Here is a 57671-nt window from a genome sequence, read left to right on the forward strand (position 1 = left end):
CCAATTCAGGCAGGCGCGGCAACCGAAAACGAGTGGTGGGGCCCGGCAATACGGAATCCGATTGTGATGAGTGACAACGCACCTGGATTCCCGCATGCGTTTCTGCGAACCGGTCGGCCGGTTGAGACTTTTCTCGGGCTTCTCGAAGGGCGGTGGATAGTAGGCGGGCTGAAGGAGTCGGACTTTTTTAACGACGATATCACCGACGATGTACGCTCGCTGAGCGCTCTCGCGGTGACCTGGAGGAGAAACGCAGCGTCGGGGCTGACACTAGGGGCGACGCGTTCTGTGTTTGCCCCGGCCAACGGTTACAGCGAGGTCCCCGCGAGCGCGTTCGACGTCCTCAGGAACACAGGTCATCCCAATGCCCGTGCGATAGACGATTCGGCAACTGTGACCGGCCCCGATCAGATACTGTCGGTTTTCGCCCGATGGGCCTTGCCACGGTTCGGCCTCGAAAGCTATGTCGAGTGGGGTAGAGCCGAACTACCCATTTCGCCCCGGGATTTTTTTGAACAGCCGAATCATACGCGGGGATATTCCGCAGGCCTCCAGTGGGTGCGCCCACTTGGGACGGAGGGATCGCGGCTTCGAATTCAGGGTGAGCTCACCAACGTCGAGCAAAGCACCTCCTACCGATTTCGTCCCGGTGGTTCATTTTACACCAGCCGCGCCGTCGCTCAGGGTTACACGAACGAAGGCCAGCTGCTCGGAGCAGGACTGGGCCCCGGCTCATCCGGCCAATGGGTGGCTGGTGACTACTACAACGGACCGTGGCAGTTCGGCCTCAATATCGGTCGCATTCGCTTCAACAACGACGCGTTCTTCCGGCAAACGTACGCCCACCGCTGCGGCCACGACGTCACTGTATACCCGGGTTTGCGGGCGAGCTACTCCAGCAGCTACTTTCGCTTCTCGGCCGATTACGCGTCAGCAAGCCGGTACAATTCGTTCTTTCAGAACAAATTGAGCTGTGAAGGGGGCGGCGAAGGGAGCGACCGGTCGAACAGATATCTGGCGGTCACGCTTACGACGTTCGGATTCTGACAAGCGCTGCTTCGCAGCGATCCTAGGCGACAGCGGCGCGACTTCGCACGATTTGCGTTGCGCCGGGAGGGGGGCCGGCCGGCAATGGCCGCTCGCGCTTGACGATTTCGAGTAGTTCAGGCGTCGCGCCGAGTCCGCTGGCCATCGCGTGTACGGCAACGAGTGCACTTGCGCGGTTCATTGCCCCCAATACCGTCAGGTGAATCACCCTCAGGTCACGCGCGATGCTTGGATGAGCATTCACGTATAAAAGACCGAGCCGCGATTTCCACGGACGTATGACCTGATTGTATCTGAGATCGGGGTCGTCACTTCCTTCCAGTATCTCGCCTTCATCCGCAAATACTATCGATGCGAGATCGGTGATACCCGGGCGTACAGTCAGCAGCTGTTTTTCATCGGGGGTGTAGAGCGCGGTCTCGCGCTCGACGTTCGGTCGCGGGCCAACAAGCGACATTTCGCCGCGCAGCACATTCCACAGCTGTGGAATCTCGTCGAGCTTGAACCGGCGGATAAATCTGCCCAGTGACGTGATGCGCGGATCGTTGCCAGCAGTCGAGTCGACACCGGAGGTGTCGGCGCGAATTACCATCGAGCGGAACTTCACCATCCGGAACGTTCTCTCACCCCGCCCAACGCGGTTTGCGATGTAGAAAGGCGAGTGATAATCCTGCAGATAAATTGCGATCGAGAGTACGACAAGAAGCGGCAGCAGCGCGACGAGTCCAGCGAGCGCAACCGCGATGTCCAGCGTACGCTTCATTCGAACGTTTCTTGCTGTGCTCCGACGAGCGCGAGTCCGCGCTGGACGATGTAATCGACGGTGGGATAGTAGCTGCGCTCGAGCGGATTACTCGTTGGCGCAGGTGCGTCAGGGAGAGTCACTCTCCGCGGCGATGCGCGCATGAGTCGGGGATCGACGGCTTCGACGATTGACGCGATAACCTCAGCAGCCATGCCACAGCTTCGCCAGTCACCGTCCACCGCCAGCACACGCCCCGTTTTCCTCACTGACTTGATCATCAGAGTTGCATCGAGCGGGTTGAGCACTCTGATATCGATGACATCGCATTCGATTCCATTTGCGCTAAGCCGCGCCGCGGCCTCGCGGCACAGGTGCGCGCTGTAGCTGCAACCCACGAGCGTCAAATCCTGCCCCGACCGGGTGAGGCGCGGGCCCTCGCTCGCAAGGTTCCGCTCTTCAATCGGAGGGAGCTCTTCTTCAAGTCCGTAGAGCCATCTGTCATCGAGGTACAGCACTGGATCATCGGACAGGACACTCGCGATAAGAAGGTCGCGTGCGTCCGTCGGTGTCGACGGCATCACCACTCGTAAACCGGGGATGTGAGCGAACCAGGATTGCAGTGACTGTGAATGCTGAGCGCCCTGTTCGCCCCCGCGGTTTATGATCGCCCGGATAGTAATTGGAGCGGACACCTGTCCGCCAAACATCGATCGCCACTTTGCGGCCTGAGTGACGATCTGATCGACCGCGAGCAGCATGAAGTCGACCCGCGGATGAATGACGATTGGGCGGTATCCGCAGAGAGCGGCGCCCAGTGCAGCTCCGGTGCATCCAAGCTCGGACACCGGCGTGTCGATCACGCGCTCGCGCCCAAACTGGCTATCGAGGTCGGTCATCGAGTTGCCGACGTACCACGGGCTCCACAATCCCTGGCCAATTGTAAATACCGAAGGATGACTCGCCAGCAGATACTCGAAGCCATCACGAATGGCGGCGCCGTACCCGGTGGTCACTGGCGCCTGCTTCAACGCTTCTGGGCCATGGTGCCGCTGTAGACGCGAGTCAGCAACGCCTTCGCGGGCGGGTAACCGTCGTGAGTCGCGGTTGCCCACGCTTCTTCGACGACCGCGTGTGCGTCGGTCCAGTAGCTTTTCAGCTGCTGGCGGTTGAGCGTGCCGAGCTTGTCCAGCGCAACTGCCAGCCGGCTGATGGGGTCACGCAGCTTCCAGCGCGTGAGGTCATCCTTTCGCTTTACTCCGACATCCTCGTCCTCACGGTGACCAACGTGCCCGCGCCACCGATATGTAACGAGCTCGAGGAAGCGTGGTCCCTCGCCGGCACGAATTGCATCCACCGCTTCCTTTGTAACTGCGCGTACCGCCACCAGATCGTTGCCGTCGGCGCGGGCCCATGCCACCCGATGCGCCTCCGCGTAACGGCAAACCGAGGAGTCCGGCTGACGCAGATTGATGTGCAGATGGCTGGAGAAAAAATTGTTTTCGCAGACGAAAAGCACCGGGGCCTTCAGTACCGCCGCCAGATTCATCGACTCGTGGAACGCACCTTCCTCGGTCGCCCCGTCTCCGAAGAAAGAGACTGCCATTTCTCCCCGACCGTCCATCTTTGCGGCGAGGCCGGCACCAACGGCGATCGGAATGGTGGCCCCGACAATTGGCACGGTGCCGAACAAGCCGTTCGGGATATCGATGAGGTGCATGGATCCACCCATTCCGCGCGACACCCCTGTGTCCTTGCCCTGAACTTCCGCAAGCAGTCCGTGCGGTGAGCCCCCGAGAGCGAGATAGTGCCCGTGCGAGCGGTGGGCCCCGAATACTCGGTCGCCCTGCCTGACAAATCCCGCTACGCCAACGGCCGGCGCCTCCTGCCCGATGGCAAGGTGACAGGGGCATTTCACGACGCCTTGCGAGACCATATCGCCAATTTTTTCCTCTACAACCCGGATCAGTATCATCCGTTGCAATCCCGGCAACAGCGCTTCCGTATCGTCCCGGTCTATCGAGATGGGCTCATGGTACCGTTCTGCATCGGCGAGGATCCCAAGCGACGATGCATCACGGTGAGCGTTGGAGCCAATGCTAACTGAGATAGAAGCTCCTGACGCGGTCGCAGATGTATTCCACTTCATCATCCGTAAGGGACGTATTCATCGGCAGGAGGAAGCATCGCGTAAAGAGCAGGTCCGTGAACGGCAGTCGAACGTTCTTGAAGCCGAGCCCCTCGAACTGATGCACGGGTTTGCCTGCCCACTGGATTATCGTCCGAACCCCATCCTTTTCGAGCTGAGCGCGGAGCTCGTCACGACGTCCAGACTCGACCTCGTAGTTCTGGTAGACGTCGAAATGATCCGGATCGTTATCCGGGCCGGCAGGCAGGACGAGATCGTCAATCATGCCAAGGCCCTCGCGGTAGAGTCGCGCGATTTGGCGGCGGCGGTCGATCTCGCTGTGCATTTGCCGGAACTTCACGTTGAGAACCGCCGCGTGGAGGTTGTCCAGCCGTGAATTCAATCCCCACGTGACAACTGTCCCGCTGTCGTCGCGGCCGTGGTCACGCAGCAATCCCATCATTCTCGCCATCTCCGGATCGTTCGTCGTCAACCCCCCGCCATCACCAAAACAGCCCAGGATTTTTGCCGGATAAAAACTGAATTCGGCGGCGGCGCCGAAACTTCCGGCGTTGCGACCTTTGAACTTCGACCCGAGCGCCTGAGCTGCGTCTTCGATGATAAGGAGCTGGTGCCGGCTGGCAATCGTCTGGATCGCAGCCATGTCGCAGGTGCGGCCGTTCAGCTGGACGGGCATGATCGCACGTGTACGCGAAGTCACTGCTGCCGCTGCCGATGCGGGGTCGATCATATGGTCGGCTCCACATTCCACGAGGACAGGCGTGGCCCCGGCAAAGTGAATGGAAGCCGCTGATGCGACATAGGTGTGTGATGGCACTATGACTTCGTCGCCAGAACCGATTCCCGCTGCTCTCAGCGCGATGATCAGCGCATCGGTCCCGTTGGCGACACCAAGCCCGTACTTCGTCCCCGTAAAGCCTGCCAGCGCAGTCTCGAACTCGACGAGATCGCTCTGAAGTATGAACGCGCCCCTGTCCATGACGGCCGTCATGACAGCAAGTATCTCATCTCGCTGCTGAGCGAAAAGATGAGGATACCGGAAAAAGGGAATCGACATCGAGGTGGACGAGGGGGCTGTCATGCTTTGATGCGAATCAGTTTCCGAAACGGGTGGCGGAGAGCCCGGCGACGCTTCGCGAGAAAGTGCTCAACTCGCCAACTGTTTGTCAGGGTGCAATTTATCTCACCTGAGGCCGGGAGTGCCAGTGTACCCCTTCAAACCGTGAGGCTGAAATAGTGCTTTCGAGCCATGCGTTCCAATTCGTACTTGGGTTCCGTCAACTGCACGCCGGTGGTGCTGTGCTCGCGGTGCGATACCTTGAGGTCGGGAACGTGCCAGACCCCCAGCTTCAGATCGTGCGCCACGGCGGCAAGGGTCAACTCTTCCGCAAACATCGGCACCGTCGTGTCGAGCACTGCGCCCGAATCGAAGAACGCCTTCGAGAAAATGACAAACGCCCCGTGGGGTGCATAGATCTTTCGCTGTGCCGCTTCGCCTTGACGCGCGCGACGAAGCGGCGAATACCGCGCGGCAACCCGCATCGTGGCGTGCTTCATGACACGATGTGTCGCAAGCATAGCTGTCGCAACGCGGTAATCGACGTCGTAAATGCGCCACTTCAGCCGTTTCAGGGGGCCTGCTGGCTCGATCAGAAACGGATTCTGGTCCTTGCCGGTCGCTTCGGAAATGATGGTGGGCGCGACAATAGGGTAGCTCGACGGATCCAGCGATCGGAGCCGCCTAAGAAACCACGGATCTTTGATATCGACGTCGTTGTTACAGACGATCAGCCACTGCGGGTGCGGCATTCCCGACCCAGACAAGGCTTCAATTGCAACCGCTGCGCCGCCCCAGTAGTAGAGATTGCGCCGCGGCCGGATAAGGCGGACCGCACAAGGCGCGTTATCGCAGATTTTTTGCAGTTCCGCCGAATCCGCTCCGGTCGAATCGTTGTCCACAATGATAAGCTCGCAACCGGCAATACCCTCGATACGACCCAGACACGCAACGAACGAGGCAGTGTCGGCAACATTTTTGTACTGCACCGTGATGATCACGATGTTTGGCGCAGTTTCCGCGTCTGACCGGCTAACGAGTGTCACGAGTTCGAGCGCTACCCCAGCCGGCCAGCACAGAGTATCACCTGGTGCACGGCGTCGGGGCGATTGATCTCGAGTTGCACCGGTGCGACATCCGGGCCCGGAATCAATGCAATGTCCGTCGGCATTGGTTGGAGACGGCCAAAGACGATCCGCTTAAGGACGCGCCGGGCCTGCATGCTTTCCGGAATCATGTTGAGACGCACCGCAAGCCGCTTGAAAGGCCGAAACGCCTTGGTTCTTATCGACGGCTCATTCATGGGAATGATCCCAAAACATTCCGGGGTGAAGCCGTGCTTACGGAACTCCCGCACGAGATCGATTACCCCGTATCGCTCGAAATACAGCGGATGGTTGGGGTTGAAATCCGGACAGTCCTTGTTGATGGACGACACGAGAAGGTGCCCGCCAGGCACTAGCACGCGGCGCGCTTCCTTCAGAAACTCGGACGGTGACGGAAGGAAGTAGATCGTCTCGAGGAGCACGACCACGTCGAGCGATTCGTCCGCCACTGGCAGGCGCTCCGCGTCCGTTCGAATCAGAGCGACCTCGGTGCCGTGCGTTTGACGGGCGCTGCTCAGGTTTTCCGCGCTGAGGTCGCATCCATAAACCTTGCGCGCGCGCGATTGCAGCAGGCCCAATCCCTGGCCGGTGCCACATGCCACTTCGAGCACGACGCGATTGTTGCAATAACCAGCTGTCCAGTGATACCGCGCAACGAGCCGCGCGATCTGGGTAGAACCAGCGGGCTCACCGGCGACGTCCGTTATCGCCGGCCCGATGAGATGAGAAGCCGCGCCAGGATCAGCGCGCATTGGCGACCTGATTTTTTGTGAAGCTCAGGACGAAGTCTGCCATATCGGCGTAGACCTTGTCGGCTGAAAAATGACTCCGGTATGCCTCGAGGCTGTTCGCCGACATACGACGCTGCACCCCCTCACTCCCCAGCTGGTTGACTGCATCCACAAGACTGTCAGGGTCGGCACCGGCGTAGGCGATGCCGCAGTCGTGCTTCTCGATGAGCTCTTTGGCATCGCCGCCAATGCTGAGCAGAACGGGAAGACCGCCAGCCATGTACTCGAACAGCTTGTTGCCAACGGTGTTGAATCCGGGCCTGTACGGGGCGAGACCAGCCCACGCAATGCTCCGCATGTGAGCGATACCGGGGATGTCGATCCAGCCGGTGAACACGACATTGGGCAGTGACGCGGCAAGGGCTCGCCAGTCGGAGTCGAATCCTCCGGAACCGCTGAGCACGAACTGAATGTCGGAGCGGCCCTGTTCCGCCAGAATGCGTGCAGCGCGGATGGGGGTCTCCAGATCAATCCAGCGATTGAACGTCCCGACGTACCACACAATCTTCCGGTCGGATCGAACCCCGGCCGCTTTGAGCCGATTGGCAGCTTCACGGAGTTCATGGTCCGATGTCACGAGATCCGGATAGGCTAGCGGGAATACAGCATCCGTTGCGCTGACGGGCCGGCCAGCGTGGCGAAGTGCCCATGCAAGAAACGAGGGCGCGATCGCAATCAGTCCTGTCGCAAGACGCACCGACGTTCTCAGATCCCGGTACAACGGGGCCAGCGCAAGCCTGGCGAGCGGCCTGACGACGCCTGGCACGAGCGATTGATAGATATCGGGGTGTAGATCTCGCACATCGACGACCACCGGAATTCCGAGCCTGCGGCCGTATTTTGTGGCCGCTGCAGAAAGCTCCAGCGTCGGCATGCTGGCAAAAATCACATCCGGCCTCGCTCCGGGATCCACCTGGCCAGAGATGCGCACGAACGCCTGAGCCAGCTGACGATGATTCACCAGTCGGCTGAGGGAGATGTTGGACATGTAGGGTCTGGCATGCATCAATTGAAGGGTCAGCCGATTGCCCACAGGAACAATCGTGTCCTTCATGAATCGCTGGCGTTTGTGAGTATGATCGAATGTCGACGACCACCACACGACATCGTGCCCGAGCTGGGCGAGCGTCGTTGCGAAGAGGCTCATTCGGAGTTGGCGTTCATTGAGCGCGTCGATGGGAAGCGGCTCGCCAACGTGAACCAGCCACACCTTCACGCGCTTGACTCCATCGAATAGGCATTGAGGCAGTTTACGGCGCGTCGCACCTGCCCGTCGTTGACCTGCATACCCGTTGGCAGCGATACAATGCGGTCAGCGATCCATTCCGCCCGCGGGCATGACCCTGGCTCGTAAGCGACGTCACGCAGTGCGTCGCCTTTGAGGGGATGCACCGGCGTCGAATAGAAATCGGCAAGCTCCACTTTCGCGTTGCGCGCGCGTGCCAGCAGCTCCGGACGATCGTCGGCAAGCAGCGGATAGCGGCCGAACACCGGTTCGGCTCCCGAGGGAAGCGGCAGGTGGGCCACGTCTTCCGCAGTAATTCGCGCGCGGTACTGCTCTGCGACCCAACGGCGGTGTGCGCTCTGCCTGTCAATGTCCGCCAGCTCGCTGCGCAGCAACACCGACTGTCGATTGCCCATGCGCAGAGTGAAATCCGGCGATCCCGTAACGTGGCCCGCGGCCGACTCGGATCCGCCAGGCGCGGCGACGGCCGCAACCTTGTTGTAATTCCCCCGGATCATGCCAGTGGCCACGACGGCGCGGAAAACCGCGCGTACAGTCCAGTACGTCGACGGCCGGTATGTTACGCGGTGAGCAAGGCGCATGGCGTCGAGCTGCAGCTGCACAAGCCTGGAAGGCTGAACATATCGCCGCTCGTAGTCGCGCATCAGCACCCCTGAGAGCGCCGCATCATTACTGACGGCGCTACCCCCGATGCCGATGAAAACGGGCTTGGATGCCTCGTAGGAATAAAAGGCTGCGGCTCCGAATGATCCCACCCGACGCCCGTCGACGCGCGAGGCTATCGTGTGCGCACAATCCTCAACGATCGGGATATCCATCGCGCTGGCGACGGCAACAAGTCTCGAGACGTCCGCTGGCAGGCCGAACGTGTGCTGGATGACAATCGCGCGAGTCCGCGTCCCGATTTTTCGACGCAGATCGTCAGGATCCATGTTCGGAGACCCGGCCGCAACATCCGCATAGCATGGAATCGCACCCAGGCTCAGTATCGCCTCCGGGACGGCGATGCAGGTGAACGCTTGAATGATGACCTCGTCGCCCCGCTTGACGCCAAGCCCTCGCAGAATAGCTGCGAGTGCCACACGGCCACGGAAGTAGGTCAGGCGGTTGAGATCGGAAATGCTGCTTTCAGGAGCCTGCGACAGGCGGGCGACATTGGTCATGCGAAGGCTGAGGGCATCGGGATGTATAGGCATAATTGCGAGAGGGATGTAATGCTAGGGGCCGGTCTCGAAGTGTTCCATTTGATCGCGTAGATCGTTTTGGATGTGAGTAGCGGTGTATTTTTTCGGACGGGCCCACGGCCAGCGAGGCTCAGGATCTTTTGCGCTTCAATTCTGGCGATCACGGGCGCCCGCGCGGCTATTGGATGGGTAAGGCGGGATCGTTCAGATATCCAGAGAACAGGTCGCCACGCACGTGTTGCTTGGGAGGGGCTAACGCGGAGGAGGGCCTGTCAGCGGATTTAGGATCATACTGCTACAGTAAATCAGGGTTGCGGCCACGAAGGCGCGGCAGCGTCGACACCGCCTGGCGAAAGCGGTCGCTTTCCACGTCCCTCCTGCGCAGCCGGCGGCGCATCATGTCCGTGATCATCACCAGGAGCGACAACGCGACAAAGCTGGCAACCGCGGCGATGATGGTCTTGACGATGACGCGCTTCCGCACCTTTGGGAGCTTGCCAGGCAGCGGATCATGCACAATGACGGTCGGCGTGGCTTCCAGTTCTCTCGCAAACGCGGCATCGCGTTCTATCGTCGCCTGTGTGAACGACTGCTCCGCAAACCGGATCTCGCGCATGATGCGCTCCCGCTCCACGCCGGCAATCGAGAATGACGGCGTCGCGCGATTACCGAAGTTGAACTCCCGCAGCCGGTTTTCGGCGGCTGCCAGCTGTGAGCCGGCATTGGCGACGCGTGCCTCCTGCGCCAAGCGCAGCTGCTGGGCCTGCGCGCGGGAGGTCTCAACGAAAATCTGGCTGGCGGTGTCGACGACACGTGCGGCGATCATCCTTGCAAGCGCGCTATCGCGGTGGGACACTGCGAGGGTGATCGTGCCGGTTTCCTTGTTTGAGCCGACCGTCATCAATCTGTTGATTCGCTTCTGAACATCTTCGTCATCATTCACCACGTATCGCTCGTCGAGCATTCGGTCGACAAGGCGTTGATCCGATCCGGGTTTTACTGGCGAGAAACCCACGCGGGCAAGCACTTTTCGCGACTTCAGCAGTTCCACCATCCTTGCTGGAGTGAGCTGATATCCTGTATTCAACGTCGCCCCCGCAAGCGCGGCAATTCCACCAAGCGCGGGTGAGGACCTGTTGTTCATTACCGGTGTCAGTGATAGCTCAGCCTTGTACTTGCGGGGCATCGCGAAGGCCCACCCTCCCACGACGGCTGATATGAGGAAAACGCCCAGCACGATCTGACGCCGCTTCTCGATCAGCGGCGTGAGCAGTGTCAGTGCGTCTACTCCCTCCTCCACGTAAGTCTCTCTCAGTTGCACCGCCAAATTATATCCCTGGGGACAATGCGTTTTGCCGGCTGCCTCGCCAGGCTCTGATGAACCAGCCAAGCAAGCCGATTGCAAGCACAGTAGCAGTCAAGCTGTTGTATATCCAGAACCAGGTGATTGGAGACCACAAGACGGTAAGGTAGGTCCCGATCAACAACGGCACCGCGCTCCAGTTTCCGGCGGCCACAAGGCGGAAGCCCGTTCCTCCAACAAAGCCGACCAGCGCCAGAACGAGCAGCGCCCCGGGGATGCTGAAGTCCTGAATCAGCGGCCTGAACGCAGTGTAGATGTTGCTCGATTCCCCCACGATAAGATCGATGGCATTCGAAAAAATTCCCGGAATGCGCTGTTGATATCCCAGCATCTCCAGGGGCCCGGCAAATGTCACTTTCCCGAAGCTGGGGTCAAGGGGCTGTGACGTGTACTCGGCCAGCCACTGCGAAAACACCGTCATGTGCCCGAAGGCCGCCGTGACCAGCTTCACGAGCACGATGTTGAGCAGGGCAACGTCGGTCGATGCCATTCGCGCCAGGCCTATCGCAAAAAAGAACGCTGTAACGACTGACGTGAGGGCGGCTGCGACAAGAAGGTGAGGCCATGTAAAAACGGACAACCGGCCGAAGCGAAGCCGTGCGGAGAAATACCCTGCAAGCCACAGCGACAGACTGAAGAGAACGGCCGCCTTGGTGGTCTGTAGGATGGTGACGATGATGGCCGGTACGAACGAAAAAAGGCAAAGTGTCTTCCATAAGCGCTCGTTTCGCAGGATGAAGAGCGTTCCGCCAACGGCCGGTGCCAGATAGACGAACGGGAGCAGCGCCTGGCTTATCGCGGGCGGTGATGGTGCTCCCGTTTCGGCGTAGCGTGCAACGTACAGCTGATTCGACACGACAACGAGCCGCTCTAGGTTCAATACCTCCGTCAGCGGGATGCCAGAGCCGGTGAGATACACGATGTTCGATATTGTGCCAAATACGATCGATACAACGAGGACCGCTCCAAACATCCGGAGCTCGCGGTCCGTCGCTGGCTGGTATCGCACGAGCATGCGGGTACGAAGACCACCGTTTCCGGCAATACCGCCCAGGCTAACGGCGACGCTGGCCGCCATCAGCCAGACGATTGCGTTGGGGCCCACCGGTTCATTTGGCGCAAGTATCAGCGGAGCAATGCCGGCGAAGCACCACCACAGGGGAAAGAAAGCCGCAGGCTGCAGCCACGTGCCCACCGCAAGCCGCATCAGGATGGCCCAGCCAATGAGACCGGTGGAAAGAACGAGCGCCGCAGTCGTCGGACCGCTCAAAGCGGCCGCTCCAGGTGGCGTGGGTTCGCAAGATACCACCGCACTGTCTTATTGATTCCGCTCTCGAACGTCTCCTCCGCACGCCACCCCAGCTCTGATTCGATCAATCCGCAATCGATGGCGTACCGGAAGTCGTGTCCGGCCCGGTCCGTGACCGTGGTCAGCAACTCGTCGTACGTGCCGCTGCTGCGTGGTTTCAGCTCGTCCAGTATGCCGCATATCTGGCGCGCGATATCGATATTCCTGTGCTCGCTTCTGCCGCCCACGAGGTAAGTCTGACCGACTCTGCCGCGGCGAACGACGGTGTCGATTGCGCGGCAATGATCTGAAACATGGAGCCAGTCACGAACATTGAGGCCCGCGCCGTAAATGGGGATCGGCAGGCCGGCGACCGCCGATCGGATGACCGTTGGAATGAATTTCTCAGGATGCTGGTAGGGCCCGTAGTTGTTCGAACAATTTGTCACGACGCATGGGAGCCCATACGTATGATGGTACGCCCGGACGAGATGGTCCGAGCCTGCCTTGCTCGCCGAATAAGGCGAGTTGGGTGCGTAGGGAGTTGACTCGACGAAGGGCGGGTCGGTTTCGTTCAGGCTTCCGAAAACCTCGTCGGTCGATACATGATGGAAGCGGACGGGTCTCGCACGTGAATGACCCGTCCACTCGCTTCGCGCTGCTTCGAGCAGTGTGAACGTGCCCACGATATTGGTGCCGATGAACGCGGCCGGCCCGGAGATCGATCTGTCAACGTGGGATTCGGCAGCGAAGTGCACGATTGTGTCGATTCGACGGTCCGCGACAATCGATCGTACCATCGACGCGTCAGTGATATCACCCCGGACAAAATCGTGCCTGGGATTGGCGATGACCTCATCGAGGTTGTCGAGTGACCCTGCATACGTCAATGCATCGAGCGTCGTGACGCGTGCTTCCGCATCGGTTGCAAGCACATGTTCAACGAAGTTGGCGCCGATGAATCCGGCGCCGCCGGTGATGAGAATTGAGCGGGGCACATGCACTGCCGGTGGTGTCACCCGCGCTCCAGCGTCGAAGTCAGGCGGAGACACAGCGTCGATTTCACAAAAGCTCCAGGGTGGATCTCAGCGCGTCTCGCCATGGCCGGGGTTGTCTGCCGAAGGCCGATGTAAACGCGCTCGTGTCCAGGACTGAATAGCGCGGCCGTCGGGCCGCCGTAGGGTACTCGCGCGTAGCGATCGGACGCACGATGATGGCGGAGTTCCGCCGTTCCTCGAAGATTGCCCTGGCGAACCCGCACCAAGTAGTCGAACCCGAGTTTGTAAAATGGTACGTGCCCCCTACGTCGGCATTGTTGGCAACAAGGGAAGCAACGCGCAGGAGAGCCACGGCAAGATCCGAAGCACACGTTGGACTGCCATGCTGGTCGTCGACTACTCGTATCTCTTTGCCATCGGCGGCAAGTCGCAGCATCGTCCGCAGAAAATTGTCTCCCGTGTGGCTGTAGACCCACGAGGTGCGGACGATAGTGTGACGCTGATTGTGCATCCGCACTGCCTGTTCACCCGCGAGCTTTGATTCGCCATATGCGGAGACCGGGTGGGGCTCAGCGTCGGGAGCGTATGGAGTCGCGCTCTCGCCGTCGAAAACGTAATCACTGGAGATGTGCACGATGGCGGCACCGGCTTCCGCGGCCGACTGTGCCAGGTTTGCGGCCCCATCGCGGTTAACGCGCATTGCGGCATCCCTCGCGTTTTCTGCAGCGTCGACAGCCGTGTACCCGGCAGCGTTGATGACAACATCAGGCCGGGCTCGTCGCGTTGATTCGGCAACCTGCACCGCATCGCCGATATCCAGATTATCCCTCGTCAGCGCCGTAACATCCCAGTCCGCAGCGAGTGCGTGACGTGTCAGCGCGGTTCCCGTCATGCCGCCAGCTCCGACGATGAGCAAGCGCTTCACGCAGTGACCGACCGCTCGCGTGACAGCTGCCTCAGCCCTCCGTACGCGGCGTCCTTTGCGGAAACCGTTGGATGCTGGACGGGCCAGGAAATTCCAATGTCGGGGTCATCCCAGGCAATTCCCCTGTCGTCCGCGGCGTCATAAGGCGCAGTGCACTTGTAGACGACATCGGCCAGAGGGGAAAGCGCTGCAAACCCATGAGCAAACCCGGGAGGAATCCACAACGACCAGAGGTTTTCGTCATTGAGCTCGACTCCGAACCAGTGGCCGAATGAGGGCGACCCGGCTCTGATGTCCACCGCGACATCAAAAATTCTTCCCCTCGCGACGCGCACCAGTTTTCCCTGCGGGTTGTCGTTCTGGTAGTGCAGCCCGCGCACTACCCCTCCAATGGAACGGCTGTGGTTGTCCTGCACGAAATCGCTCGCAATAGCCGACCCTGCGAAAGAGGTCTTGCTGAATGTCTCAATGAAGAAACCGCGGTCGTCGGTAAATATTCTGGGCTCAACGATCAGCACCCCGTCGAGTGGCGTTTGCCGGACGATCATCGCGCGGGAGTGACTGAGCCGATCAACCCGAGGAGGTATTCACCATATGAGCTCGACCCCATAGCTGCCGCGAGACTCTGAAGAGCCTCATCGCCGATGAACCCCATTCGATGCGCGGCTTCCTCGGGCGAGCCGATCTTGAGACCCTGACGCGCTTCGACAACCGACACGAAGTTCGATGCGGCAAGAAGAGCATCGTGGGTTCCGGTATCGAGCCACGCCATTCCGCGACCGAGCGTTTCCACAGTCAGCTGGCCTCTCTCGAGATAGTGTCGGTTGAGATCCGTAATCTCCAGTTCTCCGCGGATTGAGGGCGCCAGCTCTTTCGCCCTTCCCACGACGGTGTCGTCGTAGAAATAGAGGCCTACGACTGCATACGATGACGCCGGGCGCGCGGGCTTTTCCTCGATGCTCCGGGCCCGCCCGTATTCGTCGAAGTCGACAACTCCGTACCGCTCGGGATCCTTCACGTGGTATGCGAATATTGTCGCGCCCTCGCCTTTCAGCGCGGCGCGCTGAAGTTGTTCAGGCAAGCCCTGCCCGAAAAAAAGATTGTCACCGAGAATCAGTGCAGACGATTCATCGCCTATAAAATCGGCACCGATGATGAACGCTTGCGCCAGGCCGTCGGGACGCGGCTGAACTGCGTAGCCGAGCTCGACGCCGAGGTGTGTTCCATCTCCCAGAAGCTCCTGGAAGCGAGGTGTATCCGACGGCGTGCTGATGATCAGGATCTCGCGGATGCCGGCCAGCATCAGGGTGGTGAGTGGATAATAGATCATCGGCTTGTCGTAAACCGGGATGAGCTGCTTGCACACGACCCGCGTCGATGGCCATAAGCGAGTACCGGCCCCACCCGCCAGAATTATCCCTTTGCGACTCATGCCGTCACCGCGAGTGGCCGATCAGGCGCTGCCCTGAGGCGGGCGTATGTCTCGCGGACAGTCAGGACGCCCAGCAGCGAGAGGGAGGCGACAAGGCTCCCCGACATCCACATGATCGTCGGACGGAAGAAACACAGCATAAGCAGCACACCCAGTGTGATCATCAGGTTGCGGCTGTTGAGCGCACGGACGTCGAGGGCATCGAGAATGTTTCTCAGCAGAACGTAGACGACATACGGAATTGCAGCAAGGAGGCAGACACGAAAGACGGGAACGGCTGGCATGAACGCCGGTCCAAAATACCATTGAATCAGCGGCGGTATGACAAGTTCACCAGCCAGCACCCCAACAGTGGCGACAAGAGTGCCCGCGAAAAGGATTCGTGCAGTCATCCGCCGGACTGCCGTAAGATCGCCGGTTGCTGCCTGCGCACTTGCCCGCGGGAGCAAAATCAAACCGACTGGTGTGAACGCACCAGAGATAATCGTGACCAGCGACATCGCTGCCGAGAAATGTCCGGCTGCCACCAGCCCTTCGGTCCGGAGCGCAATAAGAGCCGGGATGGCGAACAATCCAATCAGCGCGAACTCCCCTGGAACCCGCGGAATTCCAAATCGCAGCAGCAGGATGGCGTGCTTACCGAGACCCGCCTCGCCGGCATGCTCGCGTCGCAGTCGAAACGACAGGGCAAAAAGCGCAACCGAGCTGACTGTGATCCAGCCAATGCCGGTTGCCTGAATCACTGCCGCCGCTTCCGAATCGACGACAGCGAAGGCGACCAGGGGAACGATCCCGAGGCTCGCCAGCTGCATGGTGTTGGCAAGACCCATTTCCAGTCGGCCCCGGAACACGGCGTACACCATGCTATGGAGCGAAATGCCGAGAATCGCAAGCGACACCGGCTGCACAAGGTGCCTCAACATCGTACTCCCGAACAGCAAGGCCGATGCGGAGGAGGGGCTCAGCGTGAGCAGAATTGCAACAATGACCGGGGGAATCAGCCCGGCGATCAGTGCAGCGGCCGCGAACGAGCGCTCCGAATGCCCACTCAGTGCACCAGTTCTGGCGATTGCCAGATACCGCGGTGCCGCGATTCCCAGGCCCATGACGAGCGGAAGGTAGAGCAGTCCAATCGCGCGGCGGCTCAGCGCATATTCCCCGAACCCGCCAGGCCCGAGCAAGTTCGCTGCAAGCTTGAGCAACAGAACTCCCGAGACCATGACCACCAGCTCCGCCGCCATCGTCCACGCGAGCTGGACGCGCATCAACGAAACTTGTACGCCGGCGCCAACATGGATCTCTGTAGATTACTCAGATAATTCCCGGGCTGGCGTCAGAACATGGGGTGAGGTGGTTTTCAGATTCCGCACAATCTAAGGCATGCGCACCGGTTCGGGCTATATTTCCGCAACGTTTCGCAGCAACCTTAGTTGAATTCTTTCGCGAGCAGACTGGATGAGACATGGGATGGCGCGCAGATCATCTAGGCAAAGCACTTCGTCCCTCAGCCCTATCCCCCCGGTTGCCGTTGGCCTCGAGGGGCGAGGCTTCCGGACGGGGCGCTGGCAGAAAATTTGCTTCCAGAAGTCCGCGCAGGCTGCCCGCCGTAGTATGATGGGCCCGCAGCTACGCCTCAACCATCGCATGCATTGATGGCAAAACGCTCGACGCTCGCGACACAGCATCACCTGCGTCTGACCTCGTCCCTCGCCCCCGCTCCTGCCCCGGGGCGCTCCGAGTCGCCGTTGCACGTCCGGACCCGTCTGCGGGAAAGGCGGCCGGTATCGGTTAAGCGGCACACGGCGCGAATCGCGGCCCGGTTCTGCGCTCTTCTCATCGGAGATGTTGCAGCAATTGCAATCTGCGCTCTGCTTGCTACCCTCGCAGCCACCGGCGCGACATCGGCCGGGTGGATTAACGCCGAGTTTGCCAGAGCGATCGGCGCCAGTTATGGCGGGGGCGTTGTCTTCGGGCCTCTGCTTATCCTGATGCTTGTGATCACCGGAAGTTACAGCAGGCACCGAAGTCTGAATGGCAGGATCCGCCTGCTCGCCGCCGCCGCTCTCGCTTGCCTTATCGTCCCCTGGCAGCTCGCAAGGAGCGGAGACTTCCCGGGTGCGGTCTTTCTTTATCTGGTGACTGCAACGCTCACCTGGAGCGGGATCCTCACAGTTCGGGCGGTCACGGAAGCCTTTCTGAGTCGCATCTGGCCGGGCACGCGGGGCTCGGCACCAGCGCTCCTTATTACCGACCGGAGCGAGTCGAGTATTCAGCTCGAGCACGCCGTGCTCGCCGCCGGTGGCGACTACTCGCTTGCAGGCTACGTAGCTATCGGCCGTCGTCCCTTTGAAGGAGCTCTGGGTACGATCTGGAACCTTGCCGATATCATCGATGCGCATCGGGCAGAGACGGTCATCGTGTGCAAGCATCTGAACGATCAGCAGATCACAGGCGTGCGCGAGGCCATACTCGCGTCTGGTTGCCAGCTTCTGTACCCCGCGCGCGCAGTAAAAATCGCGGGCGTGCGGCCTGCACTCGTCTGGCACCAGGATCAGCCATTTTTCGAGTTGGGCGCTCCGGTGCTCAAGGCGTCCGCGGTGATCCTTAAACGAATCGTGGATACGTTCGGTGCAGCGCTGGGCTTGTTGCTGCTGTCGCCGGTGTTCGTCATCATCGCTGCCGCCGTCAAGCTCGACTCCCCGGGGCCGGTGTTCTTTGCCCAGGATCGCGCCGGGCTGGGCGGGCGCCGCTTCCGCATGCTGAAGTTTCGGACGATGCGCGTCGGTGCCGATGCTGAGAAGTATGCGTTGTCTCACCTGAATCACAGCGGCGACTCGCGGCTGTTCAAGATTCCCCAGGACCCACGAGTTACGCGGCTTGGCGCGTTGCTCCGCCGGTGGAGTCTCGATGAGCTGCCGCAGTGCTGGAACGTGTTGTGGGGGGACATGTCGCTCGTAGGTCCGAGACCATTTTTCGAGGCGGATTTCGCGAACTACCAGGACCACCATTTCCGCCGGCTCGACGCCAAGCCCGGTATTACGGGGTTATGGCAGGTCAGCGGACGCAGCTCTGTCGTGGACTTCGAGGATGTCGTCTATCTCGATCGTCAGTATATCGAGCAGTGGAGCTTCTGGCTGGACGTGAGCATCATGTTTCGAACACTGCCCGCGGTGATGCGCCGCACCGGCGCCTACTGACCGCTGCTTTCAAATCGCTGCTGCTGACACGCGCCGCCTGACTGGCTTGCGTCGAGTGTTGATGCTCCCGGAACTCACTACATTTGTAAATTCATCGCGGGCACAACCCGCGGCCAAGCAGACCATCCAGGAGTTGGAAATTTGAAAGTATTTGTTACCGGTGCCGCGGGATTTCTCGGCAGCCATCTGGCTGATTCATTCATCGCAAGGAACGATCACGTCGTAGGGTGCGATAACCTCATCGGCGGAGATCTCCAGAACCTTCCGGAAGGCATCGAATACGAGACAGCCGACTGCAACGACCTTGCGGCGATGAAACGGCTCACGAAGGGAGTGGATGTTATCTACCATGCCGCGGCAATCGCGACAGAAGGCTTGAGTGTTTTCTCCCCCGCACTCATCGCCACGCATGTGTACAACAACACCGCCACCGTCCTCGCCGCGGCGGCCAGTAACAACGTCAAGCGGTTCGTCCACTGCTCGAGCATGGCGAGGTACGGGAACGGGCCCGTGCCCTACGTTGAAGACCAGCCACTGGAACCAACGGATCCCTACGGCATCGCTAAGTACGCCAGCGAATTACTGGTGCGAAACGTCTGCGAGACCCACGGAATGGAGTACATGATCGCGGTTCCGCACAACATCATCGGACCGAAGCAGAAGTACGACGATCCCTACAGAAATGTCGCCAGCATCATGATCAACCGGATGTTGCAGGGTAAGCAACCGCTGATATACGGCGACGGCGGGCAGAAGCGTTGTTTTTCCTTCATTCAGGATTGCGTCAACCCCCTTATCAAAATGGGAACGCTGCCTGATGTAGCCGGCGAAACGATCAACATCGGACCCGATGAAGAGTACGTGTCGATTCTCGAGCTCGCGCAATTGATCGGCGAAATTCTGAATTTCCCTCTCGACCCGATAATGGTTCCCGAGCGACCGCGCGAAGTGCGCTACGCGACATGCTCGGCCGACAAGGCACGCAGGCTGCTGGATTATCGCACCACGGTCAGTCTGCGGGATGGGCTCCAGTCGATCATCGACTGGGTAGCCGCCAACGGAACGAAGCCGTTCGAGTACCACTTGCCGATTGAAATCGACTCTCCTCTCGTACCCGCAACCTGGACTGCACGGTTGCTCTAGCACGCCTCGGCCACCTGTCTCGCGCTGAGACCCGGATGTGACCGAATCGCCCCCAACCGGGCGCCCCCTTCGTATCGGCATGCTGGGACTCTATGGCATGCCGATGCCCAATCTTCATTTCACCGGTTTTGAGACCGGCTTCGGTGAGATAGCGCCGCGACTCGCTGAAGCGGGTCACGATATCGTGATGTACTGCAGGCGCGGCTCGTTCCCGGCCGAAATCCGCCTCCCCAGTTACAAGGGCGTTCGACTTGTGTACGTGCCGTCCCCTGGCGGAAAAAACTTTTCCGGGGTGATTTCCACATTCTTCGCAATGCTCCATGCACTTGCTGTCGGACGGTACGACGTCTTCTTCTTCGTGAATGTGGGAATGGGACATCACGCGGCAATTTGTCGGCTGTTCGGAAAAAAGGTTGTCATGAATGTCAACGGCCTCGACTGGACCCGCGCAAAGTGGGGGCCGGTAGCCCGCTGGTATTTTCTTTCGGCCGCGAGGTCTGCCGTGCGATTCTGCAACGAGCTGGTTACGGATGCCGAGGCAATGCGGCAGTTCTACCTTGAGCGTTTCAGCAAGCAGACGACGATGATTGCATACGGCGCGCATGTCGAGGTCTCGGCGCGACCCGAACTGATCTCGCAGTTCGGTGTTGCCGCGGATGATTACTACCTGATTGCCAGCCGCTTGATTCCTGAAAACCATGCGGATCTCATTGCGCGTGCGTTCCTTGCCTCCGGCACGAAGAAAAAACTGTTGATCGCCGGAGGTGCCAACTATGATAGCCAGTTCCACCGGGATCTTCAGGCAATGGTCGGCGATCGAATCATCCTTGCCGGTCACATCAACGATCAGGATGTGATCCGCGAGCTGCACTGTAACTGTTTTGTCTATGTACACGGTCACTCGGTGGGGGGCACCAATCCCTCGCTGCTGAAAGCAATGGGGTATGCGAACTGTATCCTCGCGCTCGACACGGTATTCAACCGGGAAGTGCTCGCCGACGGTGGAGTTTTCTTCCCGCGCGACGAGACCATACTCGCCGCGCAGATGCAGGCGCTGGAGGGTGATCGCTCCCGCGTAATGCAACTGAGGCAGATGGGACCCGAGCGAATATGGGACAACTATACCTGGCAGAAGATTGCCAGTCAGTATGATGCTTTGTTCATGGAAGTCGCCGCACGGTGATTGCCGGTGAAGGCTAAGCCCGGATGGCGCAAACCTGGCCAGTAACGCGGAGGAAGCTCATGGCGCTGCGCATCGCGGACGCCCTGGGCGTTGCAGGCTCGCTGATACCTCGTCTCATTTGGCGTCCGAGGCGGGACACGGGGCAGGGAATCAGGAACATTCTTGTCATTGAACCCTGGCTCATTGGAGATGTCGTTCTTGTCACTCCTGTGCTCCAGGCCCTGCGCGCGCGATTCCCCGACGCGCGACTTTCGCTCCTCGGCAAGCCGCACGCGGCAGAGCTGCTGCGGAACAGCGGTTTGGTTGACGACGTTATCGAGTTTGATCTGCCGTGGACGGCAAACACTCACAAGTACCGGGCGAGCCGCTACGATCGGCGAGCTATCCGTAATCTCCTCGGCCGTCTAAGACAGTCTGAGTTTGATGTGACCATCGACTGCCGCATGGACATTCGCAGCAACCTGGTTGCATTCGCCACGGGCGCCCCGCGACGAATCGGATATGACTTTGGAGGCGGGAGCTACCTGCTCACTGACGCGCTGACTGCCGCACCCGATGATCACCACAAGGTCGACGACTGGCTCGCGCTTCTTGGCCCTCTTGGCGACAGCGGTCACCGCGGGCATGTCTCATCAACCGCCGCTGGGACGAGCTACAGGCCCCGCTTGTCTGTCACGCCGGGTGAGCGCGCGGAGGCGGTGCGACGGCTGCGAGCACTCGGTTACATGGAAGGGGATGTTGTTGTTGGCGTTCACCCGGGCGCGAGCCAGCCACGCCGGAGGTGGCCTCTGGAAGATTTTGCATGGGTCATTGATTCGCTCGTCGCGCGGGATAGTAAAACTGTTCCGGCTCCGGCATCTCTTGAGTCGTCGCAAGTGCGCGCGGGCACGGTCAGGGTGTTGGTGTTCGTGGATCCCGAGAACTATGGCGCGGACATGCAACTCCAGACAGACGCACGGTTCATCCGCACATCTCTGCGTGAGATGATGGCTGCGTTCACCCTTTGTGACGTCGTCATTTGCAACGACAGCGGACCAATGCACATCGCTGATGCGTTGCAGGTGCCGGTGATCGGCATCTTCACCACGGGGAACCCGGTCTGGCATCGTCCATACGGTGAGCATCAGATAACGGTCGGACACGGAACCGGCCACGACTTTGTTTCTTATCCTGACCGGGCCGCTGTGCTCGATGCGGCCGAGCGACAGTTGAAACGGTCCCTCGAGACGCGCAGTGTGCGCCCGCCGGCGTGACAATATGAGCAAGGATCGTGTGCACCTGAGGGTCTCATACGAGTTCCTGGTACACGGCGACCGTGCCAGCGGCAGAGCGCGACCATTTGAACAGCTTCGCATGTTCGTGGCCCCGCGTTGCATGTAGTTCGCGGGTACCGATGCAGTGTGCGATTCCATCGGCGATGGCCGCCGTATCCAGTGGGTCGACAAGTGTTGCAGCGCCGCCAGTGATTTCTGGAAGCGCGCCTGCATAGGATGCAACAACGGGCGTTCCTACCGCCATCGCTTCAAGGGCTGTGAGGCCGAACCCTTCGTGAAGTGAAGGCAGTGCCAGACAGGACGCCCGCTGGTACAGCGCACGGAGCTGGACATCCGACACCTTACCGATTCGATGAACTAACTGTCCGTCGGCGCTCTGTGTCGCTGCCCCCCACCCACCCGCACCGACCAGGACGAGCCTCTCGTCGAAACCCCGCTGCCGCAAAAGCAACATCGCGGCAATGAGACGCGCGAGATTCTTGCGAGGCTCGGGTGTACCCACGAACAGGACGTAGGGCCCGTCGATTGCATCGGCAACGGCCGGCTCTGCGAAGGGCCCAAAGAAAATATCGTCAACGCCGTTATGAACGACCCGAATTCGATCCGCCTCAAGCTTCAGTAGCGACTTCAGGTCGTCTGCCGTTTTCTGCGACGGCGTGATGATTCTGTCAGCTGCATCGAGAACCTTTCTCAGTGTCAGCCGGCTGTAGATGCGGCTCCACGGGGTGGTTGTTTCGGGATACAGCAGGGGTACCAGATCGTGCACCGTGATAACCAGCGGCGGTTTCCCTCGCGCAAGGGGGCCGCGGGGAATTGGCACGTGATACACGTCGGCTCCGAGCAGGCGTGCGCGCCTCCTGCCCGCCCACGGATACCAGTGGAAATCCTGCCGCAGCGTCAGCATTCGTTTCGCCGTCGTTCCCCGTGCAACCACCTCGCCACCACCCAGTTCAATCACCGAAACGTCATCGCGCTTTCTGAACTCGGCGGCCAGGCTTCGGCCGTATCTTGCAACCCCTGCGTCCGACTGACGTGTGTGCTCCGCGTCAAGAGCGACAACAACTGGTCTCATGGCGCGCGACACGCGTCCATGCGAATTACGACTGCACGGTCATTGAGCGGGTCACGGCTGCAATCGGTCATCTGCGATCGACAATGTACACACTGCTGTGCACCTCGGATGCCTGTCGATACATTTCGCGCCATGAACGCCATTCGGTGTCAGGATCCTTGTTGCCCGTCCAGCCCGCACTGACGCGCGTTGACGCCTAGCGTGGCGGGCGCAACTTCGCAGAGAGTTGCGCGAAACAGCGCGCTCTATTTCTCATCGCTCGCACTTCCCGCCGCAGCGGCAGTTTTTCTGGTACCGGTGACAATCCGGGCACTTGGTGCCTCCAGGTTCGGACTCCTGGCGCTGGCATGGGCGGTAGCGGAGGGGAGCGGAATGTTCGACTTCGGACTGGGACGCGCAACTGTCCGGTTCGTGGCTGACGCGACGGAAAGAAGCCGAGACCGGCTAAGGGAAGTAGTGTTTGGGTCCCTCTTGTTTCAGGCTGCGGCCGGGCTGGTCGCGGGATTACTGCTTTTTTTCCTTGCTCCAATTCTCGTAACCCGCGTATTCACGATTCTTCCGGCGGCCATACCCGAAGCGACCGCCATGTTCCGGGTGCTCGCCTTTCATCTTCCCGTTCTCCTCGCGGCGGCTGCCTTGCGAGCGGCTCTGGAGGGTGCTCAGCGCTTCGACCTCAGTGCCGTGTTGCGCATTCCGAGCGGACTTGCTTCAGTGGGTGTTCCGGCCTTTGTTGCCTCTGCAGGATATTCCCTGTCCGTCATTCTGTGGTGGCTGCTCGCCGTTCGTGTTACGCTGCTGCTGATCAGCGCGACCGCCGTAAGCAGGTCGCTGCTGCGAGGGCGGTGGGGCCTTCCCGCAGGATTTGAAACGCTGCGTGAGATGCTCGGATATTCCGGATGGGTCGCCATTTCTACCGCGCTCGGGCCTCTGCTTGGGAGCTTCGACAGATTCGTCGTGGGGTCGGCGGTGGGCGTGACCGCTCTCGGGTACTACACGGGCGCTGCTGAGGCGGCGAATCGCTTTCTGCTCATCCCCGTAACGGTTTTCAGCGCGTTACTGCCTGCACTTGCGGCGACCGATGCGAGCGGGTCGCGGGCGCGCGCACTGGCTGTGACCCGTGCCTCCCGACGACAAATGGCCGCGCTGCTGTTTCCGCCGTGTCTGCTGTTGTTTGCCTTTGCTCCCGCCGTGCTCGAAACCTGGCTCGGCTCGGAGTTCGCGGTTGCGGCGGGTGACGCTCTCCGCATCCTCGCGGCAGGAGTGTTCCTGAACGGGCTGGCGCATCTGCCGCTTGCTCTGCTGTATGGATCGAACCGGCCCGATCTTCCCGCAAAGATTCATCTGGCCGAGATTGTCATTCATCTGCCGCTGACAATAGGTCTCGTGCGTGCATTCGGGATAACCGGAGCAGCTCTGGCGTGGACAATCAGATGCGTAACCGACCTTGTGTTATACGAATTGGTCAGCCGGCGGACGCTCGGACGCTGCGAAGCGGATACCGCGGAACGTGCGCGCACCGTGCGGTTACTGTGGACGGTTGCAGGGCTCTCAGCCGCACTTGCCTGCGCCGTCCGACTCGCGGGTGCATCGCTGCCGGCGGCACTCACGCTGATGGTGATTGGTCTAATGTCATACACTGCACTTTCGTGGATGACAGTTTTGAGCGGTGAAGAGCGGAGAGCGTGGCTGGGCACGTTGTCGCGGACTCGCGCGGGCGGGGTCTAGGGGATGGCACAAAGTTGGGTTGCTACACCCTGGAAGCGCCTCAAGCTCGCGAGCCTCAATGCAATTTCACGAGCGACGCGTCCGCTCGTACGTGGCGCACTTGCAACATCTGCGGAGCCCCGGGATGTTCGCCGCATACTCGTGGTGGAGCTCTGGAATATCGGCGACGTTGTCCTCACAATACCGTTTCTCGCGCAGCTTCGAGCTCGTTTTCCGGATTCCAGTATCACTCTTCTTGCGCGTTCGCACGCTACGCAGATTCTGCGCGGGATGGCGCTGGTGGATGAGTTTCTCGTTACCGAGACAGAGCCGGCGGCGAGCTGGCTCACCTACAGCTCATCCGCGCTGAATCCAGCCGACTTGCGGCGGTTTCGCAGGCGTCTCAAAGAGCGTGATTTCGACATTGCATTTCAGAGCAGGATGCACGTTCGCGAGCATGTAATCCTCGCCATGTCTGCCGCCCGCCGACGGGTTGGTTACGCTTTCGGGTACGGCGATGACATGTTGACCGACGCATTGCCGGCGGATGATCCAGCCCGTCACAAAGTCTCCGACTGGCTCGAACTGCTGAAGCCGTTCGGGGGTGCGATGGAAATCGTCACCCCGATGCTGCATGTGTCAGCGGCCGAGCGGCGGTGGGCAGCCGAGTATCTCACCGATCGCGGAGTTGCGCCAACTGACACTCTCATCGGCATTCATCCCGGCGCAAGTATTGTTGCGAAGCGGTGGCCACTGGAGCGTTTCGCTCAAGTGGCCGAGGCATTGTCTGCCCACAGCGGGGTGCGCCTGGTCACATTCGTCGAACCTGGTGGTTACGGAGCCGGGTTAGCAAGCGACTACGGCGCGGTTACGGCCAGCGTAACACTGCGCGAGCTTATTGCGCTGGTGGAGCGATGCACTGTTGTCGTTTGCAACGACAGCGGACCGATGCACATCGCGGGAGCGCTGGGGGTACCAACGGTCGCAGTTTTCGGACATGGAATAGCGCGATGGTTTTCTCCCCTGGGCGAGGGGCATGAAGTTGTAAGCGCTGACGAAGCCGCGCGGGAGTCCAGCGATGGCAACCATTCCCTAACACGGTCAGCGCTCGAAGCGATCCCCGCAGCATCGGTTGTTCGGGCCGTCGAGCGAATGCTGAGTAAGCGACGGTTGGACGCTGAGTTCCAATGAGCCTTAGATTCGGCCCGTATGGGCACGCCCCGACATCAGTGCATTTGGCCCCTGCAGATCGATCGCAGACTTCCACCTGACACCTCCGGTAAATGACGCAACTGGCCAGTCGAATACGCCGCGGTCTGGGCGGCTCCGCCCTCCTTCCGCTCGCTTTTGTGGTCTGGCGAAATATGAAGGGCTGGAGTCCTCAGCTTGCCGTGCGAAACAGGCGAGCACGGCTGGCCTCCAAGTTACCGATACCTCCCGGGCGCCTGATTTTCAGCGCCACGGGCACCCGAGATGTTTCCTGGTTTTTGCGCACGGGCGAGCTGACAGTACAGAGCTTGCGTGAGGCCCTCGATGATTTGAAGCGTCCCATTGAATCGTTTCGTGCGGTGCTCGACCTGGGGTGCGGCTGTGGCCGCGTACTGCGACAATGGTCGGCGGTGTCCGGCCCGCATTTTTTCGGAACGGACTACAATCCCGATGGAGTAAAATGGGCGGCTGAAAATCTCGAGGGCATTAACCTCAGCACCAACGGAATCGAGGCGTCGTTGCCATTCGCCGATGCAATGTTCGATCTGGTCTACGCCATTTCGGTGTTCACGCACCTGCCTGAAGCCTTACAACGCCCATGGATTGCCGAGCTGCACAGGGTTATAGAGCCTGGCGGAGTGTTGCTGCTCACGCTCAGCGGCGAGGGAGATGCCGAGAGGGTAACAGACGCCGAAAGGGAGCGGTTCAATCAGGGTGAGCTCATCGTCGTCGACCCGCAGTATGCCGGCACCAACATGTGCGGCGTGTACCATCCGGCCTCATATGTGAGAACGCACTGGGGTGATCTGTTCGGCATCCGCAGGATTTATCCTCAAGGCGCGCTGGGTGTACCCAGGCAGGATCTGTACGTGTTCGAGAGACTTCAATAGCAGCGGCCTACCGTTCGTCAGAACGCCACATCATATTCAGAAATGCTCGGGACAGGGTCAATCAGCTTCTTCAGGTACGTCGTTCTTGTCGGTTTGATTTCCGCCGCGTGCAGCGATGCCACCGGCGTTGTCAGGCCGAAGGCACTTCCGCAGCTGAATCACGATCCGATCCTGTTTGTCCATGGATTGGGCGGATCGTCGGCGAGTTTCGCGCAGATGCGCGCCCGGTTTGTGGCCGATGGCTGGAGGGATGGCGTGGAGCTATTCGGGTTCACATATAGCTACCTGGTAACAAACGCTGCGGCGGGTCAGGAGATTTACAACCAGGTAAATCACATCATGACAGTCACCGGCGCGAAAAAAGTCGACATCATCTCTCATCACGCAGGAAGTCTGTCGTCCCGTTTTTATTTGAGGAACTTCGGTGGTGTGGAGAAAGTGGATGCGTGGGTGTCGCTCGGCGGCCCGAATCATGGATCAACGGCAGTGGGTCAATGCTCTTCGATTGCATGTCAGGAGATCGCGCCCAAGTCGGCATTCATGACCGCGCTGAATGCGGTGGTCGAGGCACAGCCGCCAGTACGATACGCAACATGGCAGAGCCCGTGCGATGAGCTCGTTGTTCCGCAGTCGAGCGTTGCCATCCACGATGCTGCAAACTCTGTGACAGCCTGCATGAAAAATGCTGCGTTGATTACCGATGCCGCGGTCTACGAACAGGTAAAGACGTTCGTCAGATAGGGATTTCTCCGTCATGAAGCTTGTTTCCAGAGTCGCGGCATGCGCGGGGATTTTCGTTGCGTGTTTCAGCGCAGCTTCGCACGCTGGAGCCCAGAGCGTGGCAGACACCGCCCGGGATTCCGTGAGTGTCGCCGCCGCCGCCCGCCCGACCGACTCCGCCACCAAGATACAACTGCCCTCGCTCACCCTTGTGACAGCTCACGAAGTCGATCGGATGCGAGCCGATCAGCTTGTAAAGGGCGTGGCGCCGGGTCAGTCGCTGCTATTGCGGTCGGCGTCTTCGCTGGCGACCCCGCCAGCGCTGGGCAATCGATGGTTTGCGGGCGAGCTCATCTATCCCCAACTCCTGTTGGTACGAAATTCAGGCCTGCCATTCTCGCAGAACAACAGCTCGCTCTGGGCCGGGCGCGGAATCAGCAGGCGAGCGTTGCTCGGTTTCAGGCTGGAGGCACCACACGTCAGCCTTGTCTTTGCTCCACAAATTATCGCATCCGACAATTCCTACTGGCTGCTCAGGCATGACTACTTCCAGCCCACCGTCCCCCTCAGATACCTCGGACGCGGTTACACGTTTCCGTACTACTTCTACACTTTCCCAATCGACCAGCCGCTGAGCTTCGGAAGTCGCCCCATACGGAGTTTCGACATGGGTGAGTCGACGCTACTGTTGCACGCGGGTGGCGTTCAGCTGGGAGTTTCGAATGAGAACCAGTGGTGGGGGCCGGGAATCCGAAATGCCATGCTCCTGAGCAACAATGCGCCGGGATTTCCTCACATCTTTCTGCGCACCGGGCGTCCCATCAGCACGCCGGCAGGTGGCCTGGAGTTTCGCTGGCTCGCGGGCGCGCTCACCGAGTCGCGATACTTCGACACGGTGTCTACAAATGACATTCGCTCCCTAGCCTCGATTGGTGCGACTCTGCAGTCGCGCTGGGATCCCAATCTGACGATCGGCTTTGCCCGGTCTGTCTACGCGGCGGCGAGAAATTGGGAACTGATCCCTGGTCGCCTTGGCGATGTCTTCAAAACCGCGAGCAGGCCCAATCCGGACGTTCTTGCTGATATACTGACTGATGAGCCGGTGGAAGAAGGTGGGAGGGACCAGCTGTTCTCCCTTTTTGCCCGGTGGGTGTTTCCACGTAACGGCGCCGAGGTCTATGGCGAGTGGGGGCGGACGCGGCCAGCGACAGGGTTAGCGGATTTCCTGAAGACTCCAAATCACACGCAGGGGTACACGATCGGAATGCAGTGGCGGGGAGATGCGTGGGGCGGCGGAAACGTTCGCGGGCAGGCAGAAATCACGCAGCTCGAGCAGAGCGCCACGTTCCGCGACCGTCCCGTCGGTTCGTGGTACACGAGCAACCGCGTGCTTCAGGGATACACCAATCGCGGACACATCATTGGAGCATCAATCGGTCCAGGCGCCTCGAGTCAGTTTGTCGCGCTTGACTACATGAAATCATTTTGGCAACTCGGCGCCTTCGCTGGACGAATCCGGTGGAACGAAGATGTGCACAGCACATTCGGATTTCCGGACTATGTTTCGTACTGCAACCATGACATAAGCGTTTATCCGGGAGTGCGGGCCGCACTGTTCGGCGGATTCGGCTCGATGACAGCGGAGCTTACCCTCCAGAACCGGCTGAACGTACTGTTTCAGAACAAAGGCGGGTGTCCGAACAACGGTGAGCGCCTCGACCTCAGGACTATCTCACTGAAGATCGGAATGACGGCGTTCCGTTACCGTTAGAAACCAGGCGCTCGAAGGGCGAAGACGGTCGTACTACCAGCGGCGAACGCGCGCCATGAGCTGGACGCTCAGGTTTGCGACATCGTCAGTGAAGTTTCGGTTGTAATTCTGCATCGCCTCGACCTTCACGCCAAAGTCCGCATACCGCGTGAACTGCATCCGTTCCAGGCCAAGCGCGACGATAACGTCTGTTTCCTTGTTCGCAGAGGCCGTAAATCCGGGCGGCAATGGATTGTAGCCGCCGTTGGTCTTGATAGCGTCCAGGTAGTCTCCCGCCTGATCCCTGACGATGCGCCGGAGAGTCAGTCCAGTGCGACCTATCGGCGAATAGCGCATCCATGACAGAGTGGATGCCGCCGCCGCGCCCACCCCGGGACTGGCCCCCAGGAGCTGGCCGCGATTCGTATGGCCTTGCCGCAGCGGCGAGTGAAGGTAAACGGCGTTCTCGATACGAAGCCGCGCGAGCGTTGGAATCTGATAGTTGACCAGCTCACCCTTGATGACGTCGATCCGGTTCGACCTGCCTAGAAATGTTTTCTGAAAACCGAGCATGTATTCGCGCTCGTGATCGATGTCCTGAATGAATTCGCGGAGATCGTAAAACTGATCTTCATATCCGCGCTCTCCGTACACCTCAAATCCACTCTGGGGAAACGTCCACCGAAAGAAGAGCGACGCCAGCTGATTATCGAAACCCGCGCTGTCGCCCTCGGCGAACTCATTCTTCAAAAACAGCACCTTGAACGGCTTCGACCAAAACTTGCCGCTCGGCTCCCCGTTTTCGAACGGCACATGAAAATACCGGGAAACACCGACTTCGAGGCCGGGAAAGCCGCGAGGAAGAACCAGAAAAGTCGCCGCAGTCGTCAGTCGCTCCGTGCCGGTCTCGCCTGTGGTAAAACGGGTGCCTCCAGTAACAGGGCCGAACTCTGACTGGTAGAGCTTTCCCCACATCACCCGCGCATGAATCTTCGCGATCCACAGATCGATTGGAGAACCACTGCCGACGAAGAGATGCGGAAATCCCGGCGCATTGGTGCCAAGAAGGAACGGATGCTCGGTGGCCGGACCAATCCACTGATTCCCCGTCCCGAATCCGACCGTCGCATACTTCGAGTCGAGCCGAATCCCCGAGTTGCCGAGGTCGACCCGCGAGTATGCGCCGGCTCCGAACCGGAGTGGCATGTCCACGAGGTCGGTAAAAGTGCTGCGGTTGAATGACTGTGGCCCCGTCTTTCCGTTTGGCAGGACCGGGAAGGGCGAGTTGCCGGCGCGAAACACAACCGGAGCCAGCGTGAATGAGAGAGGCCCGTATCGTCCTGAAACTGCCGCGGAAGCGGCGACCGTCAACCCGCGGCCGATCCAGACTGCGCCATCGTTGGCGCCGTAAGGATATGCAGAGTTGAAATTGGACGTCAGGGTGGCAGGACCTGCATCGAACCGCGAAGCAGTGAAGCGATTCTTCAAAGCCCAGGGGCCAGCAGTATCGGATGCGACCAAAGTGTTCAATTCCCGTGGCGAAAAGCCCCGAATAGACCACGGGTAGTGCGGAGCCACTCCGGCAACCTGAAGAACCCTGAGATAATCCTCAAACTCACTTCCGGTTGCCAAATCGCCTATTGAAGCGCTGCGCGGTTGGGCGTTCGCTTCAAACGGATTCGCGCAAAGGATTGCCGAAAGCGCCAACGCAGGAATCAAAGCCAGCCGACGCGGCGGGTACATCGGTCGTACTGTCATCGTTGAACATTGGGTTTGATGTTTTCTTCGCAGAGTTCGGAATCTTAACACTCCGCTCAGCCCGTTGTAGTTACGCCAGCTGCAAGCCGTCACGCGCACCATGCACTCGCTTTGTGGCCATTCGGGCCATTGGCAACCGCTGAGCGACCGTCACGGCCGCACCAGCAAGCCAGAAGAAAATCCACCCCAGGGTTATGGAGTTGAAGACGACCGCCGTGACGCCGTTGATCGCGATGCCGACAACCGACAGCCACATTGCAAGTCCCATTCTTTGCTGGGCCAGGCTCTCGCCCTGCCGATAGAGACGCATCGCCGACCCACCGATTGCACCGAGCACGAGCAGGAGCAGGCTCAGGCCCAGCACGCCCATTTCGACGCCGTATTTGAGGTAGAGGTTGTCGCCCGTCAGATGCTTGAGGCCCGCGCGTACAGCCGTCTGATCCGCGGTGCCAAGGCCCGAGCCCCATGGGTTTTCGGCGAGCACCGCCAGCCCTTTCGTCCAGTCGGTAACATGCGATATGCTGCTTCCTTCCTGCCACGAAAGCGTGTGCCAGACGAAGGTGGGGAACCCGGGGATGCTGACGAAAGCGGCTGCGAATACCACCGATGCGAGTGCCACCCCGGCAACGGCCCACTCGGGTCGCCTGATGAGGCATACGAACAGAACGAGCTGGATCAAGGCAACCAGAATCGTCATGCGGGTGAGCGTCAGCACCAGGCCTGTCACTACTACTGCATAGGCAGCAGTCAGCAGCCGCGTTCGGCTCTCGCGCAAAAACACCCATGCGGTTGCCAGTGGGAAGAAGAGGATGAAAGGAACCGCGAAACCCTGCCCGCTTAGATATACAGAGCCGGCTCTGCGAAAGAGATTGCCGCCTATCATCGTCCAGTAGTTGAGCGGCAGGCCATAATCGTTGCCGACCGTGAACGCGGAAACCCCGAGAAAGTTCTGGAAATACGAAGCGACACCGAGCGCAACGAGCATTTCAGGTGTCACAACAATTCTTTCCAGGACACCGATGCCGCATGTCAGAACGATGAGGATAAACAGACTTCGCATCGCTCTGTCATCGGACACGAGTTCCGGCATCGCGCGACCCACAAAGTAGGCGATCATGAAATAGACAGAATCGCGGATACCCAGAAACTCGGCGCCGGCCGGCAGATTGAAGCCCAGCCACAGATTTTCCACTAGAAGAAACAGGGCGGCAGTCGTCATGAGTCCGCCAATCCACAGATCGGGCCAGGCAATCGCTGCCCGACCTCCGCGACCAGTCATGGCGCGCACCATTATAATCACCAATAGTACCGCGAGGCCGGCCTCCTTCCACGCAGCAATCGTTCTGACAGTGTTCTCCGGAAGTCCGAACCAGCCGAACAGCACCGTGATGATAAGGCTGTGAAACGCGAGTCCCCAGGCGAACAGAGGGAAGGCGACGCGGGCAGGGAACGACCGCGCGTCGGCGACGCCAGGAGAGCCCGACGCCTGCAACCAGGAAGAGCCAGGATTCTCACGTCGTTGTCCAGTCGCAAAAACTGCGACGCCCGCAGCCGCCACCGCGAGAACCCCACCGACAACGAGCGCATTCAACATCAGCAACCAGTAATGCGGCCATACCGCGCGGCGGGGCGGCACCGCCCCGTCTATCACTGTGATTGCGCCCGCATTGTCCGCTTCGTCGATGCGAGCCGCGTCAAGTTGGCGTTGAAGCGAAATGCCCAGCAACGTCGCAGCGCTGCCGGCCCTCTGGAGCTGAGATTCCTCGAACACCAGCCGCGGCGAGTTTTCCCATTGCCGGTTGCGCTCGCGAAACTCACGCATCGCCTCACCGGACCGAGCCAGCGCAGCGTCAGCCTCGCGGACGCGCTGCTCGAGGAACAGGCGCCTGGATCGCTCACGCGACCCACGCTGCTCCTCGCCGAACACCTGCACCAGACTGACTGTGCGATTTGCGATCGCCGCTGAAACCTCCGGCCAGCGGGACTCAACCCTCAGCTCGACAAGGTTGGATTCACCATTCACATTTGGCGACATCGCTTTACCAAGCTTCCTGAGCGCAATTTCCTCCGCGCGCCTCGGATCGTCCGCCTTTACCTGATAAATCTCGAGAAGTGAGGCGCTGTCGCCCTCTTGCGCACTGCGGGGGTCAGAAAATCTGGCCTGCAGCAGGCGCCGCCGCACTTCCACGCTCTCGATGAGCTGCACATAAAATTCGGGCGGCGGCATTGGTTCGGCTGCGGCCATTGTGAGCGACTGTGTCGTAGAAGCGGCGCCTCCCAGGGTAGCGGAAATCGCTGACGCGATATCCGTTTCGCTCCGTGCCGCAGTTATGAATGACGCGTGAGCCCGGTAGACCGGCGGCCGTAATAGTACGACGGTCGCGGCGACGAGCAGCGTCGCGCCCATCACTTTCAGCATCAGCCGCCGCCGCGAAGCGATGCCGACCACCCACATACTGAAGGTCAGTGGCGACGGGTGGGGCAGTTCCGGCATTGGAGCCATAATCCGCTCAGACGGCTGGTCGCTGCGCGGGACTCAAGGGTTCCTCGGACCGCCCGACAGCGGATAGCGCTGACGAATTTGCATGGGATCCCATATAAAAAGCCGGCTGCTGGGCAGGTGCTCCCGGTTGTTCCTCTCGCGTCTCGGGTACAGCTCCGGGCCGTGCTGGCCTGAGGGCACCACGAAGATCAGCCCACGTGTTGGGATTCCGCCGCCGCCAGTCGGCCAATATCGCGGCGCTCCCCGCCACCACCAATCCCGCCAGGAGGCCAAGTGCGGCGGCGGAAAAGACGAGTACTCCATAACGCGGCCACTGCGCCTTCCGTGGCGCAACGGCTGTGTCCACGACGGTTATCAGCGCGGCATCATTAATCTCGTCGATTCGCGCGCCTTCCAGTTGCCGATCGAGGTTTACGTAAAGATCAGACGCGAGTTCGACGTCACGCCTGATGCGCTGCTCCTCAAATTTCAGACTCGGGGCACTGACAAAACCGCGATTCTGCTCATAAAAAAACCGCTGCCGCTCCTCTGCACTGCGCAATGCATCCTGAGCACTGTCGCGACGCATCTGCAAAAACGCACGCTTCGATTTGGAGCGTGACACTCGAATCTCACGGTTGAATGACCCTACCTGGCCGACCATCTCGTTGGCGATCTGCGCACTCAGCTCCGGCCACTGAGCGTCGACAGAAAACCAGACCAGATTAGTCTTTGCGTCCCAGCCCGGGCTAACGGCGTCAGACAACTGCTTGACTGCCAGCTCGACGCGACGTTGCGGGTCTGCGTTCCTGATGCGCAGGATGGAGATGAGTGGTGCACTATCGCTCGCCGCAACAGTGCGCGGATCAGGGAAGCGCGTATCGAGCAGACGAGTCAGAAGTTTGCGGCTGGCCAGAAGCTGAACGTAAAACACTGGTGACTCGGACGGATCTCCGCCCATACTGCCGCCAAACTGGGAGATAATCCCGCCAAGCGCCGAACTTCCGCCGAGGCCACCAGGTAGCTTGGACCCGCCAGCACTGTTTGCGACAAAGGAGGCATTGCTCCGATACACCGGAGGGATTATGAAGGTTGCCGCAAGTGCGAGGGCGACAGCACCAACCGTCGTGAGCGCGATGAGCCTCCAGCGCGCAGAAACACCAGCGATCCATCCCGTGAACGTGAGATGGCCGCCGGCAGTCGTCTCGTCTGCTTGTCGCACGCTCTCCTTGTTACCTCTGCGCGATCGCGATGGCCGTTAGCAGGCTTGCGGCCAGCGCCGTCAAGCCGCTCAGCGTGGCAATGAAATCGACGCGCCGTTCGTTTTTGTCGCGCTCCGGCACATACACGCTGCTCCCCGGGCGCGGCTCGGGATTGTTCCTGAAGATGAACTTGCCCGACGTTGCCTCGACCTTTCCATTTGGCTGCGTGACGTATGCGTACCGCAGATCCCCTCCCCGCGTGATACCACCTGCTGCTCGAACATAGTAATCCAGGTCTGCGCCCGGCCGGTACGTGACCGCCACCGGCGAGTTCACTGCTCCCTTGACGCTCACTACGGCGTTGAAACGCGGAATGAAAATGGAGTCGCCGTCTACGAGCTGCAGATTGTCGCGCGACCTGTCAGCGCGGAGAATTTCCGGAAGTGCAATCCCGATGCGCCCCACGCTGTCGCGCCTGCGAAAAAACGTGACCCCGTCCGCATATGCCTCGGGCGTGAGCCCGCCAGCGCGCCGGATGATATCCATCACCTTCTCGGTTTTCGTGCGAAGTGTGTATTCACCTGGGAAACGCACCTCTCCGGCGATCGTAACGCGTCGTTGCAATTCCCAGTTCGGCTGCCTGAGAATAAGCACGTTGTCGTAGGGACGAAGTGCCACTTCAGGTGACCCGCCGGCCGCTGCGGGAAGTCCGGGAGGCCCGAAATACTGGCCATTCGGCCCGATCTCGAAGATGTAACTCGAGTCGAGTGGCACTCGGAAGGTCGTTGCCGTGGCCCCCGCACGGCGATCCAGCGGCAACCGGGCGATCTCGGCTTCACGAAGATCCGCGCTCTGCTCGAGTCCTCCAGCCAGCAACACCAGATCGCGGACTGTCATCCCGTCCCGAAACGGCACCTGCCCGCTGGTGCGCACTGCGCCAGTGATTCCGACGAATCGCGTAGGCCGGAATTCGGTAACGGAGAATACGCGAATCTGATCGTCTTCCCTCAGCACGAAATCTCCGATTACTCGCCCTGTCGTATCGGCAAGCGTCGCGTGCAGCTGAACCCTGGTCGAGTCGGAATTGAGCCGGGAAACCAGGACCTTGCCAAGATAGGAATCGGGTTTGAGTCCCCCGGCGGCGCGGAGTGCCTGCGACACGTTCATGCCGGCAGTCAGTCCGAGATTGCCTGGCTGCCATACGTTGCCTTCGACAGAGATGCGGTTGCGGATGCGTTCGGTAACCGGGAACACGCGGATAATGTCCCCCGCCAGCAACGGCACGTCAGAAGGGCTTCCCTCGGCCAGACTTACCGGGGAGATGTCGATGGTTACCCGGTCCCGCCCGCCTTCTCCGCGAGTAGCCGGGGCCTGGATACGCTCGATCTGCACCCGACGCCGAGAAGCATTCGGCGTGAAGCCGCCCGCGAATCGAATCGCGTCGGAGAGCGTCTCTCCCTGCTGAATTTCGTATGTAGCCGGCCGTGTGACCTCTCCCACGATTCGAACCCGCGGGGCGTGCACCGGGACGAGAATGACGTCTCCAGTTAGCAGCCGGACGTCGTGCGATGCGTCGCCGTTGATCAGATAGTCGTACACATCGAGAACGTCTACGGTTCTGCCTGCCCGCTTGATCTGGATGTTGCGCAGTGTGCCGTTGTCGGAAGGTCCCGCCGCCGCGAACAGCGCTGTGAGCGCGGTCCCCGCACTCGACACGCGAAAGCTCCCCGGCCTTATCACATCGCCCACCACATAGATCTGATTGCTGCGAAGTCGCACCGGGCTCACGGAAAAGCGGGTCGTGGCACCCCGGCCCCGCCTTACTCCGGAATACACGCGGCCGAGCCGGTCATAGAGGATACTCTCAAAATTGCCAAGCGTGATGTTGTTGACAAACACCTGTCCCACTTCGGGTATCACCACGAACCCTTCACGCGTAACGTCCAGCTCGTAGGAAGCTGAAACGTCGCCAGTGAGGATCAGTGCCAGCCGGTCGCCAGGTCCAAGGCGATAATTTGCGTCAACCGGCCCGCTGAGATTCGGATCAGCCAGTGAGCTGGATCGGCGAAACGCGTCGAGACCAAAAATCACAAAGCCGCTGTCACGGTCGGCGCGGGTCGTGTTGTCCTTGAAGCCGGCGAGTCGTGCCTCGCATTGCTGGCGAAGCAACCGCTTGTTGGCGAGCGCCTTGGCAGCGCCGATTCCAATGGTATCAGCAGGATTGAGTGTCGCGTCATCCGTAAGCGCGTCGACGCTGCACCGAAGTGACGCGAGATCGGCGGTGTCGGTGATTGCGAGGGAGCGGAGCGCGTCAAAGACCTGCTGACGAGGCGCTGCGCCGGGCGCTGCGCCGGGCGCGGAAAGCTCTCCTCCAGCCTGATCGCCGCCAAGAAGGTACGCATCGAGAATTGATTCCGGGTACCCCTCGGCGCGGAGCCGGGCCCGAACCTGATCGGGTGTCAAACCGCTCGAGAGAATTCGGGAGCGCAGTTCGCGGAGCAACGCAGGATTCGACTCAAGCATTGCCTGCGCCTGTGCCGGTGATGGATTCTGAGCACCGGCAACCACAGGTACAAGGCAGAGAATTGCGGCAGCGGCAAGCGACCGCAGTCTTGATGGATTCATCGCAAAGTAGGAGGTGAAGTAGAGTCTCGTTCGGCGCCGGCGAAAGGAAAAGCATGGTCGCGCAGGGACTCGAACCCCGGACCTCTGCTGTGTGAAAGCAGCGCTCTAACCAGCTGAGCTACGCGACCGACATTTGGCCGCTCAGCGGCCACAGCAATATTTCAGCGCCGACCGGAACGAAACCAACCGGAAAAGTAACGGCCGACCTGAAACCGAGTAAGTAGCCCCGCTCACGGTACACCAGGACCAGGCACGGGTGCCGCTACGGCTGGATGGGCCCTGCAGGACTCGAACCTGCGACCGTCGGATTATGAGTCCGCTGCTCTAACCAACTGAGCTAAGGGCCCGAACGGATATCAGAATTTAAGCCGCGTGGCACGGGTGACGAAAGGTGTCACCGGACGGCAATCAGGAACGCCGACCAACCCGTCCAGTGCTGCTGCGCGACATAGCGCTTTCGTGTATTCATCCGCAGCGCGCGGAATACCGGATACGCAGCGGTAAATATCCAGTTTCTCGACGTGCCACTTTCCACCGGCTTCAACCCGCACTGCTCAGCAAGCACCGCCAGCTCATCCACGGGTACCGGACGTATGTGGGTAGGGTCGTCATAGAAGTTCATGGTCACACATCCAGCGGCCTCGCCAGTTACGGTCGCCATCGTCTCCGTCTTCGGGTGTGGAGTCTCAATGTAAAGGCGACCACTGGGCTTGAGCAGTCTCGCTGACTCGAGCAGCAGGTGACGTGCGCTCGAGAGATGCTCAACCACGTGCATGCAGGTAATAGCGTCGAACTTCGACCTGGACCATGGCAGCACATCGCTCTCGAAGTTCGCACGGTGGAACTCTGTCCCCGTGGGATAAGAATCAGGCGAGCCCGAGATGTCCGCGGCCGCCAGCGAAATGTCTGGACGAAGCTCGGCAAAATGCCGGAGCGTGCTTCCGTCCGAACTCCCGAGATCGAGCAGCGATCCGTTTGGCGGAACCAGGCTGACGAATCTTGAACGAGTGTCAATCCACGGCACCGCTCGCCAGCGCTTCCAGTTCATGCGCCGCGGGTCTTTGAAATACGGCAGTGACAGGTCAGAGCTGAATCAGTCAAATCTCACGAGCCACCTGGGCACCCATGTCACTCTGGCACGCCCTTCAAAGACATTGATGTCGTAGCCGGCCATGTTAGCCCGGTTCGTGCTTTGATTCACACCGGCGTCCGCGGTTATCTGCCAGTCGCGGAACAGGATCGCTGCTCCCGACAAGCCGATCCGGTTGGTGGTCCATACGACTCCCGACAGAATACCCGGTGTTCCTTCGAACGATGACGGTACCGGGTAAGCGTCGCGGTAGTCGCCCTGTCCCTGCCGCCTCCGGGCGACGTAAAGCCGAAGCGGCGCTCCCCGGACGATTGCCAGGTCCGACCCCAGCCGCACCTCGTCGTAATCGCTGTATCCGCGACCGAGCCCCACGCCGCGGATTGCGTATCTCTCGGCGATGTTGGGAGTGCGATAAGCCAGGTTCGAGACTCTCGTGTACGACGCGAAAATTCGGTGCTCGTCGAACGCCGGCAGTCCCTCCGCCGAAATTGTAAGGCCATATGCGGAAGGTTCCCTGCACACGGTATCGCATCGATCGATCTGAATATCGTCGAGCAGAATCTGCCCACTGATGTTGCCCCTGGAGCGTGAGCGGAAGGCAGCCTCGAAACCGAACGCGAGATTCCCATCGGTCCGTTCGTTCTTCCAGCTCAGCCCGTAGACGTTCAATGGATTGAGAAGCGAGAACTCGAGCCCCCGGCCAACTCCGGAATACACGAACGACTCACTGAGCGCCGCTTCAAACCGGCCTCGATTTACCGCAAGGCGGTGTGCAGAGAGATAGCGCGATGATTCTACACCCGGGGTGAGGACGAAATTCTCCAGTTTGGCGATCACCGTGGACACGTTGAAACGCGACGTCCCCGCGCGGCCGTAAAGGTGGTCGTACGTGTAGGCGTCATCGCCGAGGATGAGGCCTGAGAAGCGGGCTGGGCCCCACGATCGGGCGACGCGTCCGAACGTTGCCTCTCCGTATTTCCACTGGCTCCCGATGTAGGCGTCTTCGGTGCGACCCGCGATCGGGCGGTCCTGACCGCCGGTGAATTCGGGATCCGAGTTCAAACGATTGTCGAGAATCGCGCGCACTGACCCGGTAAGATGGCCGCCTCCCATCACGAAGTATCCCGCGACTGCCGGCGACAGATCATCGCCGGAATCCCCAATCATCAGCTCCCGCCGCGCAGAGGTCTGGGCGGTCGCGTAAACGTCAAATGTCGCTTTCGCCCGAAACTGGGACCGGCTGTTGGTTGCTTCACTGCTGTTTCGCAGATCATAACGACCGATTGAGGCGCGCAATGCACCGACATAGCTGGCGAGGACGCCGGTTGCATCGCGCCGGGAGCTACTGTCCAGAGCGTCCCGGACGCTGTTCACTGTGTAGGGTCTAGCGAGCACTGACAGCCCTGGCAGGAAGCCTCTCGCCAGCAGCGCATCGATGTAGCTGTAGGCAATGTCGTCGTTCGGCACGTAGGCAGAAGCCTGGCCGAACAGGCATGCCGGAACCAACATCGCCACCGCGATAAAAGACCTTATCGAAACCACCTGATGCCCTCGAACTGCGGTGTGAGCTGCAACGCGGGAGAGGGAAGGTGGATGTATCCAAGCTGGCGCTTGATGGTTTTCCAGACCCGACCCTCACCTGGCAGCTTTTCGGCGTCAATATCGAGCGTCAGCAGGATTCTGCGCTTTGCTCGCAGGTTCGCCCCCGTTGCAGGGTCGATCCAGTCGGTGATCGTATGCCCCGCAGACACCCTCAGAAATCCCGGCCAGTAGCGCTTTGCCTCCGCCGGCAGCAACGCATCGACATCTGCCGAGATCCAGTAAGTCTGCCCAGCGTAGTCGAGTGTCGGCCGCAGCTCGCCTGGAATATTGTCGGCATTCCGCAGGGCCGCGGTGGGCGAGTAGGATATCGTGGGCTTCACCGCACGCGTCTTCGGGTAGGCCGCATGCAGCACAGCTATCGCCGTTCCAGTGGTGTTGGCAATCAGGTCGGGGTAAGAGAAGCCGTACTTTTCGTACTTCCCATCCCAGATTTCGATCTGGAGCTGAAATGCGGCTGCATAAGCAGCGCTCCATAACGTGGCGCGCCCTTTCGACATGCAGGCACTTCGGAGCAGCGCGTCGCCGAACCGCGCCAGATGATATCCGCCGTGGAGGTGGCCGAACTTGTCCTGATCGCGGAAATTCTCGTCCCAGTCGGCATTGAAGAAAAACCCTTCGGATTTCTCGCCCGACCACCACGCGCGCTTGAAATAGCTGTAGAGGGCAGCGTTCCCGCCGACGAAAGCTGCGGCCACAGCCGTCCGTTTGAGTGCGACATCAAGCGAACCGTTTCCGCATTCCACGCGCGGCTCCGTCTTCGCGATCGCCAGAGTGTCGGTGGGAGCAATGGGGACCGAAATTCCGGCGCGGCCGGACAAATCGCTCGCGCTCGAGGCATGCTGTGAAGGAATCGACGTTGAGTCGGACAATGCCTGCGCATGCGCGACATTGGTGCCGGCCGCAGATCCGAAAGCCGCAGCCCAGATCGCCGTTATGCAAAAACCAACGCTTCTCAACCGATGCAATCAATCTCCAGTTTTACGTTGCTGTCGAGCCATGCGCCGAAGCCCAAGTCACACTTCATCCCGGCACCGGTGCGCCCGCGCTGAAGTCATCGTACGCTTCGACGACCTCGGCGGTTCTCACCGTCGCCGCACCAAGTTTCCGCACTTCGACTCCGGCTGCAAAGTTCGCAATCACGGCCGCCTCGGCCGGGGTTCCTCCGGCGGCGAGTATAGTTGCAAGATAAGCGGTTACGGTGTCTCCGGCGCCGACAACGTCATAGACCTCGCGAGCTGTTGTCGGTATGCGGCCCACCTCCCCAGCTGCCGACAAAAGCGCCATGCCCTGTTCGCCGAGCGTCAACAACAGATGTTGTACTCCCAGGCGCCCGAATGTTGCCGGGAGGGCTTCGGGATGCTCGAGGTCCACCGCGGCGCCCAGCGCCGATTCCAGTTCTCGCCGGTTGGGCTTGAAGATCGTCGCTCCCCGGTAGGCGAAAAAATTCCGGTATTTTGGATCGACGACGATCGGGATGCCGCATTCATTCGCTCGACCGATCGCCATCGTTATCACCCCGCGTGTGAGAACGCCCTTGTTGTAGTCCTCCAGCACCAGCGCATCGGCCCCATCGAGTGCTGTAGCGATGGCACGGTTCAATTGTCCCGTTTCCTCACCGGCAATGTCACTGTCATCTTCTTCATCGTATCGCAATAGTTGCTGAGACCGGGCAACGACTCTTGTCTTCGTAGTCGTGGGCCGCGAAACCCGCACCACCGAGCGCGTCTCCGTTGGAACACCCGCGAGCATCTCCAGCAGTGTGGCTCCGGCGGCATCGTCCCCAACGGCGCAGACGATCTCGCATCTGGCGCCGATCGCTACGACATTGTTTGCAACGTTTGCGGCGCCGCCAAGTGCCAATTTCCGCTCGCTCACTCTTACGATCGGCACCGGAGCTTCAGGCGATATTCGGGCGACTTCGCCTCGCAGGTAGACATCAAGCATCGCGTCGCCAACCACGACGACACGTTTGCCCTGTGCCGCCGCAAGCAGCGCCATCAAGCGCTCTCGCGAAATGGTTTCGATCATCGTGCAGCAAGCTAAGGGCGCGGGTTGCGGCCGGCAAACCGGGCGTCAGGCGCGTCTACGGCATAAATTATTCTTCTCGCACAAACGCGATGGGTGGCCCGGGTGTCGCCCGAGGCAGCATCGGCTAATCACAAGAGACTCCATTTGCTCGAGCGCTTCAATAACGCTGCTAAGCAAAAAATTCAGTCGTTGCAGGAATACTTCGTCCTTGGTGGAAAAGGGATCGGATTCGCGTTTTCGCGCCCGTTCTACAGGGGCGATCTGATTCAGCAGATGGAAGCGATAGGAGTGCAGTCTCTCGCCATCGTGCTGCTGACAGGATTCTTCACCGGCATGGTTCTGGCACTCCAGTCATCGATTGCTCTCAAGACGTTCGGGGCAACGCTTTACATTGGCCGCCTGGTTGCCGGCTCCATGATTCGTGAATTGGGGCCTGTGCTCGCCGGGCTGACGGTCGCGGGCCGGGTTGGATCCGGTATCGCCGCGCAGCTCGGGTCGATGAGAGTGACGGAGCAGATTGATGCGCTCAACACTCTTGGCACGGATCCAATCCGTAAGCTGGTCACGCCCCGGGTACTGGCAGCGCTGATCATGCTGCCGACACTCACCGTGATCAACGATTTCGCTGGGATTCTGGGTGGCAGCGTGATCACGTCGGCCTATGTCGGAATCCCCACCTCGGTGTATTGGGCGACGGTCTGGGATCAGATCGCGTCAGGCGGATTCATTTTCAAGTATGTCCCGATCGACTTCGTGCATGGATTGGTAAAGCCGTTCGTGTTCGGAGGAATAATCGCGCTGACAGGCTGTCACTTTGGGCTCAAGACCACTGGCGGCACGGAAGGAGTTGGAATAGCGACCACGCGCACCGTCGTCACCGCGAGTATCCTGATACTCGTGACCGATTACTTCATTACGCAGTTACTCATCGCCATTCTGGGATCGTGACAGACGCTCCGAACGATCGACGCACCGGGCGGCCGGATAACCGTCGGAGTGACGGGTCCGACGCGGAAACAGCGCCTGACACTCCCATTCGCCGCCCGGACGACGATCTAAGAGTTCGCGCCGCAATCCGCCGCGAGCTTGCGGATGATGAGAAGACGGATGAGGCCACCGCTGAGCCTAGCGCGGAAAACGGTAGCCAACCACAGGCAGCAGCGGGCGAACGAGGGGTAGCCGCGCTTGAGAACATCTACCTCGCGTTCGACGAACCGATTCTCGAGGACGTGTCATTCTCCGCAACGGAGGGCGAGACAATAGTCGTTGCCGGCGAATCGGGCACCGGCAAGTCGACAATCCTCAAACTCCTCTTGCGCCTGCTCGTTCCGGAACGCGGTTCGGTCTACATCGATAATGAGGAAATCACCGGGCTCAACTTCAACGATGCGCTGAAAGTCCGTCAGAAAATGGGCATGGTTTTTCAAAGTGCGGCTTTGTTCGATTCCATGAGTGTGTTCGAAAATATTGCCTATCCACTCCGTGAGCATACGGAGCTCAAGGATGATGAAATACTCGATCGCGTCCGTGAAAAATTGTCATTCGTCGATCTTGATCCGGACCGCGTGCTTGACCAGATGCCCTCTGAACTTTCCGGTGGCATGAGAAAGCGGGTGGGAATCGCCCGCGGGATGGCGGACAATCCGAAAATCATGCTGTATGACGAGCCGACCTCAGGCCTCGATCCACTTACGACGGCGACGATCACGCACCTTATCATCAAGCTCCAGCGTGAGCTAGGGGTCACGAGCGTAGTCGTCACCCACGATATCCGGTCCGCCTTTCGCATGGCCAGCAGGATTGCCATTCTCGCGAACAGGAAAATTGCTTTTTTTGGCACGCCCGAGGAGTTGTCGGGCAGCGACGACAAATATCTGCGCGACTTCCTCGGCGGATTCTGATATGATCACACCGAACGGTGCAATCGGATGAAGAGATCGACATTTATAACCTGGGATCAGCTGAAAGTCGGGGCCATGATACTTGTTGCCCTGCTTGTCATCGGCGTCGCAATCACCAGGCTCGGAGCTGCTGCCAACCTCTTTACGAAGCGCTATACTCTCGTCACCCTCGTCCCAAGCACGGCAGGCCTCAGGGAAGGGGGACAGGTGACACTCGCGGGGAAGCTCGCAGGCATTGTAAAATCGATCGAGTTCCTGCCGGTGGATACTGACACTACCCGTAACCTTCGTATTACGGTTGAGATCGACCGCAACGTGCAACAGCAGATACGGAGAGACTCGGAGGCCAAACTCAGGACGCTCGGACTGCTCGGAGACAAGGTGTTCGACATCAGCCCCGGCACCCCGCGTTTCCCCGTTCTGCGACAGGGTGACACGCTTGAACTCGGCGTGGCGCTGGACTACGAAGAAGTCCTGCTTCAGGCATCGGGGGCGCTTGGCGAGGTTGTCGTACTGACCCGGGCAGTGCAGAAGATCGCCACCGGCGTGGCCGCCGGCGAAGGGTCGGTTGGCCAATTGCTCACGAGCAACGAGCTCCACGACCAGCTGACTTCGACGCTCGGGAGCACGAACTCGCTGATGACCCGCCTTCAGAATCCGAGAGGTACAGTCGGCCAGCTGCTCAACGACCCCGCTTTGTACAACAATCTCAACCGTGTTCTCGTTTCGGCGGATACCATCGTGTCGCAGCTTGGCGGCAGCGTCGGTTCAAATACAGGTACCGTCGGCAAGCTCCTGCGGGACGACGCTTTGTACAATCGGCTCGTGTCGGCTGTTTCTGGCGTCGATACCCTCGTCAGCGGCATGGCAAGTGGCAACGGAACCATAAAGAAAATTTTCACCGACGATCAGCTGTACACTCAACTGCTTGGTGCTGTCACGTCGCTCAACGCCGTGCTCGTCGATGTTCGCCGCGATCCAAGACGGTACACAAAGGGATTCATCGAAGTATTTTGATGATGTGATCCATTCCCATGAGCTCGATGTCATAACCACCCGCGGAAACTCCCTGGAATCGTTTCACCGGGTGCACGCAGCGGTCGTGAACGGCAATGACGTACTGCTCGGCGGGGCGGGGGATCCCTCCCTGGTGACTTTCTGGAGATCCTGCGCGAAGCCTTTTCAGGTCATGCCGCTCATAGAGGGGGGCGGATTCGACGCCCGCGGCTGGGGCGACGAGGAGCTTGCGCTGGCTTGCGCCTCGCATGGTGGCGAACCTGAGCATGTGGCCATCGTCGAGTCGATGTTGCAAACACTGGGGCTCGAGGAAGGCGATCTCGCGTGCGGACCCCAGGAGCCGCTGTCGGCGCGCGGCGCCCGCTTTGTTCGTGAGTCCGGTATCCGGGTCAAGCGGACACACAACAACTGCTCCGGCAAACACACGGCTATGCTGGGGCTGGCTCAGCATTCCGGTTGGCCAATCAGGGAATACGAGCGCGCCGATCACGCGGTGCAGGAGGCCATGCTGAACCAGGTTTCGCTTTGGACGGGGGTGCCGAAGTCCCAGGTGGATGTGGCGATAGATGGTTGTGGAGCCGCGGTATTCGGTATTCCCCTCGACCGAATGGCGCGGGCCTATGCGCGGCTCGGCTGCGCCGCCGCGCGGGGGGAGGAGATTCCAGCCCGCATCACGAATGCAATGGCGAAGAATGCGTTTCTCATCGGGGGCACCGATCGATTCGATTCGATTCTGATTGAAGAGTCAGAAGGTCGCATCCTCTCCAAGATAGGAGCCGAAGGCATCCACTCGGCGGTGATCCTCGAGGGCGCTATCGGTATCGCTCTCAAAGTCGAAGACGGCAACCAGCGCGCGCAGTTTCCAGCATTGCTGCAACTGCTGCAGAACCTGGGGGCTCTGCCGGCGGAACTCCCCCCGCGCCTTGCGGAGTTCAAGCTTAAGGCGCTGAAGAATACCAGAAATGAGGTAATCGGCGACGTGATGATGCTGGCCGGTTCGGGTATCGAGGGACGGCGATCTGCGGAAGCAGCGGCGTTCTGACCACATCGGTGGTTATTTGGTGCAGTCGTTGGCGGCATTGACGCCCAACGTTCCCGGACTCGATTCACAAACGCGTAATCTGGTGAGAATCGCAGCGGCGATCGCAGGATCACGCGAAGCGGAGATCCGAACTGTTATGGAACAGGCGGTTGGATGTGTCGATGCCGGGCATGTCGATGAAGTGCTTCTGCAATCCTGTCTCTTTGCGGGATTTCCTCGCGCACTCAATGCAGCGCGGATATGGCGAACCGTTTCGGGCGAGCCTGCGCCCGCGTCGGAGACCCATGCGCCTGCTTTGGACTCCACTCAGCTGGTCGAGCAGGGGACGAAAACGTGCGCGCGGGTCTATGGGGAGTCGTACGTGGTCCTCCGGGAAAACATCCGAGCGCTTCACCCTGCGCTGGATGCGTGGATGATCGCCGATGGTTATGGCAAGGTGCTGTCGCGTCCATACCTCGACCTGAAGCTGCGCGAACTTTGTATCGTCGCTGCATGCGCGGCGAGCATGCAGCAGCGTCAGCTCCATTCGCATCTGCACGGGGCCTTGAACTGTGGCGCCACGCCGGGAGAAGTAGCTGGAGTGTTCGATTCCCTTGAAGGACTGGTTGGATCATCTGACATTGAGCGGTATCGGACATTGCTCTCCCACGCGCTTTCCGGACGGCAGCCTAACCCCCTCACAACGACGCAATGATCCCGCATCGAGCCCTTCAAACCAATTACCCGCAACTCTGGCCGCTCCATGTTCGTTGACCGCGTGATCGTGCGAACCGAGGCCGGTACCGGAGGGTCCGGCTGCACTTCGTTTCGTCGCGAGCATCGTGTTCCCATGGGTGGCCCGGACGGCGGCGATGGCGGCCGGGGCGGTGATGTCGTAATCCGCGGCGACGGGAACCTTGCCACGCTGCTCGACTACACCTACCGCGACAGATGGGCCGCTGAGCGAGGGGATCACGGATCGGGGAGTAACAAGACGGGCCACTCCGGTGCTGGCGTCGTTCTGCCGGTGCCCCCCGGAACGCTGGTAAAGGACGCCGACACTGGCGAAATCCTCGTCGAGATACTCGAAGACGGTCAGGAAGCGATTGTCGGGAGGGGCGGGAGAGGGGGGAAGGGCAATGCGTTCTTCGCTACCGCAACACACCAGTCACCGCGTGAATGGCAGCCGGGCGAGGCGGGCGATGCCCGCACGCTCGAGCTGGAGCTCAAGCTAATCGCCGATATCGGTCTGGTAGGTCAGCCAAATGCCGGAAAATCGACGCTCCTCTCCGTTATTTCAGCCGCGCGACCGAAGATTGCAGATTACCCCTTCACGACTTTGGCACCGAACCTTGGCGTAGTTCAGCTCAGCGACCACAGAACGTTCGTGGTTGCCGACATTCCCGGAATCATCGAAGGAGCCCATGAAGGTAAAGGGCTCGGGTTACAGTTTCTCCGCCACATCGAACGCACGCGGATACTCGCCTTTCTCATCCCCATCGACGCGATGGACTGGCAGGCCGAATATGAGCAGCTTCGACACGAGGTCGCCTCGTATTCCGAAGAGCTGGCGACGAGGCCCCATTGCGTGGTTTTTACCAAGATGGATCTGTTTGGGGAGGACTACATTCCGCCAATCGACACGGACAACGCGTTCCGAATGTTTGCAATCAGCGCGGCAGGAAGACAGGGTCTCGACGAATTGCTCTCGTCGTGGTGGAGCGAGCTGCTCGACCTCAAGCAAAACATTATCGTCAACATCGCAAACACAACCCAACCTTTGCCTTAACCGGCGTGTCTCACATGCTGGATTTCCAGGGTCACGCGTCAGGGCAGGTCATTGCCTGTCGGAGTCCGGTGACTGCCGATTACCCAGGTTGTCTTCGGGATCTTGCGCACCCACCGCAGTCCCTTTACTCGATAGGGTCGATGTCAGCTTTATCGGGACCACGGGCGTCAATTGTCGGCACCCGCATTCCTTCTGCTTACGGACTGCGAATCACAAGGGCACTCTGTGCAGCCTTTGCCAGAGCCGACGTCTGCGTGATAAGCGGTATGGCGCGAGGCATCGACGCTGAGGGGCATCGGTCGATGCTTGGTGCCGGAGGAAAAACGGTTGCCGTTCTGGGCACGGGAATCGATGTCGCCTATCCCGCTTCTCACCGCGGCCTTCACCGGGCAATTGGCGCTTCCGGCCTCCTGATTTCTGAAAACGCTCCCGGAGCGTCCGCACACAAGGGGGCGTTCCCGAAGCGGAATCGAATCATTGCTGCGCTCGCGCCCCTGACAATCGTGGTCGAGGCCGGTCACCGGAGCGGTGCGCTCAACACGGCTGCTCACGCGTTGGATCTGGGAAGGCTCGTAGCGGCCGTTCCCGGCCCAATCGACTCGCCGCAAAGCGAAGGAACCAACCAGCTCATTCGCGACGGCGCTGCAGTAATTGCGTCGATCGACGATGCGCTTGCACTGGCTGGCGTGGCGGCCCCGGCCCGAAGCGCGCCAATGCAACTGGAGGGGGACGACGAACGCGTATGGTCGGCACTGGGCGCGGGGCCGCTGGCCATGGATGACCTTTCGGCCAAAGCCGGCCTTCCGGCACGGCAGTGCCTTATGACCGTGACCTCGCTAGAGCTTATGGGAATGGTCGAATGCCTTGTCACGGGGGAAGTGCGCCGGCGGTAAGTCGGAGCTGGGTGGGTGGGCGTCAGCGGCAGGTATATTCAACTGTGCCACCCCGCCATCTGTACATCCACGTCCCGTTCTGCGCACGCCGCTGCTCATACTGCGATTTCTCGATCGCGGTTCGGCGCGTCGTTCCCGTCAGCGCGTACCTCGACGCTCTCCGTGCAGAGCTCTGGGTCCAGAAACTGGGACACTATGTTGAGCGCTCCGCTTTCTCGGGCGGGCGGCACTCTCCAACGCCACCTGACCAATCTCCGCTCGAGACCGTTTACGTTGGAGGCGGTACTCCGTCCCGGTTGGGAGCCGAAGGAATTCGGGAGCTGCTTGCGATCGTGCGCGAGGTTCATCCGATTGCCCCGGGCGCCGAAATCACTATCGAAGTGAATCCCGACGATATTTCAGCTCGATCGCTGGAGGCATGGGCCGCGGCTGGTGTCAGTCGCCTCTCGATTGGCGTGCAGACATTCGACGATAGAGCGCTGGAATGGATGCATCGAACACATTCGGCAGAGCAAAGCCTCGATGCCCTGAGGCTCGTGCGGCAATCAGGCATTCAAAATTTCTCTATCGACCTGATATTCGCGCTGCCGCTTTCGCTCAGCCGGTCATGGAAAGACGACGTCGATCGGGTGCTGACATTTCAGCCGGCCCACATTTCTCTCTACGGACTGACGGTCGAGCCGTCGACGCCACTCGCCCGTTGGACTGCCGCCGGAATCACCCGGACCGCACCCGACGACTGTTATGCAGATGAGTTTCTTTACGCGCATGAGGCAGCAACCGCCGCCGGCTACGATCATTATGAAGTGTCCAATTTTGCGTTGCCTGGCAGTCAGTCGCGCCACAATTCCGCATACTGGTCGGGTGCCTCGTACATCGGCGCGGGGCCCTCGGCCCATTCGTTCGACGGAGCGTGCCGGAGCTGGAACATCGCGCCTTATGCAGCATGGTTAGCGCGCCTTGAAGCTGGCGAGAGTGTGACGTTCGGCGAGGAGACGCTTACTGAAGCAAACAGGCTGGCGGAAAAGGTCTACCTCGGTCTTAGAACAGCGGCGGGTCTGACAGTGCAGGCTTCAGATCTCGAAGCCGCTTGCGCCTGGGTCGCGCAGGGCTGGGCTGTTCTCAGCGACGCGCGAGTGCGTCTTACGCCCGAAGGGTGGCTCCGGCTCGACACGCTGGCTGCCGGGTTGACAGGGATTTGAATTCATTGCTACGTTCGAGGTTATGGCCTTTCCCGAGCTGAGCGAGCGAGAGCGCCGGGTACTCGAGGCGGTGATCCAGTCGTACGTCGAAACCGCTCAACCTGCCGGGTCCAACGCGATCGCGCGCAGGTTCGGGCTCGGCGTATCATCGGCTACGATTCGCAACACGATGAGCGATCTCGAGGAAAAGGGATTGCTCTATCACCCGCATACATCAGCGGGCCGCGTTCCTACGGACGTGGCGTACCGCGTATACGTGAACTCGCTGATTCCGCTCCCTTCGGCGACGCTGCGTGACCGGGAGCAGCTCAGTGCACACATCGCCGCCGGCGGCTCTGCTGTAGACGGCATAATTCGCCGCGCCGCGCAGAGCCTCGGCGTTATCACACAGGAGCTGGGGATTGCTCTTGGGCCCCGGCTCGACGCCAGCATACTCGAGCGTCTCGATCTGGTACGTCTTTCCTCAGACCGCCTGCTCCTGGCGCTCACACTCGCGGGTGGTGCGGTGCGCACCATCTTCGTGGAAGCAAAAGGTGAAATTGCCGACGCCGCGATTGCCGAAGTGACGCGATTGCTGAATGAGAGAATTGGAGGACTGACGTTGCGCCAGATACGCACGTCGGTAGGCGAACGGCTTCGCGACTCTGATCCCACCCGCGACGCAGCCGAGCTGCTGAATGTCTTTATCGAGGAGGGCGATCAGCTCTTCGATTCGGCAATGCAGGGATCGGACGAAACGGTTCTGCTGGGCAAGCCGTCGCTTCTTGCCGATCAACCAGAGTTCGCGAGCGTCGACAGCATGCGCAAGCTCGTCGCACTTACCGAGACGAGCGAACATCTTGCTGATCTTCTGCGGAGCCGCAGTGAAACCCCTGGTATCACGATCACCATCGGAAACGAGCACCAGGATCCAAAGCTGGAGAATTTCACTATCGTGACGGCGCAGTATCGCTCCGGCGCCGTTACCGGCGTGATCGGAGTTATCGGCCCCACGCGCATGCCCTATGACAAGGTGATATCGCTTGTGACACACACGTCACGGCTCCTTACCGACTTACTGGATTAACAGAACACAGATGGCTGATTTTTACGTAACCCTCGGCGTTCCGCGCGACGCCTCTGACGAAGACATCAAAAAGGCGTACCGAAAGCTGGCGATGGTCAACCACCCTGACCGGAATAACGGATCACCGGCGGCGGAGGAAAAGTTCAAAGAGATCATCGAAGCCTACGACGTGCTGCGAGACTCGTCCAAACGCGCGATGTACGATCGGTATGGCGAAGCCGGACTTCGTTCGGGGGCGGGCGGATTCCACCATGTGGATCTGAGCGAAGCGCTGAATATTTTCATGCGTGACCTGGGAGGCATGTCTGGTTTTGGAGACCTCTTCGGTGCGCAGCAGCGAGGCGGCAGGACTGAGGCTCGCAAGGGATCTGACGTCCGCATCACGATGCCCCTCACGCTGGCTGAAGTAGAGAGGGGGGTCGAGCGAGCGGTCACCGCGAAACTGCTGACGAGCTGCGACCGCTGCAACGGTACGGGCGCCGACGAAGGAACATCGGCCACACGCTGCACCACTTGCGTAGGTACGGGTGAAGTCCGCCGAGCCCAGAAGTCTTTCTTCGGGCAGGTGATCAGCGTCACCGCGTGTCCAGCCTGTGCCGGTGAGGGCACCCTCATCGCATCGCCGTGCCGGAAATGCAGAGGTGAGGGGCGGCTGCGCCAGGAGGAGAGCGTCACTATCAAGGTGCCTGCGGGTGTAGCGACGGGGCAGTACATGACAATGCGATCGGCAGGGAACGTCGGACCGCGCGGAGGGGCGAAGGGAGATATTCTGGTCGTCTTCGAGGTAAGAGAAGATGCGAGGTTTGAGCGCGACGGAGAAGACCTGTATTGCGAGGTCCTCGTCACTTACGCGCAGTTGGTGCTTGGCGCCGACGTTCAGGTGCCGACAGTCTCCGCCAGTGTCGCGCTACATGTGCCCGAACGCACTGAGAGCGGTCAGGTGTTTCATCTCCGGGGACGCGGTTTGCCACGGGTGAATGCATCCGGCACTGGTGATCTGCACGTACGGCTTCAGCTGCACACACCGGAGCAACTCACAGCCGAAGAGGAAACGCTCATCCGGCGGCTCGGCGAATTGCAGGTCGCCCCGTCGGAGCGGAACGCGAAAGGCTTCTGGTCGAAGGTCAAGGAGTCGCTGGGTGCATGAGGCCGCGCCCGGTAGCTATTGGCGCGCGTGAGCGCCACGGTTGCGCCGGCACCCGATGCATTGTGGCTGACCGTTCGCATTGAAGGTTCGGCAAACCGCGATGGTGTGATCGGCGCATTGTTCGCTGCCGGTTCGACTGGCCTCCATGAGGATGGCCAGGCAATCGTCACTCATTTTCCCCCGGGCACCTCGACAGAGCTGTTGATGGATTTTATCACGGCCGCCGACCCCGCGGCCACGGTCCGTATCGGCGAAGCGGCCCCCACTGACTGGAGCGCCTGGCGCGCGGCCGTCGGAAGCCATCAGCTCGGTGCCGTGACGGTTGCACCGCCGTGGCTCGCATCATCGACACCCGGCGACACTATGGTGATCATTGAGCCAGCAATGGCGTTTGGAACCGGCGAACATCCTACCACGCGTAGCGTCATTCGACTGATGCAGAAGATACCGGTGCCGCTGGGCATGGTTGCTGATCTCGGTGCTGGCAGCGCGGTGCTCTCCATTGCTGCGGCAAAATTGGGAAGCAAGCGCGTGGCGGCTGTGGAGCTGGATCACGACGCCATCGGTAACGCCGAACAGAACATCGCGGCGAATGGAGTTGCCGGCAGGGTACGGCTCATTGAAGGAGACGCAGCGCTGATGCTGCCACTCCTGGCGCCGGTGGAAGTGGTGCTCGCAAACATCATATCGTCGGTATTGAAAGAGTTGTTGCCGATAATTGTGTCATCGGTACGGACGGGCGGGCATGCAATCCTGTCGGGACTGCTAGCCGAAGAACGGGCAATGATGCTGGTGGCGATTGGCATCGCCGATTGGCGAATCGCCGCGGAGGACACTGAAGAAGCCTGGTGGAGCGTCCTGCTGGAGCGGCGTTGATCACATTCTTCTGCAACGAGCCGTTCTCGGCACCAGGGCAGATATTGCTGGGCACCGAGGCGGCGCAACATCTGCGCGTCTTGCGTGCGGGCGCGGGCCAGGCAGTGGCGTTGAGGGATGGAAAGGGGAGCGCCGCATCCGGCGTGGTCGCGCGTCTGGCCAAACGGTCCGTGACCATCGATGTCACCGAAGTTTCCCGCATCGAAGCCCAGCCTCCTGTACATCTGATGGTCCCTGTCGCCGACAGGGATCGCATGTTGATGCTCGCGGAAAAGTGCACAGAATTGTCGGCGACCAGCTGGCGACCCGTGATGTGGCGACGATCCCGGAGTGTCGGGCCACTTGGCGATGGTCCGGCATTTCAGGCGCGGGTACAGGGGAGAATGGTCGCGGCATTGACGCAGTCCGGAGGCGGATGGGTTCCAGACGTGCATCCCTCGGCACCTCTCTCCCGTGCGATGGCAGCTGCCCCGGCGGGAACGCGTCTCATGCTGGACGCCCGCGCCGAGCAGCCGCTGGCGGTCGTAACAATGACGGCGCCGGTAGTAATCGCTATCGGGCCAGAAGGGGGAATTGAACCGGCGGAAAGTGCTGAGCTGATATCGGCCGGATTCACTCCCGTGAGGATCGCCGGTTCGGTTTTGCGTTTCGAGACAGCGGGCATGTCGGCTCTGGCTGTCGTTCGCTGCCTGCTTGATAAGGGGGGTTCATCAAATGCCTGAAGATTGTCTTTTCTGCCGGATCGCGGCGGGCGAGATCCCGGCGGATGTCGTCGACCAAACGGAGCGCGCCATCGCATTTCGCGATATCACGCCTCAGGCACCAGTGCATGTACTGGTAATTCCGCGTCGTCACATAGCTACGCTTTCACTTGCCGATGACGGACCTGAGCTGGGTGACCTGATGCTGCTGGCAGCGAGGGTTGCCCGCGCCGAAGGAATTGCAGAGTCCGGTTTTCGCACCGTCATCAACACAAACGACGACGGCGGCCAGATGGTGCACCACCTGCACATTCACGTACTTGGCGGCCGTCGGCTGAGATGGCCACCGGGGTAACGTCAGCCGCGAAGTTGATGTGCGGTGCTACATCGGGCGCGGTTTCCTTGCCCGTCGGAACCGGCCCCGCTAAGTTGTTTATTCTGTACCTGCACCGGCGCAAAAACGCCACGAAGGGGGGAAGTAGATATTGTCGGAAGTCATCATCCATGACGACGAAAATTTTGAACGCGCGCTGAAGCGCTTCAAGAAGAAATGCGAGAAAGCGGGCATTCTTTCCGATCTTCGCAAGCATCGTCACTATGAAAAACCGAGCGAGCGGCGTAAGCGCAAGCTGAATACTGCGATGCGCAAGAACCGTCGCACGCGCCGCGTCTAGAAATGTCCGAGCTTCTCGCGCGGTTGCAGGGCGACCTGAACGCCTCGCGAAAAGCCCAGGATAAGCAAGCCACGCTGTTGCTTGGAACAGTGTTGTCCGAGGTGAAGAACCGCCGTATCGAGATGCGTCAGGAGCCCACGGACGCTGATGTGACAGACGTTATCCGCAAGTCGATCAAGAAGCGGCGCGAGTCGGTTGGCATGTACAGCAAGGCTGGCCGTTCCGATCTCGCCGGCCGGGAAAGCGCCGAAGCGGCAGCGCTGCAGAATTACCTGCCTCCGGCAGTGGACCCTCAGGAAATCCGGGCGGCGGTCAACGCCGCGATCGCTGGCGGTGCGACAACAATCGGCGCCCTGATGGGATTGGTTTTGCCCCAGTTCAAGGGAAAGGTCGAAGGCGGCACGATAAACGCCATCGCGAAAGAGGAACTCAGCCGGCGAGGGTGAAGATGCGACGATCCTTGTACACAGCCCGAACTTGCGATACCAGTCGCCTGTTCGGGCTTTTTCGTCGATGAATTCACATACACTCGGCGTTCTGGAATACGGCCGGGCAGTCGAGACTGTGGCCGCGCGCGCGCATTCCGCGCTGGGCGCCGAAAGGGTTCGCGAGGCTTTGCCGGCGCGCGACCGCGGTTGGATAGAGCACGAGCATGCGCGAGTATCGGCTGTGCGAGCCCTGATTGATAATGATGCAGCCTGGAAACCGGAGCAGATCGCCGATATCCGGCCGTCCCTTGGCCGGCTGCGCGTTGCCGGCGCATCGCTGAACGCGGCGGATTTTCTCACTCTGCTCGCTTTCCTACGCGCATCGCGAATCACCGCTGAGAGACTTGCTGACGACCGGCTTCCAGTAATTTCGATCGCTCTCATCCGTAGCGAGATCGCGGCGCTGGTCGCTGCTCGTCGAGAAGAAAAGGCGATCGATGACGTAGTGCGGGACGACGGTGATGTCCGCGACGATGCTTCGCCACAGCTCAGGCGCATCCGACGCGAGCTGCGCGGGGCGCAGGGTGAGCTGGTGAAGCTGCTCGAGCGGCTGATGTCGCGCCTGGAGGAACATCATCAGGTTCAGGACATGTCAGTGACGGTACGCAACGGACGGTTCGTCATTCCGGTCCGACGAGAGGCGCGTACAGCCATCGGCGGATTGGTGCACGATACGTCGAGCACAGGTGCAACGTTGTTCGTTGAACCACCAGCAGCGATCGAAGCTGGAAATCGAATCCGGGAGCTGGAGTCCGACGAACTGCGTGAAGTAGATCGAATTCTTTCGGAGTTGACAGAGGTCGTCCGTCCGCTGAGGGAGCCTCTGGCCGCGGCCCTCGAAGCACTGGTCACTCTCGATTCCCTGTATGCCCGCGCGCGCTACGCGACCGAAGACGGTTGCGGACTCGTCGAATTTGACGCTGAAGGTTCCGGCTTTACCATCATCCGAGGACGCCATCCGCTGCTTGTATCGCAGGGAATCGATGTGGTACCGTTCGACCTGACACTCGACACGCACGAAAAAACGCTCCTCATTTCGGGTCCGAACACCGGGGGCAAGACAGTGCTCCTCAAATCAGTCGGGTTGTTCGCTGCCATGGCTCAGGCCGGTTTCCCTGTGCCCGTCAGCACGGGCTCACGCTTCTCGGTTTTTGATGACGTCTACACGGACGTGGGCGACGAGCAGTCGATTTCTTCGAGCCTGTCGACTTTCAGCGCTCATCTGAAGAATTTGTCGGAAATACTGAGCGCCGCGACTTGCGCTTCACTGGTCCTCATTGACGAGCTCGGCTCGGGTACCGACCCCCTGGAGGGAGCTGCACTCGGCGGCGCGATTCTCGAATCACTGACTCGGCGCGGCAGCCTCTCGGTAGCAACTACTCACCTCGGGGCGCTCAAGGAATTGGCTGCCGAGGTGCCTGGTGTGGTCAACGCATCGTTGCAATTCGATGCCGTTGCACTTGCCCCGACATACCGCCTGATCAAGGGCATCCCCGGCCGGTCCTACGGTATCAGCATCGCGCGGCGCCTCGCGCTTCCGGAGGATGTTCTGGTCCGAGCCGAGGCCCGCCTTCCAACGGGAGAGCGTGACGTCAACTCGCTTCTCGCGGAACTCGAGTCACGCGAGCAGCGCCTCACTGCAAGCGAAACAGAAGCTGCGTTGATCGCCGAAGACGTCAGAGTCCGCGCCGGCCGGGTTGCCGAGCGCGAACAGGCAGTGCGGGAAAAGGAACGGAGCGCCGAGAGGGATGCGCGCAGGGAGGCGCGGCGCCTGATCCTCGACGCGCGAGCGGAGGTCGATCGCACGATCAGAGTTCTCAAGGAATCGGCGGCTGAGGCGTCAGATGCGGCCGCCCGCGATGCGAGGCGCCGAATTGAACAGCTGGCGGCGGCGGAAGGCAACGCTTTGGTTGCAGTCGACCATCCGGGGGAGTCGGATGCGCCGACGGAAATTGGCTCCGGCGGCGAACGGATTGCGGAGGGCGATTTTGTCGCGGTTCCTGCGTTGGGTGGGCGCACTGCCCGAGTGATGGAGCTGCGCGACAACGACGCCATTGTAGCGGCGGGTTCGATCAAGCTTTCAGTCCCTGTCGGCAGCCTCCGAATCGTTGCCCCTCCCGCGCCTGGAGAAAAAATTCATGTTGCGGTCCGGGGCGACATCCCCGAGCCTGAAGCAAAGAGCGAGATAGACCTTCGTGGAATGCGAGTAGGCGAGATAGACGATTTGGTTATGCATGCCGTCGACTCCGCAGTTCGCGCGGATCTCAGGACGTTGCGCATCATCCACGGAAAAGGGACTGGGGTGCTCCGCGAACGCGTCGCGGAAATGCTCCGGAAAGAGACGCGAATTGTGTCATTCAGGCTGGGTGCGTGGAACGAAGGGGGTGCGGGTGTCACCATGGCGGACCTCGCTTGATTCCGGAAGAAGTAGTGGAACAGGTGCGGGAAGCAGCGGATATCGTTGCGATCATCGGTGAATACGTTCCCCTCAAGCGAACCGGCTCCGACTTCAGGGGGCCGTGTCCGTTCCATCAGGGCACACGCCGCAATTTTTCAGTGGTGCCGGCCAAACGTATCTATCACTGCTTCGTATGTGGCGAAACCGGAGATGTCTTCAGGTTTCTGACAAAGCGCCTCGG

General features: G+C 60.3%; 51 protein-coding genes and 2 tRNA genes (2 of these 53 cut by a window edge). 27 read left to right on the forward strand and 26 right to left on the reverse strand.

Translation table 11 applies throughout. The annotated features are described in order from the left end of the window. Positions 1 to 1047 carry the 3' portion of a hypothetical protein gene (locus WKF55_06290; protein ID MEJ7759186.1) on the forward strand. Its footprint begins 618 nt before the window's first position, so the window shows 1047 of its 1665 coding nt (coding positions 619-1665); its start codon lies beyond the left edge, outside the window; the stop codon is at positions 1045 to 1047. A gap of 22 nt (positions 1048 to 1069) precedes the next feature. Here the strand turns inward: WKF55_06290 and WKF55_06295 are convergent, their stop codons facing one another. From WKF55_06295 to WKF55_06365, 15 genes are all read right to left on the reverse strand, one after another. After that, positions 1070 to 1810, reverse strand: coding sequence for a sugar transferase (locus WKF55_06295; protein ID MEJ7759187.1), 741 nt, complete (start codon positions 1808 to 1810; stop codon positions 1070 to 1072). Then, the gene (locus WKF55_06300) at positions 1807 to 2820 is read right to left on the reverse strand and encodes a transketolase C-terminal domain-containing protein (protein ID MEJ7759188.1); all 1014 of its coding nucleotides are present in this window, start codon (positions 2818 to 2820) and stop codon (positions 1807 to 1809) included. Before WKF55_06300 ends, WKF55_06295 begins: the two co-directional genes overlap by 4 nt. Beyond that, positions 2817 to 3764, reverse strand: a complete 948-nt coding sequence (locus WKF55_06305) for a thiamine pyrophosphate-dependent dehydrogenase E1 component subunit alpha (GenBank protein ID MEJ7759189.1) — start codon at positions 3762 to 3764, stop codon at positions 2817 to 2819. The genes WKF55_06300 and WKF55_06305 overlap by 4 nt, the downstream gene beginning before the upstream one ends. Positions 3765 to 3888: 124 nt before the next feature. Further along, entirely contained in the window at positions 3889 to 5019 is a 1131-nt protein-coding gene (locus WKF55_06310) for a DegT/DnrJ/EryC1/StrS family aminotransferase (protein ID MEJ7759190.1), read from the reverse strand. Positions 5020 to 5153: 134 nt separating this feature from the next. Then, positions 5154 to 6041, reverse strand: a complete 888-nt coding sequence (locus tag WKF55_06315; protein ID MEJ7759191.1) for a hypothetical protein — start codon at positions 6039 to 6041, stop codon at positions 5154 to 5156. An 11-nt stretch (positions 6042 to 6052) separates the two neighbouring features. Then, positions 6053 to 6853, reverse strand: a complete 801-nt coding sequence (locus WKF55_06320) for a class I SAM-dependent methyltransferase (GenBank protein ID MEJ7759192.1) — start codon at positions 6851 to 6853, stop codon at positions 6053 to 6055. Then, the gene (locus WKF55_06325; GenBank protein ID MEJ7759193.1) at positions 6843 to 8108 is read right to left on the reverse strand and encodes a glycosyltransferase family 4 protein; all 1266 of its coding nucleotides are present in this window, start codon (positions 8106 to 8108) and stop codon (positions 6843 to 6845) included. Before WKF55_06325 ends, WKF55_06320 begins: the two co-directional genes overlap by 11 nt. Continuing rightward, complete coding sequence (locus WKF55_06330) at positions 8105 to 9301, reverse strand: DegT/DnrJ/EryC1/StrS family aminotransferase (protein MEJ7759194.1); 1197 nt, start codon at positions 9299 to 9301, stop codon at positions 8105 to 8107. The genes WKF55_06325 and WKF55_06330 overlap by 4 nt, the downstream gene beginning before the upstream one ends. 316 nt (positions 9302 to 9617) lie before the next feature. Further along, a complete protein-coding gene (locus tag WKF55_06335) occupies positions 9618 to 10622 on the reverse strand; it encodes a hypothetical protein (GenBank protein ID MEJ7759195.1) in 1005 nt (334 codons plus the stop codon). 28 nt (positions 10623 to 10650) lie between these two features. Beyond that, positions 10651 to 11955 carry an O-antigen polymerase gene (locus WKF55_06340; GenBank protein ID MEJ7759196.1) on the reverse strand — a complete coding sequence of 435 codons (1305 nt, stop codon included), beginning with the start codon at positions 11953 to 11955 and terminating at the stop codon, positions 10651 to 10653. Beyond that, positions 11952 to 12992: a dTDP-glucose 4,6-dehydratase gene (gene rfbB, locus WKF55_06345; protein ID MEJ7759197.1), complete on the reverse strand. Its 1041-nt coding sequence runs from the start codon at positions 12990 to 12992 to the stop codon at positions 11952 to 11954. The genes WKF55_06340 and rfbB overlap by 4 nt, the downstream gene beginning before the upstream one ends. 43 nt (positions 12993 to 13035) lie before the next feature. Next, the gene (gene rfbD / locus WKF55_06350; protein MEJ7759198.1) at positions 13036 to 13896 is read right to left on the reverse strand and encodes a dTDP-4-dehydrorhamnose reductase; all 861 of its coding nucleotides are present in this window, start codon (positions 13894 to 13896) and stop codon (positions 13036 to 13038) included. Continuing rightward, complete coding sequence (gene rfbC, locus WKF55_06355) at positions 13893 to 14444, reverse strand: dTDP-4-dehydrorhamnose 3,5-epimerase (protein MEJ7759199.1); 552 nt, start codon at positions 14442 to 14444, stop codon at positions 13893 to 13895. Before rfbC ends, rfbD begins: the two co-directional genes overlap by 4 nt. Then, a complete protein-coding gene (gene rfbA / locus WKF55_06360; GenBank protein ID MEJ7759200.1) occupies positions 14441 to 15328 on the reverse strand; it encodes a glucose-1-phosphate thymidylyltransferase RfbA in 888 nt (295 codons plus the stop codon). The genes rfbC and rfbA overlap by 4 nt, the downstream gene beginning before the upstream one ends. Further along, positions 15325 to 16593 (reverse strand): lipopolysaccharide biosynthesis protein, encoded by a 1269-nt coding sequence (locus WKF55_06365; protein MEJ7759201.1) that lies wholly within the window; start codon positions 16591 to 16593, stop codon positions 15325 to 15327. Before WKF55_06365 ends, rfbA begins: the two co-directional genes overlap by 4 nt. A gap of 387 nt (positions 16594 to 16980) precedes the next feature. Between WKF55_06365 and WKF55_06370 the strand changes: the two genes are divergently transcribed. The 4 genes from WKF55_06370 to WKF55_06385 all read left to right on the forward strand — a co-directional run bounded on the left by WKF55_06370 (position 16981) and on the right by WKF55_06385 (position 22104). Next, positions 16981 to 18525, forward strand: coding sequence for an exopolysaccharide biosynthesis polyprenyl glycosylphosphotransferase (locus tag WKF55_06370; protein MEJ7759202.1), 1545 nt, complete (start codon positions 16981 to 16983; stop codon positions 18523 to 18525). 141 nt (positions 18526 to 18666) lie between these two features. Next, the gene (locus tag WKF55_06375) at positions 18667 to 19668 is read left to right on the forward strand and encodes an NAD-dependent epimerase/dehydratase family protein (GenBank protein MEJ7759203.1); all 1002 of its coding nucleotides are present in this window, start codon (positions 18667 to 18669) and stop codon (positions 19666 to 19668) included. 37 nt (positions 19669 to 19705) lie between these two features. Continuing rightward, entirely contained in the window at positions 19706 to 20851 is a 1146-nt protein-coding gene (locus WKF55_06380) for a glycosyltransferase (GenBank protein MEJ7759204.1), read from the forward strand. Between the two features lie 59 nt (positions 20852 to 20910). After that, complete coding sequence (locus tag WKF55_06385) at positions 20911 to 22104, forward strand: glycosyltransferase family 9 protein (protein ID MEJ7759205.1); 1194 nt, start codon at positions 20911 to 20913, stop codon at positions 22102 to 22104. 34 nt (positions 22105 to 22138) lie between these two features. Here WKF55_06385 and WKF55_06390 read toward each other — a convergent pair whose 3' ends face one another. Continuing rightward, a complete protein-coding gene (locus WKF55_06390) occupies positions 22139 to 23197 on the reverse strand; it encodes a glycosyltransferase family 1 protein (GenBank protein MEJ7759206.1) in 1059 nt (352 codons plus the stop codon). Between the two features lie 201 nt (positions 23198 to 23398). On the opposite strand from WKF55_06390, the gene WKF55_06395 reads away from it, so the two are divergent. The 5 genes from WKF55_06395 to WKF55_06415 all read left to right on the forward strand — a co-directional run bounded on the left by WKF55_06395 (position 23399) and on the right by WKF55_06415 (position 29491). Next, on the forward strand, positions 23399 to 24922 hold the full coding sequence (locus tag WKF55_06395; GenBank protein MEJ7759207.1) for a flippase: 1524 nt from the start codon (positions 23399 to 23401) through the stop codon (positions 24920 to 24922). A gap of 3 nt (positions 24923 to 24925) precedes the next feature. Beyond that, positions 24926 to 26092, forward strand: a complete 1167-nt coding sequence (locus WKF55_06400; protein MEJ7759208.1) for a glycosyltransferase family 9 protein — start codon at positions 24926 to 24928, stop codon at positions 26090 to 26092. Positions 26093 to 26184: 92 nt separating this feature from the next. Beyond that, positions 26185 to 27000, forward strand: coding sequence for a class I SAM-dependent methyltransferase (locus tag WKF55_06405; protein MEJ7759209.1), 816 nt, complete (start codon positions 26185 to 26187; stop codon positions 26998 to 27000). Between the two features lie 42 nt (positions 27001 to 27042). Continuing rightward, complete coding sequence (locus WKF55_06410; GenBank protein MEJ7759210.1) at positions 27043 to 27741, forward strand: hypothetical protein; 699 nt, start codon at positions 27043 to 27045, stop codon at positions 27739 to 27741. Positions 27742 to 27754: 13 nt separating this feature from the next. After that, entirely contained in the window at positions 27755 to 29491 is a 1737-nt protein-coding gene (locus tag WKF55_06415; protein MEJ7759211.1) for a capsule assembly Wzi family protein, read from the forward strand. 33 nt (positions 29492 to 29524) lie between these two features. Here WKF55_06415 and WKF55_06420 read toward each other — a convergent pair whose 3' ends face one another. The 10 genes from WKF55_06420 to WKF55_06465 form a co-directional block, all read right to left on the reverse strand. After that, positions 29525 to 31102: a capsule assembly Wzi family protein gene (locus WKF55_06420; GenBank protein ID MEJ7759212.1), complete on the reverse strand. Its 1578-nt coding sequence runs from the start codon at positions 31100 to 31102 to the stop codon at positions 29525 to 29527. 196 nt (positions 31103 to 31298) lie between these two features. Continuing rightward, on the reverse strand, positions 31299 to 33722 hold the full coding sequence (locus WKF55_06425) for an O-antigen ligase family protein (protein ID MEJ7759213.1): 2424 nt from the start codon (positions 33720 to 33722) through the stop codon (positions 31299 to 31301). A gap of 16 nt (positions 33723 to 33738) precedes the next feature. After that, positions 33739 to 34932 (reverse strand): GNVR domain-containing protein, encoded by a 1194-nt coding sequence (locus WKF55_06430; protein MEJ7759214.1) that lies wholly within the window; start codon positions 34930 to 34932, stop codon positions 33739 to 33741. A gap of 10 nt (positions 34933 to 34942) precedes the next feature. Next, positions 34943 to 37537, reverse strand: coding sequence for an SLBB domain-containing protein (locus WKF55_06435; protein ID MEJ7759215.1), 2595 nt, complete (start codon positions 37535 to 37537; stop codon positions 34943 to 34945). 54 nt (positions 37538 to 37591) lie between these two features. Next, positions 37592 to 37665: transfer RNA gene (locus WKF55_06440), tRNA-Val, on the reverse strand. Positions 37666 to 37810: 145 nt separating this feature from the next. Further along, a tRNA-Ile gene (locus WKF55_06445) sits at positions 37811 to 37884 on the reverse strand. A 47-nt stretch (positions 37885 to 37931) separates the two neighbouring features. Next, positions 37932 to 38585, reverse strand: coding sequence for a class I SAM-dependent methyltransferase (locus WKF55_06450; GenBank protein ID MEJ7759216.1), 654 nt, complete (start codon positions 38583 to 38585; stop codon positions 37932 to 37934). A 45-nt stretch (positions 38586 to 38630) separates the two neighbouring features. Further along, positions 38631 to 40142, reverse strand: a complete 1512-nt coding sequence (locus WKF55_06455; protein MEJ7759217.1) for a hypothetical protein — start codon at positions 40140 to 40142, stop codon at positions 38631 to 38633. Between the two features lie 14 nt (positions 40143 to 40156). Continuing rightward, entirely contained in the window at positions 40157 to 41194 is a 1038-nt protein-coding gene (locus tag WKF55_06460) for a DUF2279 domain-containing protein (GenBank protein ID MEJ7759218.1), read from the reverse strand. A gap of 55 nt (positions 41195 to 41249) precedes the next feature. Continuing rightward, positions 41250 to 42257, reverse strand: coding sequence for a PfkB family carbohydrate kinase (locus WKF55_06465; GenBank protein ID MEJ7759219.1), 1008 nt, complete (start codon positions 42255 to 42257; stop codon positions 41250 to 41252). 144 nt (positions 42258 to 42401) lie between these two features. Between WKF55_06465 and WKF55_06470 the strand changes: the two genes are divergently transcribed. The 17 genes from WKF55_06470 to dnaG form a co-directional block, all read left to right on the forward strand. After that, positions 42402 to 43205 carry an ABC transporter permease gene (locus WKF55_06470; GenBank protein MEJ7759220.1) on the forward strand — a complete coding sequence of 268 codons (804 nt, stop codon included), beginning with the start codon at positions 42402 to 42404 and terminating at the stop codon, positions 43203 to 43205. Beyond that, positions 43202 to 44158: an ATP-binding cassette domain-containing protein gene (locus WKF55_06475; GenBank protein ID MEJ7759221.1), complete on the forward strand. Its 957-nt coding sequence runs from the start codon at positions 43202 to 43204 to the stop codon at positions 44156 to 44158. The genes WKF55_06470 and WKF55_06475 overlap by 4 nt, the downstream gene beginning before the upstream one ends. Before the next feature lie 27 nt (positions 44159 to 44185). Further along, positions 44186 to 45175: an MlaD family protein gene (locus tag WKF55_06480; GenBank protein MEJ7759222.1), complete on the forward strand. Its 990-nt coding sequence runs from the start codon at positions 44186 to 44188 to the stop codon at positions 45173 to 45175. 4 nt (positions 45176 to 45179) lie between these two features. Beyond that, on the forward strand, positions 45180 to 46217 hold the full coding sequence (locus tag WKF55_06485; GenBank protein ID MEJ7759223.1) for an asparaginase: 1038 nt from the start codon (positions 45180 to 45182) through the stop codon (positions 46215 to 46217). A 19-nt stretch (positions 46218 to 46236) separates the two neighbouring features. Then, a complete protein-coding gene (locus WKF55_06490) occupies positions 46237 to 46911 on the forward strand; it encodes a carboxymuconolactone decarboxylase family protein (GenBank protein ID MEJ7759224.1) in 675 nt (224 codons plus the stop codon). Positions 46912 to 46959: 48 nt separating this feature from the next. Next, positions 46960 to 47985 carry a GTPase ObgE gene (gene obgE, locus WKF55_06495; GenBank protein MEJ7759225.1) on the forward strand — a complete coding sequence of 342 codons (1026 nt, stop codon included), beginning with the start codon at positions 46960 to 46962 and terminating at the stop codon, positions 47983 to 47985. A gap of 14 nt (positions 47986 to 47999) precedes the next feature. Further along, positions 48000 to 48878 carry a DNA-processing protein DprA gene (dprA, locus tag WKF55_06500; protein ID MEJ7759226.1) on the forward strand — a complete coding sequence of 293 codons (879 nt, stop codon included), beginning with the start codon at positions 48000 to 48002 and terminating at the stop codon, positions 48876 to 48878. A gap of 44 nt (positions 48879 to 48922) precedes the next feature. After that, on the forward strand, positions 48923 to 50080 hold the full coding sequence (gene hemW / locus WKF55_06505) for a radical SAM family heme chaperone HemW (GenBank protein ID MEJ7759227.1): 1158 nt from the start codon (positions 48923 to 48925) through the stop codon (positions 50078 to 50080). A 22-nt stretch (positions 50081 to 50102) separates the two neighbouring features. Next, entirely contained in the window at positions 50103 to 51146 is a 1044-nt protein-coding gene (hrcA, locus tag WKF55_06510) for a heat-inducible transcriptional repressor HrcA (GenBank protein MEJ7759228.1), read from the forward strand. Positions 51147 to 51156: 10 nt separating this feature from the next. After that, entirely contained in the window at positions 51157 to 52293 is a 1137-nt protein-coding gene (dnaJ, locus tag WKF55_06515) for a molecular chaperone DnaJ (GenBank protein ID MEJ7759229.1), read from the forward strand. Positions 52294 to 52320: 27 nt separating this feature from the next. Continuing rightward, complete coding sequence (locus WKF55_06520) at positions 52321 to 53169, forward strand: 50S ribosomal protein L11 methyltransferase (GenBank protein ID MEJ7759230.1); 849 nt, start codon at positions 52321 to 52323, stop codon at positions 53167 to 53169. Further along, entirely contained in the window at positions 53166 to 53891 is a 726-nt protein-coding gene (locus WKF55_06525) for an RsmE family RNA methyltransferase (GenBank protein MEJ7759231.1), read from the forward strand. Before WKF55_06520 ends, WKF55_06525 begins: the two co-directional genes overlap by 4 nt. Further along, positions 53884 to 54225 (forward strand): histidine triad nucleotide-binding protein, encoded by a 342-nt coding sequence (locus WKF55_06530; GenBank protein ID MEJ7759232.1) that lies wholly within the window; start codon positions 53884 to 53886, stop codon positions 54223 to 54225. Before WKF55_06525 ends, WKF55_06530 begins: the two co-directional genes overlap by 8 nt. A 130-nt stretch (positions 54226 to 54355) precedes the next feature. Beyond that, the gene (gene rpsU / locus WKF55_06535) at positions 54356 to 54544 is read left to right on the forward strand and encodes a 30S ribosomal protein S21 (GenBank protein ID MEJ7759233.1); all 189 of its coding nucleotides are present in this window, start codon (positions 54356 to 54358) and stop codon (positions 54542 to 54544) included. Between the two features lie 2 nt (positions 54545 to 54546). After that, positions 54547 to 54990, forward strand: a complete 444-nt coding sequence (locus WKF55_06540; GenBank protein MEJ7759234.1) for a GatB/YqeY domain-containing protein — start codon at positions 54547 to 54549, stop codon at positions 54988 to 54990. A 67-nt stretch (positions 54991 to 55057) separates the two neighbouring features. Next, the gene (locus WKF55_06545; protein ID MEJ7759235.1) at positions 55058 to 57448 is read left to right on the forward strand and encodes an endonuclease MutS2; all 2391 of its coding nucleotides are present in this window, start codon (positions 55058 to 55060) and stop codon (positions 57446 to 57448) included. Then, positions 57445 to 57671 carry the beginning of a DNA primase gene (dnaG, locus tag WKF55_06550; GenBank protein MEJ7759236.1) on the forward strand. Its footprint extends 1585 nt past the window's final position, so the window shows 227 of its 1812 coding nt (coding positions 1-227); the start codon lies at positions 57445 to 57447; its stop codon lies off the right edge, out of view. Before WKF55_06545 ends, dnaG begins: the two co-directional genes overlap by 4 nt.

The organism is Gemmatimonadaceae bacterium, from assembly GCA_037721215.1.
Lineage (GTDB): Bacteria > Gemmatimonadota > Gemmatimonadetes > Gemmatimonadales > Gemmatimonadaceae > UBA4720.

Excerpts from the sequence above, each read along its gene's own strand:
- WKF55_06425 (MEJ7759213.1), bottom strand. The coding sequence starts at position 33,722 with ATGCCGGAACTGCCCCACCCGTCGCCACTGACCTTCAGTATGTGGGTG.
- WKF55_06405 (MEJ7759209.1), top strand. The coding sequence starts at position 26,185 with ATGACGCAACTGGCCAGTCGAATACGCCGCGGTCTGGGCGGCTCCGCC.
- WKF55_06320 (MEJ7759192.1), bottom strand. The coding sequence starts at position 6,853 with ATGCGCGCTGATCCTGGCGCGGCTTCTCATCTCATCGGGCCGGCGATA.
- dnaJ (MEJ7759229.1), top strand. The coding sequence starts at position 51,157 with ATGGCTGATTTTTACGTAACCCTCGGCGTTCCGCGCGACGCCTCTGAC.
- WKF55_06450 (MEJ7759216.1), bottom strand. The coding sequence starts at position 38,585 with ATGAACTGGAAGCGCTGGCGAGCGGTGCCGTGGATTGACACTCGTTCA.
- WKF55_06410 (MEJ7759210.1), top strand. The coding sequence starts at position 27,043 with ATGCTCGGGACAGGGTCAATCAGCTTCTTCAGGTACGTCGTTCTTGTC.
- WKF55_06305 (MEJ7759189.1), bottom strand. The coding sequence starts at position 3,764 with ATGATACTGATCCGGGTTGTAGAGGAAAAAATTGGCGATATGGTCTCG.
- WKF55_06530 (MEJ7759232.1), top strand. The coding sequence starts at position 53,884 with ATGCCTGAAGATTGTCTTTTCTGCCGGATCGCGGCGGGCGAGATCCCG.
- WKF55_06400 (MEJ7759208.1), top strand. The coding sequence starts at position 24,926 with ATGGCACAAAGTTGGGTTGCTACACCCTGGAAGCGCCTCAAGCTCGCG.
- WKF55_06365 (MEJ7759201.1), bottom strand. The coding sequence starts at position 16,593 with ATGCGCGTCCAGCTCGCGTGGACGATGGCGGCGGAGCTGGTGGTCATG.
- WKF55_06310 (MEJ7759190.1), bottom strand. The coding sequence starts at position 5,019 with ATGACAGCCCCCTCGTCCACCTCGATGTCGATTCCCTTTTTCCGGTAT.
- WKF55_06545 (MEJ7759235.1), top strand. The coding sequence starts at position 55,058 with ATGAATTCACATACACTCGGCGTTCTGGAATACGGCCGGGCAGTCGAG.
- WKF55_06390 (MEJ7759206.1), bottom strand. The coding sequence starts at position 23,197 with ATGAGACCAGTTGTTGTCGCTCTTGACGCGGAGCACACACGTCAGTCG.
- WKF55_06370 (MEJ7759202.1), top strand. The coding sequence starts at position 16,981 with ATGGCAAAACGCTCGACGCTCGCGACACAGCATCACCTGCGTCTGACC.
- WKF55_06295 (MEJ7759187.1), bottom strand. The coding sequence starts at position 1,810 with ATGAAGCGTACGCTGGACATCGCGGTTGCGCTCGCTGGACTCGTCGCG.
- WKF55_06415 (MEJ7759211.1), top strand. The coding sequence starts at position 27,755 with ATGAAGCTTGTTTCCAGAGTCGCGGCATGCGCGGGGATTTTCGTTGCG.
- WKF55_06385 (MEJ7759205.1), top strand. The coding sequence starts at position 20,911 with ATGGCGCTGCGCATCGCGGACGCCCTGGGCGTTGCAGGCTCGCTGATA.
- obgE (MEJ7759225.1), top strand. The coding sequence starts at position 46,960 with ATGTTCGTTGACCGCGTGATCGTGCGAACCGAGGCCGGTACCGGAGGG.
- WKF55_06465 (MEJ7759219.1), bottom strand. The coding sequence starts at position 42,257 with ATGATCGAAACCATTTCGCGAGAGCGCTTGATGGCGCTGCTTGCGGCG.
- rfbC (MEJ7759199.1), bottom strand. The coding sequence starts at position 14,444 with ATGATCGTCCGGCAAACGCCACTCGACGGGGTGCTGATCGTTGAGCCC.
- WKF55_06435 (MEJ7759215.1), bottom strand. The coding sequence starts at position 37,537 with ATGAATCCATCAAGACTGCGGTCGCTTGCCGCTGCCGCAATTCTCTGC.
- rfbA (MEJ7759200.1), bottom strand. The coding sequence starts at position 15,328 with ATGAGTCGCAAAGGGATAATTCTGGCGGGTGGGGCCGGTACTCGCTTA.
- hrcA (MEJ7759228.1), top strand. The coding sequence starts at position 50,103 with ATGGCCTTTCCCGAGCTGAGCGAGCGAGAGCGCCGGGTACTCGAGGCG.
- dprA (MEJ7759226.1), top strand. The coding sequence starts at position 48,000 with ATGCTGGATTTCCAGGGTCACGCGTCAGGGCAGGTCATTGCCTGTCGG.
- WKF55_06330 (MEJ7759194.1), bottom strand. The coding sequence starts at position 9,301 with ATGACCAATGTCGCCCGCCTGTCGCAGGCTCCTGAAAGCAGCATTTCC.
- WKF55_06540 (MEJ7759234.1), top strand. The coding sequence starts at position 54,547 with ATGTCCGAGCTTCTCGCGCGGTTGCAGGGCGACCTGAACGCCTCGCGA.
- WKF55_06480 (MEJ7759222.1), top strand. The coding sequence starts at position 44,186 with ATGAAGAGATCGACATTTATAACCTGGGATCAGCTGAAAGTCGGGGCC.